55 protein-coding genes (2 of these 55 only partly in view) are annotated in these 56,386 nt (G+C 57.1%); 31 read left to right on the top strand and 24 right to left on the bottom strand.

Annotated features, from left to right (window positions below; translation table 11 throughout):
* A protein-coding gene (gene ppk1, locus J8Z22_RS03815; RefSeq protein WP_252008891.1) for a polyphosphate kinase 1 crosses the window boundary here: on the bottom strand, positions 1-965 show its beginning. Its footprint begins 1,135 nt before the window's first position; only the first 965 of its 2,100 coding nucleotides appear in the window; it begins with the start codon at positions 963-965; its stop codon lies beyond the left edge, outside the window.
* Positions 966-1,052: 87 nt separating this feature from the next.
* Positions 1,053-1,556 (bottom strand): glycine cleavage system protein R, encoded by a 504-nt coding sequence (locus J8Z22_RS03820; RefSeq protein ID WP_028114084.1) that lies wholly within the window; start codon positions 1,554-1,556, stop codon positions 1,053-1,055.
* Positions 1,557-1,666: 110 nt separating this feature from the next.
* Here J8Z22_RS03820 and J8Z22_RS03825 point away from each other — a divergent pair, with 110 nt between their 5' ends.
* From J8Z22_RS03825 to phoU, 4 genes are read left to right on the top strand one after another with little or no spacing between them, the layout of a single operon-like run.
* Complete coding sequence (locus J8Z22_RS03825; RefSeq protein ID WP_028114083.1) at positions 1,667-3,895, top strand: ABC transporter permease subunit; 2,229 nt, start codon at positions 1,667-1,669, stop codon at positions 3,893-3,895.
* 17 nt (positions 3,896-3,912) lie between these two features.
* Positions 3,913-5,562 (top strand): phosphate ABC transporter permease PstA, encoded by a 1,650-nt coding sequence (gene pstA, locus J8Z22_RS03830; protein ID WP_028114082.1) that lies wholly within the window; start codon positions 3,913-3,915, stop codon positions 5,560-5,562.
* Positions 5,563-5,577: 15 nt separating this feature from the next.
* Positions 5,578-6,396, top strand: coding sequence for a phosphate ABC transporter ATP-binding protein PstB (gene pstB / locus J8Z22_RS03835; protein WP_028114081.1), 819 nt, complete (start codon positions 5,578-5,580; stop codon positions 6,394-6,396).
* Positions 6,397-6,408: 12 nt separating this feature from the next.
* The gene (phoU, locus tag J8Z22_RS03840) at positions 6,409-7,116 is read left to right on the top strand and encodes a phosphate signaling complex protein PhoU (RefSeq protein ID WP_028114080.1); all 708 of its coding nucleotides are present in this window, start codon (positions 6,409-6,411) and stop codon (positions 7,114-7,116) included.
* A gap of 143 nt (positions 7,117-7,259) precedes the next feature.
* Here phoU and J8Z22_RS03845 read toward each other — a convergent pair whose 3' ends face one another.
* Entirely contained in the window at positions 7,260-8,954 is a 1,695-nt protein-coding gene (locus tag J8Z22_RS03845; RefSeq protein ID WP_252008894.1) for a bifunctional UDP-sugar hydrolase/5'-nucleotidase, read from the bottom strand.
* A gap of 345 nt (positions 8,955-9,299) precedes the next feature.
* On the opposite strand from J8Z22_RS03845, the gene J8Z22_RS03850 reads away from it, so the two are divergent.
* The 5 genes from J8Z22_RS03850 to J8Z22_RS03870 all read left to right on the top strand — a co-directional run bounded on the left by J8Z22_RS03850 (position 9,300) and on the right by J8Z22_RS03870 (position 18,549).
* Complete coding sequence (locus J8Z22_RS03850) at positions 9,300-10,280, top strand: calcium/sodium antiporter (protein WP_028114079.1); 981 nt, start codon at positions 9,300-9,302, stop codon at positions 10,278-10,280.
* 117 nt (positions 10,281-10,397) lie between these two features.
* Positions 10,398-11,546 carry an efflux RND transporter periplasmic adaptor subunit gene (locus J8Z22_RS03855; RefSeq protein ID WP_252008897.1) on the top strand — a complete coding sequence of 383 codons (1,149 nt, stop codon included), beginning with the start codon at positions 10,398-10,400 and terminating at the stop codon, positions 11,544-11,546.
* Positions 11,543-14,665 carry an efflux RND transporter permease subunit gene (locus tag J8Z22_RS03860; RefSeq protein WP_252008899.1) on the top strand — a complete coding sequence of 1,041 codons (3,123 nt, stop codon included), beginning with the start codon at positions 11,543-11,545 and terminating at the stop codon, positions 14,663-14,665. The genes J8Z22_RS03855 and J8Z22_RS03860 overlap by 4 nt, the downstream gene beginning before the upstream one ends.
* A gap of 634 nt (positions 14,666-15,299) precedes the next feature.
* Entirely contained in the window at positions 15,300-16,922 is a 1,623-nt protein-coding gene (gene aceB / locus J8Z22_RS03865) for a malate synthase A (RefSeq protein WP_028114076.1), read from the top strand.
* A gap of 28 nt (positions 16,923-16,950) precedes the next feature.
* Complete coding sequence (locus J8Z22_RS03870) at positions 16,951-18,549, top strand: isocitrate lyase (RefSeq protein WP_028114075.1); 1,599 nt, start codon at positions 16,951-16,953, stop codon at positions 18,547-18,549.
* Between the two features lie 249 nt (positions 18,550-18,798).
* Here the strand turns inward: J8Z22_RS03870 and yjeH are convergent, their stop codons facing one another.
* Positions 18,799-20,034, bottom strand: coding sequence for an L-methionine/branched-chain amino acid transporter (gene yjeH, locus J8Z22_RS03875; RefSeq protein ID WP_252008901.1), 1,236 nt, complete (start codon positions 20,032-20,034; stop codon positions 18,799-18,801).
* A 142-nt stretch (positions 20,035-20,176) separates the two neighbouring features.
* Here yjeH and J8Z22_RS03880 point away from each other — a divergent pair, with 142 nt between their 5' ends.
* Together J8Z22_RS03880 and J8Z22_RS03885 are read left to right on the top strand one after the other, a co-directional pair.
* Positions 20,177-20,593 (top strand): Lrp/AsnC family transcriptional regulator, encoded by a 417-nt coding sequence (locus J8Z22_RS03880; protein ID WP_028114073.1) that lies wholly within the window; start codon positions 20,177-20,179, stop codon positions 20,591-20,593.
* Positions 20,584-21,120, top strand: coding sequence for a M48 family metallopeptidase (locus J8Z22_RS03885; protein WP_252008903.1), 537 nt, complete (start codon positions 20,584-20,586; stop codon positions 21,118-21,120). The genes J8Z22_RS03880 and J8Z22_RS03885 overlap by 10 nt, the downstream gene beginning before the upstream one ends.
* Here the strand turns inward: J8Z22_RS03885 and J8Z22_RS03890 are convergent.
* Positions 21,105-21,692 carry an ACP phosphodiesterase gene (locus tag J8Z22_RS03890; protein ID WP_252008906.1) on the bottom strand — a complete coding sequence of 196 codons (588 nt, stop codon included), beginning with the start codon at positions 21,690-21,692 and terminating at the stop codon, positions 21,105-21,107. The two genes, J8Z22_RS03885 and J8Z22_RS03890, sit on opposite strands and share 16 nt — an antisense overlap.
* A gap of 356 nt (positions 21,693-22,048) precedes the next feature.
* Between J8Z22_RS03890 and queA the strand changes: the two genes are divergently transcribed.
* From queA to J8Z22_RS03930, 8 genes are all read left to right on the top strand, one after another.
* Positions 22,049-23,122 (top strand): tRNA preQ1(34) S-adenosylmethionine ribosyltransferase-isomerase QueA, encoded by a 1,074-nt coding sequence (gene queA / locus J8Z22_RS03895; RefSeq protein WP_252010446.1) that lies wholly within the window; start codon positions 22,049-22,051, stop codon positions 23,120-23,122.
* A gap of 317 nt (positions 23,123-23,439) precedes the next feature.
* On the top strand, positions 23,440-24,564 hold the full coding sequence (tgt, locus tag J8Z22_RS03900; RefSeq protein WP_028114069.1) for a tRNA guanosine(34) transglycosylase Tgt: 1,125 nt from the start codon (positions 23,440-23,442) through the stop codon (positions 24,562-24,564).
* Positions 24,565-24,591: 27 nt separating this feature from the next.
* On the top strand, positions 24,592-24,921 hold the full coding sequence (gene yajC, locus J8Z22_RS03905) for a preprotein translocase subunit YajC (RefSeq protein ID WP_028114068.1): 330 nt from the start codon (positions 24,592-24,594) through the stop codon (positions 24,919-24,921).
* A 23-nt stretch (positions 24,922-24,944) separates the two neighbouring features.
* Positions 24,945-26,786 carry a protein translocase subunit SecD gene (gene secD, locus J8Z22_RS03910; RefSeq protein WP_028114067.1) on the top strand — a complete coding sequence of 614 codons (1,842 nt, stop codon included), beginning with the start codon at positions 24,945-24,947 and terminating at the stop codon, positions 26,784-26,786.
* Positions 26,787-26,799: 13 nt separating this feature from the next.
* Positions 26,800-27,744 (top strand): protein translocase subunit SecF, encoded by a 945-nt coding sequence (gene secF, locus J8Z22_RS03915; protein WP_252008910.1) that lies wholly within the window; start codon positions 26,800-26,802, stop codon positions 27,742-27,744.
* 241 nt (positions 27,745-27,985) lie between these two features.
* A complete protein-coding gene (locus J8Z22_RS03920; RefSeq protein ID WP_028114065.1) occupies positions 27,986-28,294 on the top strand; it encodes a DUF2007 domain-containing protein in 309 nt (102 codons plus the stop codon).
* Between the two features lie 6 nt (positions 28,295-28,300).
* Positions 28,301-28,669 carry a rhodanese-like domain-containing protein gene (locus J8Z22_RS03925; protein WP_028114064.1) on the top strand — a complete coding sequence of 123 codons (369 nt, stop codon included), beginning with the start codon at positions 28,301-28,303 and terminating at the stop codon, positions 28,667-28,669.
* Complete coding sequence (locus J8Z22_RS03930; RefSeq protein ID WP_252008912.1) at positions 28,669-29,553, top strand: bifunctional precorrin-2 dehydrogenase/sirohydrochlorin ferrochelatase; 885 nt, start codon at positions 28,669-28,671, stop codon at positions 29,551-29,553. The genes J8Z22_RS03925 and J8Z22_RS03930 overlap by 1 nt, the downstream gene beginning before the upstream one ends.
* 38 nt (positions 29,554-29,591) lie before the next feature.
* Here the strand turns inward: J8Z22_RS03930 and J8Z22_RS03935 are convergent, their stop codons facing one another.
* The 3 genes from J8Z22_RS03935 to J8Z22_RS03945 all read right to left on the bottom strand — a co-directional run bounded on the left by J8Z22_RS03935 (position 29,592) and on the right by J8Z22_RS03945 (position 30,914).
* Positions 29,592-29,885 (bottom strand): hypothetical protein, encoded by a 294-nt coding sequence (locus J8Z22_RS03935; RefSeq protein WP_028114063.1) that lies wholly within the window; start codon positions 29,883-29,885, stop codon positions 29,592-29,594.
* A gap of 9 nt (positions 29,886-29,894) precedes the next feature.
* Complete coding sequence (locus tag J8Z22_RS03940) at positions 29,895-30,434, bottom strand: bifunctional 2-polyprenyl-6-hydroxyphenol methylase/3-demethylubiquinol 3-O-methyltransferase UbiG (RefSeq protein WP_252008914.1); 540 nt, start codon at positions 30,432-30,434, stop codon at positions 29,895-29,897.
* A 66-nt stretch (positions 30,435-30,500) separates the two neighbouring features.
* Positions 30,501-30,914 carry a hypothetical protein gene (locus tag J8Z22_RS03945; protein ID WP_028114061.1) on the bottom strand — a complete coding sequence of 138 codons (414 nt, stop codon included), beginning with the start codon at positions 30,912-30,914 and terminating at the stop codon, positions 30,501-30,503.
* A 269-nt stretch (positions 30,915-31,183) separates the two neighbouring features.
* Here J8Z22_RS03945 and J8Z22_RS03950 point away from each other — a divergent pair, with 269 nt between their 5' ends.
* Complete coding sequence (locus J8Z22_RS03950; RefSeq protein ID WP_252008917.1) at positions 31,184-31,723, top strand: hypothetical protein; 540 nt, start codon at positions 31,184-31,186, stop codon at positions 31,721-31,723.
* A gap of 87 nt (positions 31,724-31,810) precedes the next feature.
* Here the strand turns inward: J8Z22_RS03950 and J8Z22_RS03955 are convergent, their stop codons facing one another.
* Positions 31,811-32,563, bottom strand: coding sequence for a class I SAM-dependent methyltransferase (locus J8Z22_RS03955; protein ID WP_035416070.1), 753 nt, complete (start codon positions 32,561-32,563; stop codon positions 31,811-31,813).
* Between the two features lie 108 nt (positions 32,564-32,671).
* Here J8Z22_RS03955 and J8Z22_RS03960 point away from each other — a divergent pair, with 108 nt between their 5' ends.
* On the top strand, positions 32,672-33,469 hold the full coding sequence (locus tag J8Z22_RS03960; RefSeq protein ID WP_028114058.1) for an SDR family NAD(P)-dependent oxidoreductase: 798 nt from the start codon (positions 32,672-32,674) through the stop codon (positions 33,467-33,469).
* Between the two features lie 47 nt (positions 33,470-33,516).
* Here J8Z22_RS03960 and J8Z22_RS03965 read toward each other — a convergent pair whose 3' ends face one another.
* On the bottom strand, positions 33,517-33,963 hold the full coding sequence (locus J8Z22_RS03965) for a hypothetical protein (protein WP_252008919.1): 447 nt from the start codon (positions 33,961-33,963) through the stop codon (positions 33,517-33,519).
* A gap of 193 nt (positions 33,964-34,156) precedes the next feature.
* On the opposite strand from J8Z22_RS03965, the gene J8Z22_RS03970 reads away from it, so the two are divergent.
* Both J8Z22_RS03970 and J8Z22_RS03975 read left to right on the top strand, forming a co-directional pair.
* Positions 34,157-34,945 carry a ParA family protein gene (locus J8Z22_RS03970; RefSeq protein ID WP_028114056.1) on the top strand — a complete coding sequence of 263 codons (789 nt, stop codon included), beginning with the start codon at positions 34,157-34,159 and terminating at the stop codon, positions 34,943-34,945.
* A 39-nt stretch (positions 34,946-34,984) separates the two neighbouring features.
* Positions 34,985-35,380: an MAPEG family protein gene (locus tag J8Z22_RS03975; RefSeq protein WP_028114055.1), complete on the top strand. Its 396-nt coding sequence runs from the start codon at positions 34,985-34,987 to the stop codon at positions 35,378-35,380.
* Positions 35,381-35,390: 10 nt separating this feature from the next.
* On the opposite strand, the gene J8Z22_RS03980 is transcribed toward J8Z22_RS03975, so the two are convergent.
* Entirely contained in the window at positions 35,391-35,852 is a 462-nt protein-coding gene (locus J8Z22_RS03980) for a glycine zipper family protein (protein WP_252008921.1), read from the bottom strand.
* Between the two features lie 481 nt (positions 35,853-36,333).
* On the opposite strand from J8Z22_RS03980, the gene J8Z22_RS03985 reads away from it, so the two are divergent.
* The 3 genes from J8Z22_RS03985 to J8Z22_RS03995 are packed head-to-tail and all read left to right on the top strand — an operon-like array spanning position 36,334 to position 38,763.
* Entirely contained in the window at positions 36,334-37,530 is a 1,197-nt protein-coding gene (locus J8Z22_RS03985) for a porin (RefSeq protein WP_028114053.1), read from the top strand.
* A 7-nt stretch (positions 37,531-37,537) separates the two neighbouring features.
* The gene (locus J8Z22_RS03990; RefSeq protein WP_252008923.1) at positions 37,538-38,068 is read left to right on the top strand and encodes an FMN-binding protein; all 531 of its coding nucleotides are present in this window, start codon (positions 37,538-37,540) and stop codon (positions 38,066-38,068) included.
* Positions 38,065-38,763: a PepSY domain-containing protein gene (locus J8Z22_RS03995; protein WP_084144516.1), complete on the top strand. Its 699-nt coding sequence runs from the start codon at positions 38,065-38,067 to the stop codon at positions 38,761-38,763. Before J8Z22_RS03990 ends, J8Z22_RS03995 begins: the two co-directional genes overlap by 4 nt.
* Here the strand turns inward: J8Z22_RS03995 and J8Z22_RS04000 are convergent.
* From J8Z22_RS04000 to J8Z22_RS04025, 6 genes are read right to left on the bottom strand one after another with little or no spacing between them, the layout of a single operon-like run.
* The gene (locus J8Z22_RS04000) at positions 38,647-39,954 is read right to left on the bottom strand and encodes a lipopolysaccharide assembly protein LapB (RefSeq protein ID WP_252008925.1); all 1,308 of its coding nucleotides are present in this window, start codon (positions 39,952-39,954) and stop codon (positions 38,647-38,649) included. The genes J8Z22_RS03995 and J8Z22_RS04000 overlap by 117 nt on opposite strands.
* 51 nt (positions 39,955-40,005) lie before the next feature.
* Entirely contained in the window at positions 40,006-40,641 is a 636-nt protein-coding gene (locus J8Z22_RS04005; protein ID WP_051252815.1) for an energy transducer TonB, read from the bottom strand.
* Positions 40,638-41,057: a biopolymer transporter ExbD gene (locus J8Z22_RS04010; RefSeq protein ID WP_252008929.1), complete on the bottom strand. Its 420-nt coding sequence runs from the start codon at positions 41,055-41,057 to the stop codon at positions 40,638-40,640. The genes J8Z22_RS04005 and J8Z22_RS04010 overlap by 4 nt, the downstream gene beginning before the upstream one ends.
* Positions 41,054-41,653: a MotA/TolQ/ExbB proton channel family protein gene (locus J8Z22_RS04015; protein ID WP_028114048.1), complete on the bottom strand. Its 600-nt coding sequence runs from the start codon at positions 41,651-41,653 to the stop codon at positions 41,054-41,056. Before J8Z22_RS04015 ends, J8Z22_RS04010 begins: the two co-directional genes overlap by 4 nt.
* Positions 41,647-43,071 carry a MotA/TolQ/ExbB proton channel family protein gene (locus J8Z22_RS04020; protein ID WP_252008930.1) on the bottom strand — a complete coding sequence of 475 codons (1,425 nt, stop codon included), beginning with the start codon at positions 43,069-43,071 and terminating at the stop codon, positions 41,647-41,649. Before J8Z22_RS04020 ends, J8Z22_RS04015 begins: the two co-directional genes overlap by 7 nt.
* Positions 43,068-43,979, bottom strand: coding sequence for a DUF3450 family protein (locus J8Z22_RS04025; protein ID WP_252008932.1), 912 nt, complete (start codon positions 43,977-43,979; stop codon positions 43,068-43,070). Before J8Z22_RS04025 ends, J8Z22_RS04020 begins: the two co-directional genes overlap by 4 nt.
* Before the next feature lie 603 nt (positions 43,980-44,582).
* On the opposite strand from J8Z22_RS04025, the gene J8Z22_RS04030 reads away from it, so the two are divergent.
* Positions 44,583-46,745: a TonB-dependent receptor gene (locus J8Z22_RS04030; protein WP_252008936.1), complete on the top strand. Its 2,163-nt coding sequence runs from the start codon at positions 44,583-44,585 to the stop codon at positions 46,743-46,745.
* A gap of 138 nt (positions 46,746-46,883) precedes the next feature.
* Here the strand turns inward: J8Z22_RS04030 and J8Z22_RS04035 are convergent, their stop codons facing one another.
* The 7 genes from J8Z22_RS04035 to J8Z22_RS04065 form a co-directional block, all read right to left on the bottom strand.
* Positions 46,884-47,780, bottom strand: a complete 897-nt coding sequence (locus J8Z22_RS04035) for an ABC transporter ATP-binding protein (protein WP_028114047.1) — start codon at positions 47,778-47,780, stop codon at positions 46,884-46,886.
* Positions 47,780-48,607: an ABC transporter permease gene (locus J8Z22_RS04040; RefSeq protein ID WP_028114046.1), complete on the bottom strand. Its 828-nt coding sequence runs from the start codon at positions 48,605-48,607 to the stop codon at positions 47,780-47,782. The genes J8Z22_RS04035 and J8Z22_RS04040 overlap by 1 nt, the downstream gene beginning before the upstream one ends.
* A 9-nt stretch (positions 48,608-48,616) precedes the next feature.
* Positions 48,617-50,206 (bottom strand): M28 family metallopeptidase, encoded by a 1,590-nt coding sequence (locus J8Z22_RS04045; RefSeq protein ID WP_371878103.1) that lies wholly within the window; start codon positions 50,204-50,206, stop codon positions 48,617-48,619.
* A gap of 145 nt (positions 50,207-50,351) precedes the next feature.
* Entirely contained in the window at positions 50,352-51,800 is a 1,449-nt protein-coding gene (locus J8Z22_RS04050) for a DUF4397 domain-containing protein (protein ID WP_252008939.1), read from the bottom strand.
* Positions 51,801-51,857: 57 nt separating this feature from the next.
* Positions 51,858-52,394, bottom strand: coding sequence for a DUF3833 domain-containing protein (locus tag J8Z22_RS04055; RefSeq protein WP_252008942.1), 537 nt, complete (start codon positions 52,392-52,394; stop codon positions 51,858-51,860).
* Complete coding sequence (locus J8Z22_RS04060) at positions 52,391-52,888, bottom strand: hypothetical protein (RefSeq protein ID WP_028114042.1); 498 nt, start codon at positions 52,886-52,888, stop codon at positions 52,391-52,393. The genes J8Z22_RS04055 and J8Z22_RS04060 overlap by 4 nt, the downstream gene beginning before the upstream one ends.
* Positions 52,885-53,409, bottom strand: coding sequence for a DUF2878 family protein (locus tag J8Z22_RS04065; RefSeq protein ID WP_252008945.1), 525 nt, complete (start codon positions 53,407-53,409; stop codon positions 52,885-52,887). The genes J8Z22_RS04060 and J8Z22_RS04065 overlap by 4 nt, the downstream gene beginning before the upstream one ends.
* Positions 53,410-53,585: 176 nt before the next feature.
* On the opposite strand from J8Z22_RS04065, the gene J8Z22_RS04070 reads away from it, so the two are divergent.
* From J8Z22_RS04070 to J8Z22_RS04085, 4 genes are all read left to right on the top strand, one after another.
* A complete protein-coding gene (locus J8Z22_RS04070; protein ID WP_252008947.1) occupies positions 53,586-54,104 on the top strand; it encodes an LON peptidase substrate-binding domain-containing protein in 519 nt (172 codons plus the stop codon).
* A 112-nt stretch (positions 54,105-54,216) separates the two neighbouring features.
* Positions 54,217-54,858, top strand: coding sequence for a sigma-70 family RNA polymerase sigma factor (locus J8Z22_RS04075; RefSeq protein WP_252008949.1), 642 nt, complete (start codon positions 54,217-54,219; stop codon positions 54,856-54,858).
* The gene (locus J8Z22_RS04080; RefSeq protein ID WP_051252808.1) at positions 54,851-55,537 is read left to right on the top strand and encodes a ChrR family anti-sigma-E factor; all 687 of its coding nucleotides are present in this window, start codon (positions 54,851-54,853) and stop codon (positions 55,535-55,537) included. The genes J8Z22_RS04075 and J8Z22_RS04080 overlap by 8 nt, the downstream gene beginning before the upstream one ends.
* A 220-nt stretch (positions 55,538-55,757) precedes the next feature.
* A protein-coding gene (locus J8Z22_RS04085) for a hypothetical protein (RefSeq protein ID WP_252008951.1) crosses the window boundary here: on the top strand, positions 55,758-56,386 show its 5' portion. The gene runs 142 nt beyond the window's last position; only the first 629 of its 771 coding nucleotides appear in the window; the start codon lies at positions 55,758-55,760; its stop codon lies off the right edge, out of view.

The raw sequence follows: 56,386 nt of genomic DNA on the forward strand, positions 1-56,386 counted from the left end.
CGCATTGGGGCAATCCTAGGGTTTTCCAGGTAGGCTCGGCCGGGATTGGGAAAGCCGATAAAGTCGCGGAAGCAGTGGTAGCGACCACCGGGAATCATCGAGTCGACGCCGGCAATACTGAGGTTATCCTGCAGCATCTCTAGCATGTGCCTGGGCATGTCCCTATCGTAGACAAAACTGACGGGCTCGGCGGTCAGTCGCTGTTTCAGCCCGGACGACATCTTTTCCAACAGGCTCATCTCAATCTCATCGGACAGGTCGTACTCGGCGTCCCGGGTCAGCTTGATGGAAAAGCACTCGACCGTATCGAAGTCAAAAAAGCCGGTAAACACCTCTTCCAGGCAATGACGAATAATGTTGTCCAGCAGTATCAGAGTCTTACGTTTTTTGCTGCCCTCTGCCGGTAGCTGCACGAACCGGGGAACCTGCAGGGTGGGGACTTCGATCAGGCAGTAGGTGATTTGCTCGCCTTTGCGGATACCGGCCACCAGGTAGGTGGTTCCGTCGTTGAGGCTGCGGGCCAACTCGGTATGTTCATCGACGATCAACGGCACGATGTGACGGCGAATCCGTTCACGGAAATGACGCTTGAGCCACTTTCCCTGCTCCGGACTGAGTTGCTTCTCGTTAACCAGGAAAATGTTGCGCCGGGCCAGGTCGTGGATCAGTTGCCGGTAGATGTCATCAAACTTGGTTTGCAGCGCCAGCACCTTGGCATTGATGGCCGCCAGCAGGGCTCGAGCGCGCTCGCCGCCGCCCTTAGATTCGTCGATAAGGATCTGGCGGCGCACGTCGGCCACCCGTACCCGGAAGAATTCATCCTGGTTATTGGAATAGATGCCAAGAAAACGCACCCGCTCGATCACGGGCACGCTGGGGTCGGCCGCTTCCTGCAGCACCCGCTCGTTAAAGGCGAGCCAACTGAGCTCTTTGTCGGTATAGGGAAAATGGGATTGCGCAGACATCGTTTCTGTCCCTTTTATTGAGTGTGCGCAGCATTCTCTGTCAGAAAAGTGTCATCGATATGAAATGTCAGATACTTTTGCTGGATTTTAGCTAATGCGTTGGTACTCCACCATCAGGTCATCACCCAGAGTAAACAGAGATTGCTCCATGCGATCCAGTTGCTCCTCATCCTGTGCGGTTAACAGGATATTGAGACGAAACAGCGGCACTCCGGTGTGATTGGCAGTGTCCAGATCGCTCTCGAGTTGGTCGATGTTGGCCCGGTGACCACGGATGATTTCGGTGACACTGGCAACGATGCCGGGCCGGTCGTTGCCAATCACTTCCAGGTGGAACTGCAGGCTTGGGGTGACCTTAGGGGTGACCCGCTGCAGCTCGATGTTGAGGCCGCGTATGGTGCCCAACTGCTGTTTCAAGGCCTGGAGGTTGGCGGCGGGCAGTTCCAGCTCGATGATGCCGGCATAGCGGTCACCGATGCGGCGCAGGCTGGCGTCGAGCCAGTTGGCCTGGTTGTCTTGAATGGCCTGGGCCAGAGTTTCGGTAATACCCGGGTAATCCTCGCCGATTACACTCAAAATCCACTTTTCCATACAGGCTCCTAAAACGAATTATGAAGGTCGGTGTAACACAAGTGTCATACAACAGACATATACTCCACACCAATTCAAAAACGACTGCTCCCACTTGTTAGAGGATATTGATGGAACAGACGATTGCTGACAAATACCGTGCGAGCCATCGGCGCCTGATAAAGGACCGGCTTGCGAGATACGGTGTCACCGCGGGCGGCATCATGGTGCTGATCGCCCTGTTGCTGATCTTTTTCTATCTGCTCTACGTGGTAGCGCCGGTATTTAAAGGGGCCAGCCTGACCCCGGGGTTTACCACCACCTTATCGGGTACCGAATCGACGGTGCAGCTGGGTACCGATGAGCAGCGTGAATACCTTTACCGTATCACGTCTTCTGGGGATGTTCAGTTTTTTTCATTAACATCCAATAACATGGATTCGACCTTGTCGATCCCCACGGCGCCCGGCATTCGCGCGACCGGGTTTTCCCGCAGCAACCCGTCGGAGCGCAGCGCAGCCCTGGCGTTTGATGACGGCAGTGTCTGGGTGGTTCAACCGGATTTTGCCATCAGCTACCCCAATGATGTTCGCACCGTGACTCCGCAGCTGCGTTATCCCCTTGGGGCCGAGGCATTGCAACTGAGTGACGGCAAGGCCATCGATCAGTTGGTGTTTGCCGCCGGCGATGAAGGCAGCACCTTTATCTGGAGCGACACCGATTCCAATGACCTGGTGCTGACCCGCATGAGTGCCGACGTCGATTTTTTGACCGACGAAGTGGTGTGGGCCCGAAACGATTATCCTCTGCCGGGTTCATCGGAGCGCATCGACAAGCTGCTGCTGACTCCGGACCAGGCACGTTTGTTTATTCTGGCCGGTAACCGGGTAACGGTACTGAACGTTGAGGACGGCGATGCCCCCTACATCGAGCAGGTGCTGGAAGCGGCGGAAGCCGGTGCCCGCATCAGCGATATTGAATTGTTGGCCGGCGCCAGTTCGTTGATGGTGGCCAATGACAACGGTGTAATCTCCCAGTGGTTTCAGGTGGCTGGCAAAGAGGGTCGTCGCTTCGAGCGCATTCGTGAATTCGCTACCGGTGTTGACACGCCCAGCCTGGCCTCGGAGTTTTTCCGCAAGAGTTTTGTCGCCGGCACCAGCGACGGTCAGGTACAGCTGTTTTACACCACCAGCGAGAACAAGCTGCTGACCGAACGCTTCGGTGACACGGCGGTGACCATGATGGCGTTTTCGCCTCGTGGCAATGGATTGGCTATTCAGTCTGGCAATCAGTTGCAGTTCGCCGATCTCGACAATGCCCACCCGGAGGTGTCCTGGAGTGCGTTGTGGCAGAAAGTCTGGTACGAGGGCTACCCCGAGCCAGCTTATGTGTGGCAGTCCACGTCCGGGTCTGATGATTTCGAAGCCAAGCTGAGCCTGATGCCTCTGGCCTTCGGTACCCTGAAGGCGGCGTTGTACGCCATGCTGTTCGCCACGCCTCTGGCACTGGCCGGTGCGGTGTATACCGCCTATTTCATGTCCGGTCGAGTGCGCAGCATTGTCAAGCCCACCATTGAGATCATGGAAGCCCTGCCAACGGTAATTCTGGGTTTTCTGGCGGGCTTGTGGCTGGCGCCGTTAGTGGAGGACAACCTGCCAGGCATCTTTATGTTGATGCTGTCGTTGCCGCTGTCGGTGTTGCTGGCGGCGCTGATTTGGCACTCGCTGCCACGTAACATTCAAAGCTCCCGCTGGGGTGAGCTACGCGAACTGATGCTGGTGCCGTTGCTGGTGCTGGTGGGCTGGGGCGCGATGTCGCTGAGTCCGGTGGTAGAGACCCTGTTGATGGACGGCGATGCCCGTCGTTTCGTGACCAATGAGCTGGGCATCACTTTTGACCAGCGAAATGCCCTGGTTGTGGGCATTGCCATGGGGTTTGCGGTGATTCCGACCATCTTCTCCATTGCCGAAGACGCGGTGTTCTCGGTGCCCAGGCACCTGGTGAATGGTTCGCTGGCACTGGGGGCCACCACCTGGCAGACCCTGACCCGAGTGGTGATGTTGACGGCCAGTCCGGGCATCTTCTCGGCGGTGATGATGGGAGTGGGCCGCGCCGTGGGGGAAACCATGATCGTGCTGATGGCCACGGGCAATACCCCGCTGATGGAGTGGAACCTGTTTGAGGGGATGCGCACCCTGTCCGCCAACATCGCCGTTGAGATGCCGGAATCGGCCATCGGCAGCTCGCATTATCGGGTACTGTTCCTGACGGCCTTCGTGCTCTTCATTTTCACCTTTATGTTCAACACGTTGGCCGAGTTTGTCCGTCAGCGGTTGCGTGATAAGTACAGCACCCTGTAATGGAAGGGAATAAGACAATGGGTAAGTGGTTTAAATCGGGCTCTCCCTGGATTTGGATGACGGCGGGTGCCGTGAGCCTAAGCTTGATTGCGGTGCTGGGGTTGTTGTTGATGATCGCCTGGAAGGGGCTGGTGTATTTCTGGCCTTCACCGGTGTATCAGTTCGATCTTCAGGTGAACAACGGTCAGGTCGAGCGGGTCATCGGCGAGATCTACGACAGAGAACAGGTGCCCGTAGAGCGGTTGCAGCAGTCGGGTATTGAACTCGAAGTCGAGGGGGAGTTCATCACTCGCTACCTGGTGAAGACCGGCAACCGAGAGTATGTGCCACTGGATTTTCGCTGGATCATCGAGCCGACCATTCAGTCGCAGACGCTGCCAGACGACATCGCCGTGTTCGAACGTAACAAGAATGGCAATTTCTACGGCTATCCGGTCGAGCTGATCTTTGATGGCAAACGCTACGACGGTGAGGCGCTGAAGCCCCAACTGGCCCTGGCCATTGAAAAGACCGCCGAGCTGCATGAGCAGGCAGAAGAGTTGCAGAAGGTCGACATCGGTCGCATCAACTACCAACTGGAGCGCTTGCGCCTAGATGAGCGCAAACTGGAGCTGAACCATCAGTTGACGGCACAGGCGCTGGCGGAACTCGATGCCAAGCGTACCGCCTTGAATCAGGACTACCTGGTGCTGGAGAAGCGGCTGTTTGATCTGCGTGACCAGGCGGCCGAGGACGCCATCGTGGTGCGGGACATGCGCGGAGAGCGGGTGACTCTGCCGATGGACAGCGTGCTGGATGTGGCCTATCCGAATCAGCTGGGTCTGATGGGCAAGGTGGGTCACTGGTTTCACGCCATCGGCAAGTTCATCAGTGATGATCCTCGGGAAGCCAACACCGAAGGCGGGGTATTCCCGGCCATCTTTGGCACCGTGTTCATGGTGCTGCTGATGGCGGTGATTGTGACGCCATTTGGTGTCGTCGCCGCGGTGTACTTGCATGAGTACGCAGCCAAGAACGGCCTGACCCGGCTGATTCGTATCGCGGTGATCAACCTCGCCGGGGTACCCTCGATTGTCTACGGCGTGTTTGGTCTGGGGTTCTTCGTTTACATGGTGGGCGGTTCGCTGGATGAGCTGTTCTATCCGGAAGCGTTGCCGAACCCGACCTTTGGCACGCCCGGGGTGATCTGGTCGGCACTGACTCTGGCCATTCTGACGTTGCCGGTGGTGATTGTGTCGACCGAGGAGGGCCTGTCCCGAATCCCCAGCAGTGTTCGCCACGGCTCATTGGCGCTGGGTGCCACCAAGGCCGAGACTCTGTGGCGGATTGTTCTTCCCATGGCCAGCCCGGCGATCATGACCGGTTTGATTCTGGCGGTGGCTCGCGCCGCCGGTGAAGTGGCGCCGCTGATGTTGGTGGGGGTGGTCAAACTGGCCTCGACCCTGCCGGTGGATGGCAACTGGCCATATGTCCACCTTGATCGTAAATTTATGCATCTGGGCTTTCACATCTACGATGTGGGTTTCCAGAGCCCGAACGTGGAAGCGGCGCGGCCGCTGGTGTACGCCACCTCGTTCCTGCTGGTCAGTGTCATTGTGGCACTGAACCTGACTGCCATCGGGGTGCGAAATCACCTGCGTGAAAAATTCCGTTCCCTGGAACACTAAGCCGAGAGAATGACCATGATTGCAATTGAAGCCTTGAACAAATCCTCGGCGCCGCTGGATCTGAAACAGCTGTCGCCTGAGATGACTGCCTTCGACATCGACAACCTGAACCTGTATTACGGCGACAAACAGGCGCTGTCGGGCATCACCATGAAGATTCCGCGAAACCAGGTTACCGCCTTTATTGGCCCGTCAGGCTGTGGTAAATCCACCCTGCTGCGTTGCTTGAACCGCATGAACGACTTGGTGGACAGCTGCCGGGTCGACGGCCAGATCCTGCTGAACAATGATGACATCTACGGTAAGCATGTGGATGTGGCGTCGCTGCGTCGCAATGTGGGCATGGTGTTCCAGCGTCCCAACCCGTTTCCCAAATCCATCTATGAAAACGTGGTCTATGGCCTGCGTCTGCAGGGCATCAACAACCGCCGGGATCTGGATGAAGCGGTGGAGCGTTCGCTGAAAGGCGCCGCCCTGTGGGACGAGGTCAAAGACCGACTCCATGACAACGCTTTTGGGCTGTCAGGGGGGCAGCAGCAACGACTGGTGATTGCCCGCGCCATAGCCATTCAGCCGGAAGTGCTGTTGCTGGATGAGCCGACCTCGGCCCTGGACCCCATCTCCACCCTGACCATTGAGGAGCTGATTCATACCCTCAAAGATCAGTTTACCGTGGTGATCGTGACTCACAACATGCAGCAGGCGGCGCGGGTCTCGGATCAGACTGCGTTTATGTACATGGGGGAATTGATCGAGTACGCCGACACCAATACCCTGTTTACCACTCCAGCGAAGAAGAAGACCGAAGATTACATCACCGGTCGTTACGGATAAGGATTGTAGGCAATGGATAACAATAACTTGGGAAAACACATCTCCGGCCAGTTCAATCTGGAGCTGGAGGATGTCCGCAGCCAAGTGATGGCCATGGGCGGCTTGCTGGAGCAGCAGCTCAATGATGCGCTGCACTCCCTGCAAACCGGGGATCAGGATCTGGCTAAGAAGGTGATGGCCACGGACCGCAAGATCAATGCCATGGAAGTCGCCATCGATGAGGAGTGTACCCGCATCATCGCCAAGCGTCAGCCGGCGGCGTCGGACCTGCGTCTGGTACTGGCCATCTCCAAGACCACCGCCGACCTGGAGCGCATCGGTGATGCCTGTGTGCGGGTGGGGCGCACGGTGCTGGAGACCAAGGGCGGCAGCCGTAAAGGTACGCTGGTGTCCATGGAAGCCATGGGCCGGCACGCGGCACGAATGCTGCACGAAACCCTGGATGCCTTTGCTCGCATGGATGTGGATGCGGCGTTCCGCATTCACAAGGAAGACGTTAAGGTCGATGGCGAGTACGAAGCGGTGATTCGCCAGCTGATGACCTTCATGATGGAAGATCCCCGCTCGATCCCCGGCATTCTCGATGTGTTGTGGGCGGCCCGGGCTCTGGAGCGCATCGGCGATCGTTGCCAGAACATCTGTGAGTACGTCATCTATTTTGTCAAAGGCAAAGACGTGCGCCATATGGACACCGACGACATGGAAGATCTGCTGCGTTAAGGTGTGATGCGGATGAAAAACCGGGCCTGGCCCGGTTTTTTTGTGCCTTCAAAGCGGCTTTTAGCTCATCAGTTTGCTAGCCATTGGCTGAGAGGGAACAGCGCCGCGTGGCGGGGAGTCACTCTTCGCCGACCTCTGCGGACTTACGTTGCTGGCTCCAGTTGGCCCAGATGACGCCAGTGGTTGATCACGGCTTCGGCAATGGTGATCTGCAGCTCCAGTGGCGGCTCGGGCTGGTGGGCCAGTGGGTAGTAACCTTCTTTGCCGGCAGCGGTATAACCGGTAGAGACGCCGGTGTATTGCCGCTGGGCGTCGACATCGACCCAGTGTCCCTGATGGCGGCACTGCAGCTGCACAATGCGCTGGCCCATGTCGGCCTCGGCATCGTAGCGGAATCTTAACCCCCAGGCGTAGGGGTAGCTGCCGGTACCAGTGCCGACCACACCGTTATTGAGGGCATTGTTGATGGCCGACTCCAGGGTGGCTCTTAAGGCATCGCCGCTCACCTGGTATTTGACGATGCCAATGGCAAAGGGCGCCAGGGTGCCGGCGACCCAGCCGGCGCTGATCGGCCCTTGATTGACGGAGGCGCGGGTGCCGCCGGCGTTGTGCAGGCCGAAGTCCACCTGGTGTCCCAACTGCCTGGCCTGCCAGCGCATGGCTCTGGCCAGCAGCGGTGCCACCTGGCTGCCCCCTTGATCATCCGGAATTCGAAGGTGGCGCAGGGGCTGCTGAGTCCGGGCAATGATCTGTTGTTCAAATTCCAGCAGGGCTGGCTTGTAGTGTTGCTGCAACAGAGTTTGAAGGGCTGGGTCGTTGTCGGCCAGGGTGACGTTGGTTTGTTGGCTCAGGTAGGCGAGGGCTTGCTCTGTTTGTGCTGGTGGCAAAGGGTGACGGCCCTCGGCGTCGGTGCTGAGGGTCTGCCCCACCAGCAGGGCATTGCCACCATCGACGCGTCTGAGGGTGCCGTCTGCGTCCAGATCCAGCTGCAACTGCCCAAGAAACAAGGCGTTGCTGCCAGCCTGAACCACGGCGGTATTGTTGATGACCACGGCGTAGTGATCCCGGCCGCCGAGCCCCAGGTTCTGAAAGTCACCTTGCAGTACGTGGGTGTGGCCGCCGATGATGGCGGCGACGCCATCCAGTTGCTCGGCCAGCTGCAGATCCCGATCGTAGCCCAGATGGCTGAGAATGATGATCTTATTGATGCCCGCATGTTCGATGGCGTCGATGGTGGCGCGGGCGACGTCCAGGCAAGGATGAAACTGGGTGTCGTTGTCGGCACAGGCCAGCTCATGCATGTTATCCAGTGTCAGCCCGAACAGGGCCACCGGTTCGCCATCCAGGTGTTTAACCAGGTAACGGCCCCGCTGTTGCCCTGGATCGTAATCCAACAGGTTGCTGAGGCCACGCATCGGTGACGTTTTGTCGGTGCGTTCCTGGCTGAGATCCATGTTGGCCGCCAATACCGGAAACTGCAAACCTTGGATAAAGGTCGACAGCATCGGGTTGCCGAGGTCGAACTCGTGATTGCCCAGTACCATGGCATCCAGATCCAACTGGTTGTTAAGGATGGCATTCAGTCGACCCTTGTAGTGAGAAAAATACAGCGAACCCTGAAAGCAGTCACCGGCGTGCAGCGCCAGTAACTGGCGACCGGTATGGCGGGCATCCGCCCTGGCTTGATTCAGCGCACTCGACAGTCGGGGATAACCGCCACAAGGGGCGTGTACCTGACCCAGGGTTGGCAACGTCAGGGCCAGGGTGGTCGGATCAAACTGGGAGTGGGTGTCGTTGATGTGGGCGAGGGTCAGGCGCAGGGGGCGGTGGCTGGACATGGTACTCCTAGGCGGCGCCGGAAGGCGCGGGTCGTGAACCGAGTAATTATACTCCGAATCCGCTCAGGAGCGAGGCCGGCAAGGGGAATTTTTTGTTGTCGATGGCACCGGACAGGGCTGGTGTTTGCCGATGACGCTGGCTATAATTCCGCTCCAGATTTCGGGGGAGTAGTCGCTCTGCGCTAAAGCAGGGGGCAGTGTCAACATCCTCAGCCTGTCGGCTTGGCACTGTCGGCGTAATCCACTATCAGGTGGCATTACGGATTGATGAGACTCGAACAGCTCAACTCCGGCGAGGGCAGGGGGCGAGGTGTTCGTGTGCGTTGCCCTCGGAGTGTCTTTATTGTGTCTTCTCTATTGTTACCCCTGATGGCCGTAATCGGTGGCTTTGCTGTGCTGACCGTGAGTGCCGATCGCCTGATTGGCGCCGCGGCGACCCTGGCCAAACACATGGGGCTGTCCATCGTCTTTATTGGCATGACCATTGTTGCCTTTGGTACCTCGGCGCCGGAGCTGTTGGTCAGTGCAGTGGCGGCACTCAATGGCGCCGAAGGGCTGTCGGTGGGCAATGCCATCGGCTCCAACATCATCAATACCGGTTTAGTGCTGGGAATCTGTGCCTTGATCACGCCATTGATGGTCAGTCGTCAATTCCTAAAACGTGAGTTTCCCATACTGGCGGCGGTGGTGCTGTTTGCCTACCTGTTGCTGTGGAATGGCTACCTGGGTTGGCCTCAGGGGCTGGCGTTGCTGGCGGGCATGGTGGCTTACGGTATCTACCTGGGTCGAAGCCACAACAGCGACGATGAGGTGGATGTCGAGTTCCTGGCCATCGGCAAGCACCGGGCCATGATCGAAACCCTGTTGATGCTGGTGCTGCTGCTGGCCAGTTCCCAGGTGATGGTCTGGGGCAGTGTCGAGCTGGCGCGGGCGTTTGGCATCAGTGAGCTGGTGATTGGTCTCACGGTGATCGCCTTTGGCACCAGCCTGCCCGAGTTGGCGGCGGCCATCGCCGGCGTGCGCCGTGGCTTGTACGACATGACGCTGGCGACGGTGATCGGCTCAAACATCTTTAACCTGCTGGGCGTACTGGCTTTTCCCGGGCTGATTGGGGATGGGGTGACGTTGCCAGCGGAGGTGCTGGCTCGAGATCTGCCGGTGATGACCGCGTTGACGCTGGTGACCGGGGTGTTTTTCTATCTGGCCCGACTCAGTGGTGGCCGGGCGGCGGCGGTGCCTATGCACCGGATGGCCGGGGTGACCCTGCTGCTGGGCTTTGCCAGTTACATGGGAGTACTGGCCAGGGATGTTGGGGCCGCACTTTAATAGAATCGGTTAAAAAATATCGATTTCTAAGTGACTTAAACTTGGTCGTCGTGATGCTTATGGTATGCTCGAAGTTCAGACAATCTGGATTATGCCTGGCGGGCAAGGAGCAGCGCGATGAGAGGGATACAGTGGTTTGGCTTGGTGGCACTGGTGGTGCTGGGCGGGTGCAATAAGGCCCCTACCGGACAGCCGGCGCCACAGGCACCCAGTGTCGGAGTAACCACCATTGCCGAGGAGCCGGTCACCTACGGGGCCGAGTACGTCGGGCGCACTCAGGCCAGTGAGGATGTGACCATTCAGGCTCAGGTCTCTGGCCCGATGTTGAAACGTCACTTCGTCGAGGGAGACGAGGTCAAGCAGGGGCAGTTGCTGTTTGAGATTGACCCCTCTCCCTATCTGGCCGAGCGCGGCCAACAACTGGCGCAACTGACCCAGGCCGAAGCCGCCCGCGACGTCGCCATCCTCAACTGGGAACGGGGTAAGCAACTGTTCCCCGATGGCATGATCTCCGCAAAGGACATGGATGCCCTGACTTCCGACAAACTGCAGACCGAAGCCCAGGTGGTGCAGGCCAAGTCGGCCCTGGAAGCCGCCGAGTTGCAACTGTCTTACACCAAGGTGACGGCCCCGATCGATGGTAAGATCTCCACCGCCTTGGTGTCTCAGGGTGATCTGGTTGACCCACAGCAAACCCTGGCGACCCTGGTGCGAGTCAATCCGTTCTGGGTGACATTCCAGGTCTCCTCCCGTGAACTTTCCAATGCCTATAAGGTGATTCGAACCAACCCGGATGCGCTGCCGCGGCTGGAGGAGCTGGTGCTGCACATTCGTCTGCCCAATGGCGATCAGTATGCCGAGCGGGGGGGGGTGGATTACGTGGCCAACCGGGTGGATGCAGCTACCGGCACCGTCGAAATGCGGGCCCAGTTCCCGAATCCGGATGACTTCGTGTTGCCGGGGATGTTTGTCACCGTGGTCATCGAAGCGCCGGAAACCGAGCAGGCACTGCTGGTGCCACAGGCGGCGGTGCAGCAGGATCAGCAGGGCCGTTATGTGTTTGTGATCGGTGCCGACAATAAGGCAGAGAAGCGGTTGGTGTCATTGGGGCAACAATTTGGCATCAAGTGGGAAGTCAAAGCCGGCCTGAATCCGGGCGACCGGGTGGTGACCGAAGGGTTGCAGAAGATTCGCCCCGGCGTCGAAGTGACCGCCACTGAGGCCACGGTACAACCCTTCGAGGCTGAAGGGCAGGAGGCGAAATGATCAGTCGCTTTTTTGTCTTCAGGCCCAAATTTGCCTTCGTTATCTCCATCGTCCTGACGCTGTCGGGATTGCTGTCGATTCCGCTACTGCCCATCGCCGAATTTCCGGAGGTCTCGCCGCCGCAGATTAATGTCACCACCAGCTTTGCCGGTGCCAGTGCCGAGGTGGTCAAAGACACCATTGCCCAGGTGATCGAAGCCGAGGTGAATGGGGTCGAGGACATGATCTACATGTCCTCCAAATCAGCCAATGACGGCAGTTACTCGCTGACGGTGACGTTTGAGGTGGGCACCGATGCCGATGATGCCCAGGTCAATGTTCAAAACCGGGTTCAGCAGGCGTTGCCGCGGCTGCCGGAGCAGGTGACCAAACAGGGGGTCAAGGTTAAGAAGCAGAGCCCGAACTTCCTGATGCTGGTGAACCTGGTTGCCCCCCAGGAAACCCTGGACTCGCTGTTTCTGACCAACTACGCCACCCTCAACATCAAGGATGTGCTGGCGCGTCAGGGCGGGGTCTCCGATGTACAGATCATCGGTGGCCTGGATTACGCCATGAGAATCTGGCTGGATCCCAGCAAGATGGCCAGTCTGGCGATCACCGCCAATGACGTCAGTAACGCCCTGCAGGAGCAGAACATTCAGGTTCCGGCCGGGCGAATCGGCGCGGCGCCCATCTCCCGCGACCAACAGTTTCAGCTGAGCCTGCAAACCAAAGGGCGGCTGGTCGAGGTGGAAGAGTTCGAGCAGGTGGTGTTGCGCTCCAACGAAGACGGCTCCAAGGTGGTGATCGGTGACATTGCCCGGGTGGAGCTGGGCTCTCAGACCTACGACGCCCAGGGAAAGCTCAACAACAAACCCAGTGCCATTATCGCCGTGTACCAAAGCCCGGATGCCAATGCGTTGGAGGTGGCCACCTCGGTGCGCGAACAGATGGCGCTGCTGTCGCAATCCTTCCCTCAGGACATGGAATACCAGATCCTGTATGACACCACCGAGTTTGTGACCGTCTCCATCAAGGAGGTGGTGCAGACGCTGTTTATCTCCATCGCCCTGGTGATTGCGGTGGTGTATCTGTTCCTTCAGGATTTTCGTGCGACCTTGGTGCCCGGCATCGCCATTCCCGTCTCCCTGATCGGTACCTTTGTGTTCCTGCTGGTGGGGGGGATGACCATCAATACCATCTCGCTGTTTGCCTTGATTCTGGCCATCGGTATCGTGGTGGATGATGCCATTGTGGTGGTGGAGAACGTCAGTCGCATCATGGAAGAGGAGGGGTTGGACGCCAAGGCGGCCACCATCAAGGCGATGGAGGAGGTCACCGGTCCGGTGGTGGCTACCACTCTGGTGCTGTTGGCGGTATTTGCGCCCACGGCGGTGATGCCCGGTATCACCGGTCAGATGTACGCTCAGTTCTCGGTCACCATCTGCGTGGCGGTACTGATCTCTTCGGTGAACGCCCTGACTCTGTCGCCGGCCATTTGTGCCTCGGTACTGCGGGTGCCTCAGCCTAAGGTACAGGGCCCATTCGGGGTGTTTAACCGTTTCTTCGATCGCCTGACTCATGGTTACAGTGGCTGGGTCTCGGCGCTGATCCGCCGCAGTGCCATGGCGATGGTGGTGTTTGTCCTGGCCCTGGGGGCCACCGGCCTGTTGGGTAAAGTCTTGCCCAGCGGGTTTGTGCCCGCGGAGGACAAGAAATCCTTTATGGTGGACATACAACTGCCCAATGGTGCCTCGCTGAACCGTACCGAGGCCGCGATGGCGGAGCTGGTGGAACAGACCCTGCAAGTGCCTGGGGTCAGCAATGTCATCCATGCTTCCGGGTTTTCGGTACTCAGTGGCTCGGTGTCGTCCAACGGCGGCTTGTTGGTGGTGACCCTGGATGACTGGTCGGAGCGAACCACACCCGAGCTCAGCGATAAGGCGATCATGGGTACCCTGCAGGGGGTGTATGCCGCCAATCCGTTGTTGCAGGCGATGGTGTTTGCCTTGCCGCCGCTGCCGGGCGTGGGCAACGTCGGTGGTTTTGAGTTTGTACTGCAGGACAACCAGGGCCGCAGTGCCGCCGAATTGGCGCAGGTGATGCGAGGACTGATCATCGAGGCCAATGGCCAGCCGGAGATCGCGGTGGCCTTCAGTAATTTCCGTGCCGATACGCCACAGTTGTTTGTGGACGTGGATCGCAACAAGGCCAAGGTGTTGGGGATCCCCCTCAGCGAAATATTCTCAACCCTGCAGACTCAGCTCGGCGGGAACTACGTGAACGACTTCAACCGCTTCGGTAAGGTGTTCCGGGTCATGCTGCAGGCCGAGGAGGAGTATCGAAACTCCGATCGTGACATCAGCCGTTTCTACGTCCGTACCGCCGCCGGTGACATGGTGCCGTTGTCGACCCTGGTGAAAGTGGAGCCGATTCTGGGACCTGAGGTGGTGAACCGCTATAACTTGTTTGGCTCAACCATCATCAACGGCATTCCGGCTCCGGGTTACAGTTCCGGTGAAGCGGTGGCGGCCATGGAGCGGGTGGCCGCCGGCAATCTGCCTGCCGGCTACAGTTTCAGTTGGACCGGCCAGACCTACCAGGAGATCAAAGCGGGCAACCTAGCGCCGTTGATCTTCAGCCTGGCGCTGGTGTTCACCTACCTGTTCCTGGTGGCACAGTACGAAAGCTGGACCATTCCGTTGGCGGTGATGCTGGCGGTGCCGGTGGCGATCCTGGGGGCCTTTACTTATGTGTGGCTGGCCGGGGCCGAGGTTAACCTCTATACCCAGATTGGTTTGGTGTTGCTGATTGGGTTGGCGTCGAAAAACGCCATTCTGATTGTTGAGTTTGCCAAACAGCAGCGAGAGGGGGGCGTCGGCATTGTCGAGTCCGCTGTCACCGCGGCCAAGATGCGGTTTAGGGCGGTATTGATGACGGCCTTCTCCTTTATCCTGGGGGTATTGCCCCTAGTGGTGGCCACCGGTGCCGGTGCCGAGAGTCGCAATAGCCTAGGTTATGCGGTGTTTGGTGGCATGTTGATGGCCGGGGTGGTCGGAACCCTGTTAGTACCGGTGTTCTATTACCTGCTGCAAACCATGAGAGAAAAGGTCAAAGGCAGGGTCACCAAGGCCGGTTAATGCCCCAGTTGCATTAGAATCGGTTCACAAAGCCGCAGACCCGGGTCTGCGGCTTTTTTGTGGCCAGGCCGAGCTTGGCGGTCGGGAGAGGGGGCGGTTTAGACGTTATCTTACGTCACACGCATTCAGATTTTTTGATGAAAGTCTCATCCATTCAAATTGACACTACCGAGCTTCAATGTTGGGGTGCCGGCCATTGTGATTACTTATTTTCTATTATTTTCAATAGCTTGGTTGCAATAATGTCGATAGTTAATTTTTTTGAATAAATCAATCATTCCCTATTAATTCATCATTAAAAATCAATTATTGGCATTTTTGTACGCCGATATATTTCAAATGTTGTAAAGCAACAACAATTTTAGACCTTGGTAGAATACGACCTTAGTCTAAATTCAATCAAATAATTAAAACTGGCGTTTAAAGTGTTTGTTCTAACCTAAAGGTCTTTGTTTTCAGTGAGTTAAAATTGGTATGTAAAAAAACCATCAATTGGCTATTGATCTTTAAATGGGGCTGGTGCAGGTTTAATACAGGTCGATGAGGGCAAAACTTAACCAATGATCGTCTAAACTGTTGGCAAGGTTAAGTGGTTTTATAGTTACAAATGAAAGTTGCACTGGAGGTGCGTCATATGAGCCAGGTTACAGAGTTAGCGCAAGGGATTCAGGTTATCGGCCCTCAAAAGCCGGAATACAAAGCGATTTTGTCTGAAGAGGCTCTGGCATTTGTGGCAGAACTCGGCAGTCGGTTTGCACCGGCGATCAATCAGCTGATGGCGGGCCGAGAGGCGCGGCAGGCCATCGTTGATGCGGGCCAGTTGCCCGACTTCCTGCCTGAGACTAAAGACATTCGTGAGGGCGACTGGAAAATTCTGGGTATTCCCGATGATCTGAAGGATCGCCGAGTTGAGATCACCGGTCCGGTGGACCGCAAGATGATCATCAATGCCCTCAATGCCCGGGTGAAGGTGTTCATGGCCGACTTCGAAGATTCCCTGGCTCCGAGCTGGGAAAAGGTGGTCGAAGGGCAGCAGAACCTCAAGGATGCGGTAGAGGGCACCATTGAGTTTACCAATCCGGGCAACGGCAAGCACTATCAGCTCAACGAGGATCCGGCGGTGTTGATCGCCCGGGTGCGCGGCCTGCACCTGAAGGAAAATCATATCCTGTTTGATGGCGAACCGTTGCCGGGGGCGTTGGTGGACTTTGCCCTGTACTTCTACCACAACTACCGGACCTTGTTGAAAAAGGGGTCGGGTCCCTATTTCTACATTCCCAAGCTGCAGAGTCACCTGGAGGCTCGCTGGTGGGCCCAGGTGTTTGCCTTTACCGAGGAGAAGTTCTGTCTTCAGCCAGGCACCATCAAGGTGACCTGCCTGATTGAGACCCTGCCGGCGGTATTCGAGATGGACGAGATCCTCTATGAATTGCGCAATAACATCGTGGCGTTGAACTGCGGCCGTTGGGATTACATCTTCAGCTACATTAAAACCCTGCGTAACCACCCTGATCGGGTATTGCCGGATCGCCAGCAGGTGACCATGGAGAAGCCGTTCCTGTCGGCGTACTCCCGGTTGCTGATTAAAACCTGTCACAAGCGGGGCGCCCTGGCGATGGGGGGCATGGCGGCCTTCATTCCGGCTAAGGATCCGCAGCTGCAGCAGAAGGTGCTGGACAAGGTGACTCAGGATAAAGAGCTGGAAGCCCGCAACGGTCACGACGGCACCTGGGTGGCCCACCCCGGCTTGGCGGATACCGCCATGGGGGTATTTAACGAGTTTATCGGACCGGAGATGGACAACCAGTTGCACATCAGTCGTGATGTGGATGCGCCCATCACCGCCAAAGAGTTGCTGCAACCCTGTGAGGGGCAGGCCACCGAGGCCGGCATGCGAGCCAACATTCGCATTGCGGTGCAGTACATCGAAGCTTGGATCACCGGCAACGGCTGTGTGCCCATCTACGGATTGATGGAAGACGCCGCCACCGCCGAGATCTCTCGAGCCTCAATCTGGCAATGGATTAAACACGGTAAGAGCCTGGACAACGGTCAGTTGATCACCCCGGCTCTGTTCCGCGCCATGCTGGAGCAGGAGTTGAAAGTGGTTCGACAGGAGCTGGGGGAGGAGCGGTTTGATAACGGCGCCTTTGAGCAAGCCTCCACGCTGTTTGAGGAGCTGACCACCTCGAATGAGCTGGCCGACTTCCTGACGCTGCCGGGCTATCAGATTTTGACGCAAGATACGATTTCTTAAGAAGCACTGAATTTCAAGGAGTATGAATATGTCCACTTATCAATCTGATATCGATACCGCGGCGACGCTGATCGAATCACAGGGCAATGCATGGAACGCCATCAGCCCGGAATACGCCGCCCGTATGAAGGCCCAGAATAAATTTAAGACCGGCCTGGACATTGCCAAATACACCGCCGGCATCATGCGTGCCGATATGGAGCGCTACGACAATGATCCGAGCCAGTACACCCAGTCTCTGGGCTGCTGGCACGGTTTCATCGGTCAGCAGAAGATGATCTCCATTAAGAAGCATTTTAACAGCACCGATCGCCGTTACCTGTACCTGTCAGGTTGGATGGTTGCCGCTCTGCGTTCCGACTTTGGCCCGCTGCCGGACCAATCGATGCATGAGAAGACCTCGGTGGCGGGATTGATCGAGGAGCTGTACACCTTCCTGCGTCAGGCCGATGCCCGTGAACTGGGTGGCTTGTTCCGCAGCCTGGATGAGGCCAAGGCCGCTGGCGATGACAGCAAGGCCACCGAGATTCAGTCTCAGATCGACAACCACCAGACCCACATTGTGCCGATTGTGGCCGACATCGACGCCGGCTTTGGTAATGCCGAAGCCACCTACCTGCTGGCCAAGCGGATGATCGAAGCCGGTGCCTGTTGCATCCAGATTGAAAACCAGGTGTCGGATGAGAAACAGTGTGGTCACCAGGACGGCAAGGTTACCGTGCCTCATGAAGACTTCCTGGCCAAGATTCGCGCCGTTCGCTATGCCTTCCTGGAACTGGGTGTGGATGATGGCGTGATTGTGGCCCGTACCGACTCACTGGGTGCCGGCCTGACCAAGCAGATCGCCATTACCAACGAGCCCGGGGATCTGGGGGATCAGTACAACAGCTTCCTGGATGGCGACTACGTTAACAGCGCCGAAGACATTCAGAATGGTGACGTGGTGGTGAAGGCCAACGGCAAGCTGCTTAAGCCTAAGCGCCTGGCCAGTAACCTGTTCCAGTTCCGCAAAGGCACCGGTGAAGACCGGGTGGTTCTGGATTGCATCACTTCGCTGCAAAACGGTGCCGACCTGTTGTGGATTGAAACCGAGAAGCCACACGTGGGTCAGATTGCCGCCATGGTGAACCGCATCCGTGACGTCGTTCCCAACGCCAAGCTGGTATACAACAACAGCCCGTCGTTCAACTGGACCCTGAATTTCCGTCAGCAGGTGTTTGATGCCATGCAGGAAGCCGGGGAAGACGTGTCAGCCTATGACCGCGCCAATCTGATGAGTGCCGAGTACGACAGCAGCGAGCTGGCGACCAGGGCCGATGAAAAGATTCGCACCTTCCAGGCCGATGCGGCCCGGGAAGCGGGTATTTTCCATCACTTGATCACTCTGCCGACCTACCACACTGCGGCCTTGTCTACCGACAACCTGGCCAAGGAATACTTCGGTGAGCAGGGCATGCTGGGCTACGTCAAGAACGTACAGCGTCAGGAGATTCGTCAGGGCATTGCCTGTGTTAAACACCAGAACATGGCCGGTTCCGATATCGGTGATGATCACAAGGAGTACTTCTCCGGTGAGGCGGCCCTGAAGGCCTCCGGCAAAGACAACACCATGAACCAGTTCGGCTAATGGTGTCCCCGTCGCCTTCGGTGACGGGGCAATGCGAAAGCCTGTGGTATCGCTTTCGCTGCTCCATCCTGCGGTGCTGCCATGCAGTCGGCGCCGCGGGCAACGGTCAAGGCAGTCCCCGACCGTTGGCCATCTGGCTCCTGTGGGGGCCAGGCCCCCGGGCTATGGGGGCATCCTTCCAATTTAGCTACGTTGCTTGTGCTTCGGGGTGGATCTTGCGGCCACCCCTCTTTTTTTCTCCTCAGTGCTTCAAGAGAGTGCCTGAGAATGGCAGTCGACAGCGGATCGTCGCCTCAGTAGCCACACGGCCGTAAAGATGGCAACGCCATACAGCATGCCCCAGCCCAGCGACCAGGCAAACAGCAAACAGCCGCCAACCCCCAACAGCGCCTTGAGTCGAAAGCGACCATTCAGCAGTTTGAGCGCCGCCAGCATCGAGCACAGGTAGATCATCACAAACACCCCGTTAACCCATTCCAGCAGTACCTCAAATTGCCAGCCAAAACCGTGGGCCAGCGACAGCGACAGCGCCACGACGGCCAGCAGCATTGCCAGGGCAAAGGTGGGAACCCGGTGGCGATTCAGGCGGCCAAACCCCGCAGGTAGTTGCCCGTCCTGAGCCAGTCGCCATGCCAGTCGGGACATGGAGGCCAGGTAGGTGTTGACGGTGGCAAAACCGGCGGCGGTGCCAAGCAGGCCAATGACCCATTCGCCGCCCTGGCCGAAGCGGTCATTGAACAGGCTGACCATGGCCAATGTGCTGTCATGAGGGCGTTCTAGCACCATCAGGGTGCACACCAGGTACACGGCGGCCACCAACAGGGTGGCGATGACCATGGCGGGAACAAAGTCCTGTCGAGGCCGTTTAAACTCTTCCGACAGGTGGCTGACCACCTCGACGCCTAGATAGGCCCACAGGGCGATGCCAAAGGCGCTCCAGACGTCGGTGTTTACCCTGGGTTGCAGATGGCTGGCCTGGGGCAGCGGCGCGCCGATGGCAAGGGCGATGACCACCGCCAGAATCGCCAGGGTCAGACCCAGTTGCAGCACGCTGGACAGCTGAATGCCGCCGATGTTGATCAGGTACAGCAGGCCCAGCATGGCCAGCTGGGCCGCCAACAAGGCGCCGCCGTCGAGGTTCAGCAGGGGCTGGATAAACTCGAACGTCATCATGATGGCCGCCGGGGTGCCAACCGGCGCGGCAAACAGGAACAGCACCCCAACGGTGGTGCCCAGTCGGCGGCCAAAGGCCCGATGTACGAAGTGGGACGGGCCGCCGGCATTGGCAAAGCGTTTGCCCAGTTCGGCAAAGACCAAGGCCACCGGCAGGATCACCAAAACCAGCAGCACCCAGGCCCACAGTGCGCCTGAGGCGGCGATGTCGACGGTCACCTGGGGCAGAATAAATACGCTGGTGCCCAGCAGCGAAGTGGTGATCAAGCCGACACCCTGCCAGCGGCCGATGCTTCCTTTTAAATGCGTCATAATGGGTCTTCAATAGGCATGGAATATAGAAATTGTACTTGCAATCTGTCGCCTTAGGTGTCGGAATTACCAGTCAGATTATCGGAGTTCGCCGACGAATCGTCGGCAGAGATGCCTTAGGAGTAGCAGCATGGGATCGTCACTGGATCGCTTTGACCAGGCCATTCTGGCGGAGTTAAAACTCAATGCCCGCCAACCGGTGGCGGCCATCGCCGACAAGGTTAACCTGGCCCGGTCGTCGGTGTCGGAGCGAATTAAAAAGCTGGAGCAAAGCGGCGTGATTCGTGGTTACCGGGCGCAACTGCAGCAGTCGATGCTGTCAGGCATCAGCGCCTACTTCGAGATTATTCATCAAGACAAAAGCTGCAAAGACATTGCCGATAACATCCGTCAGATCCCCGAGGTGATCACCTGTCATGGCATCAGCGGCCATATCGACCTGTTGGTGTTCGTCAAGATGGACTCGATGCAGCGATTGCACGAGATTCGCGCCGAGCTGGATGCCCTGCCGACGGTGGTGAAAATCACCACCCATGTGGTGATGAACGAATGGCTGTAATCGAACGCTCGCTGCCCTACCTGAACCACTATCCGGCGGAGATTGTGCAGCAGGTCTCTCGACTACTGGACCAGAGGCTATTGGGCGAACGGCTTCGGCGTCGCTACCCCAGCCTGCATCAGGTGGGCAACGATGGCGCACTGCGTGAGTACTTGCTGCAGCTGAAACAGCAACACATGAAAAAAGCCGGGGTAGTGAATAAAGTGCAGTACGACACCCGTCTGCATGTCATTCACAACGCCCTGGGCACTCACAGCTATGTGCAGCGCCGCCAGGGGGCTAAGGTCAAAACGCATAATGAGATTCGCATTGCGGCGCTGTTTAAGCGCGCCCCGGAACCGCTACTGCGAATGATCTGCGTTCATGAACTGGCGCACCTTAAGCATAAGCAACACGACAAAGGCTTCTATCAGCTGTGCCTGCATATGCTGCCCGATTACCATCAACTGGAGTTTGATACCCGCCTGTGGCTGACCGAAAAAGAGGTGCACGGCGATCCGTTCGAGTCGAGTCAGCGCCGTGAATAACCATCGGAGGCATCCGTGGCGAAGTCGATGATCTGCGGGTAGAGGCTGGAGAAGGTGTCGAGAATCTCCGGCTCCAGTTGCGTCAGCACCTGTTCGCCTCCCAGCAACAGCTGTGGCCTGGACAGGCGCTGAGCGATGCCGGTGATGGCCCGGGTCAGCCCCGCGTGATGAGCGTAATTGCCAAGCCAGTCACCCTGGGACATGTGAGTGGCCAGGGCGCGGCATTGAGGGGGCAGTTGTGGGTCGCTCAGCAGGATTCGGTAGCTATGCTGACAGAATTGGGGCAATGGCAGTGGGTGGTACTGTTGCCAATGGCGAGCCAGGTGGTGATCGAAGGCCATGTCCAGCAGAATCCCCGAGGTGCGGCGGTAGTGGCCGGGAAAGCGTGATTTCAGCTGCAGCAGCTGAGGGTGGCCATCGATGTAGCTGTCTATCTGACGGTGCAGCCAGATTCCCTGTTTCAGCGCCTCGGGCTGGTCATCGAAACGACCTTTGACAAAGTCTCCGGCCAGGGCGCCGGCGAGGCTGGTTTGAGTCAGGTCCGCCAGATGCAAGTGGGCAAGAAAGTTCATGAGGGTCCGTATGCCTGAGTCATGGTTTTACCTTAGCGGCCGGAGCAGGGCGGGGCAAGGCCGACCAGAGTCGGCCCGGTCAAAGTCGGGATGGGTCAGCGCAGTGGCTTCACCTTAGCCATCATCGGGGTCTCCAGCAGCTCGGGAGTGCCAGTGTAGCGACCGGGACGTCAACGAGTGTGGTAACACGGTAAAGTTTTGAGAAGGGGCGTGGCTGTTGAAATGCTGAACACGGATTGGATGAGTTGTGGACAAAAAAGACCGCGTCATCCCGGTGCCGTAGGCTAGATCCCGGGTCTGAATGGGTTTAGACTACTGCCCCCCCGCCTCACGGCGAATGAATGAGACTGATACCAATGCAGGTTGCTGATTTTCAATTTGACCTTCCCGATGAGCTGATCGCCCGCTTTCCCATGGCCGAGCGCAGCGCCTCGAGGCTGTTGCATCTGGATGGCAACAGCGGCCATCTGGTGGATGGACAGTTCCCGGATCTGTTGGATCAACTCCACGACGGTGATCTGCTGGTGTTTAACAACACTCGAGTGATCCCGGCGCGGGTCTTCGGTAAGAAGGCCAGTGGCGGCAAGATCGAGGTTCTGGTTGAGCGGGTGGTGGACGCCCATCGGGTATTGGCCCACGTGCGCTCCTCCAAGTCTCCCAAAGTGGGCACCGAACTGCAGTTTGAGCAGGGCGTCAAAGCGATCATGGTGGCCCGTCACGATGCGCTGTTTGAGCTGGAGTTTCAAGGCAGTACGCCGGTGCTCAGCATTCTCGATGCCATCGGTCACATGCCGTTGCCTCCCTACATCGATCGCCCGGACGATGAGGCCGATCGCGAGCGTTACCAGACCGTGTACAACAGTCGCCCCGGTGCGGTGGCGGCGCCGACGGCCGGTCTGCACTTCGATGATCGCCTGCTGGACAAGCTCAAGGCCAAAGGGGTGCGTTTTGCCTACGTGACCCTGCATGTGGGAGCGGGCACCTTTCAGCCGGTACGGGTCGACAAGATCGAAGACCACCATATGCATTCCGAGTGGGCCGAAGTGCCTCAGGACGTGGTGGATGCCATCGTCAAAACCAAGGCCGACGGTGGCCGGGTAGTGGCGGTGGGCACCACCTCGGTGCGATCATTGGAGTCGGCGGCTCAGGCATCGCTGGTAAAAACCGGCGAACTGCGTCCGTTTGCCAGCGACACCAACATCTTCATCTATCCCGGTTACCGCTTTCAGCTGGTGGATGCCATGGTCACCAATTTTCACCTGCCCGAATCCACCTTGATCATGCTGGTGTCGGCGTTCGCCGGCCAGGATAAGGTGATGGCGGCTTATCGGCATGCGGTTGATAATCGGTATCGTTTTTTCAGCTATGGCGATGCAATGTTCATCAATCGTGATGAGAAGCTTCACAGCCAGGAGGATTGCCTGGATTAATTTTCCGGCAGATCGGCTAGACTCACTCGCAATAACCGTGTCGATGCTGGGGTCGACGCGGATTGGTCAGTTCGCTGACCGGCCTCACTATCAAGAACGAACCGGTTACAGTTAACCGGTTTAATCGGGGATTGTTGAGGGGATTTTGTTGAAATATTGGCGCGCTGTTTCCCGTGGTTTCAATTCGGGTGCCAAATTGGATCTTTTTCTCCGCAAATCACCGTCCTCCCTTGAAAACCGGCACCTTAATCCACATTGTGTATTCAATGCCCCAGGGCTTTTATTCAGTCAGACTGTTTATCTGGCAAGAGGTAGAAATGAAATTTGATCTGATCACCACCCAAGGACGCGCCCGTCGCGGCCGACTGACCTTTGAACGGGGCACCGTAGAAACTCCGGCGTTTATGCCGGTGGGCACCTATGGCACCGTCAAGGGGATGACCCCGGAAGAGGTTGAAGCCACCGGCGCCGAAATCTGTCTCGGCAACACCTTCCACCTGTGGTTGCGTCCGGGCACCGAAATCATGCAGAAGCACGGTGACCTGCACGACTTCATGAATTGGCAAAAACCGATTTTGACCGATTCCGGTGGTTTCCAGGTGTTCTCTTTGGGTCACATCCGCAAGATCACCGAAGCCGGCGTGCATTTCCGTCACCCCATCAACGGCGACAAGATTTTCCTGGATCCGGAAAAGTCGATGGAGATCCAGTATCACCTGGGGTCTGACATCGTGATGATTTTTGATGAGTGCACCCCCTATCCGGCTACGGAAGAGGAAGCCGGAAAGTCGATGCGGATGTCGATGCGCTGGGCTCAGCGTTCCCGAGATGCCTTCGATAAACTGGAGAACCCGAACTCGCTGTTCGGCATCATTCAGGGTGGCGTGTACGAGCATTTGCGTGATGAGTCTCTGGAAGGGCTGATGAACATCGGCTTTGACGGTTACGCCGTCGGCGGTCTGGCCGTGGGCGAACCCAAGGAAGACATGCACCGCATTCTGGAGCACATCTGTCCGAAGATTCCGGAAGATAAGCCCCGTTACCTGATGGGCGTGGGTAAGCCGGAAGATCTGGTGGAAGGGGTGCGTCGCGGCATCGATATGTTCGATTGCGTGATGCCGACCCGCAATGCCCGTAACGGCCATCTGTTTACCGCCGAAGGGGTGGTGAAGATTCGCAACGCCAAGCACCGTGACGATACCAACCCGCTGGACAGCGAGTGCGATTGTTACACCTGTAAGAACTACAGCCGTTCCTACTTGCACCATCTTGATCGTTGTAACGAAATTCTGGGTGCGCGCCTCAATACCATTCACAATCTGCGTTATTACCAGAAAGTGATGGAAGGTTTGCGAGGCGCCATCGAGCAAGGTAAATTAGACGACTTTGTCGAGACGTTCTATTCCAAGCAAGGCCGCCCTGTGCCGCCTGTAATTGATTGATTAACTGATAACTAAAAGAGAACCGATATGTTTATTGCAAAGGCATACGCTGAAACCGGTGCGGCCCCCCAGGGTGGCGGTGTAGAGATGTTGATCATGCTGGCGGTGTTCGGTCTGATCTTCTACTTCATGATCTACCGTCCTCAAGCCAAGCGCGTAAAGGACCACAAGTCACTGATGAGCTCCCTGAGCAAGGGTGATGAGGTGCTGACCAACGGTGGCCTGGTGGGCAAGATCGCCAAGATCAAAGAAGATGACGATTTTGTGGTACTGGCTCTGAATGAAGACACCACAGTGACTATCCAGAAGAGCTATGTCTCAGCGGTATTGCCTAAAGGCTCCCTGAAATCTCTGTAAGATCGTATTAAGAGGGCACAGCGGTGCTGAATAAATATCCTTTATGGAAGAGCCTGATGGTGGTGTTTATCCTCGCCATTGGTGCGCTCTATGCCTTGCCGAATGCGTTTGGTGAAGACCCTGCCCTGCAGATCTCCGCCGGCCGCAACGCCGAGGTGACCCCGACGACCCTGACGCGTTTGCAGCAGGTGATCGAGGACGACGGCCTGACCATCAAGCGGGCGGAATTGGAAAATGGCCAGATCCTGCTGCGTTTTAACAGCGCACCGGATCAGCTCAAAGCCAAGGCTCTGGTGGCCAACGAGTTAGGCAGCGACTACTTTGTGGCGTTGAACCTGGCGGCGGCAACGCCGGACTGGTTGGCGGCGCTGGGCGGCAGCCCGATGAAGCTGGGCCTGGACCTGCGCGGTGGTGTGCATTTCCTGATGGAAGTGGACATGAGCGAAGCGATTCGCAAGCAGGAAACTCAGCTGGTTACCGATTTCCGTTCCGATCTGCGCGAGCAGCGTCTGCGCTACGCCGGTATTCGTGCCGGCGCCAAGAGCATTGAGATTCGCTTTCGCGACCAGGAGACCCTGGTTAAGGCCGAGGATTTTCTGAAGCAGCGCAATCCCAACCTGGTGTTTGATGACAGTGACATGACGCTGCACGTCAGCATGGGCGAAGCCTACCTGGCGGAAGTGCAGAAGTACGCGCTGCAGCAGAACATCACCATTCTTCGTAACCGGGTGAATGAGCTGGGGGTGGCTGAGCCAGTGGTTCAGCAACAGGGCACCAACCGCATCGTGGTGGAGTTGCCCGGGGTACAGGATACCGCTCGTGCCAAAGAGATTCTGGGTGCTACGGCAACCCTGGAGTTCCGTATGGTGTCTGAAGGGGCCGACCTCGGTGCTGCCCTTCGCGGCCAGATTCCTGCCGGTTCTCAACTGTTTGAAAGTGCTGATGGCCGTCCGGTACTGCTGGATAAGCGGGTGATTCTCACCGGTGACCACATCACTGGCGCCCAGTCCGGCTTCAGTGAAACCAGTCAGCCTCAGGTGAGCATCAACCTGGATGCCACCGGTGGCAACAAGATGGCGGACTGGACCCGTGACAAGATCGGTAAGGCCATGGCCACGGTCTTTATCGAGTACAAGTCCACCGGTAAGCGCAAGCCAGATGGCTCGCCTGAATTCGAGAAGCACGAAGAGGTGATCAACACCGCGACCATTCAGGCGCGCCTGGGTCGCAGCTTCCGCATCACCGGCCTGGATACGCCTCAGGAAGCGCAAAAGCTGGCGTTGCTGCTGCGTGCCGGCGCCCTGATTGCACCAATCACCATCGTTCAGGAAAGCACCATTGGTCCTTCTATGGGTCAGGAAAACATCGACAACGGCCTGGCGGCGATGATCTCCGGCCTGGTGGCGGTGATCTTCTTTATGGCGGTGTACTACCGTAAATTTGGTCTGATCTCCGTGGGCGCCCTGGTGGCAAACATGGTGTTGATGGTCGGTGTGATGTCGATGATTCCCGGCGCGACCCTGACCATGCCGGGCATTGCCGGTATCGTATTGACCGTGGGGATGGCGGTGGACGGCAATGTGCTGATCTTCGAGCGTATTCGTGAAGAGCTGAAGGCCGGACGCAGTGTCCAGCAGGCGATTCATGAAGGCTACGCCAACGCCTTCTCAACCATTGCCGATGCCAACATCACCACCCTGCTGACGGCGCTGATTCTGTTTGCCGTGGGCACCGGGCCGGTGAAGGGCTTTGCCGTCACCCTGATGATCGGTATTGCCACCTCCATGTTTACCGCCATTGTCGGTACTCGTGCTGTGGTGAACGCTTTGTGGGGCGGTAAACGTCTCAAGAAGCTGTCGATTTAAGGAGTGGAAACCGATGTTTGAACTGTTATCCCTAAATAAAACGATCGATTTCCTGCGCCATGCCCGGGTGATCAGCGCCATCTCGGTGCTGCTGATGATCGCCTCGGTGGTTTCTCTGGCGACCCGGGGCATCAACTGGGGCCTGGACTTCACCGGTGGTACCGTGGTGGAGATCGTCTACCAACAGCCGAAAGACACCGCCGAACTGCGCAGAGCGGTGGAAGCTCAGGGCATTGAAGGCGTTATCGTGCAGCACTTTGGCGCTGCCACCGACCTGCTGATTCGCGTGCCACCCAAGGCCGGTAAAGGCAACGAGATGGTGGTCCGTATCGAAGAGGCGGCTCGCAGCCTGGAAAGTGATGCGGTCATCAAGCGAGTTGAGTTTGTTGGCCCCCAGGTGGGTAAAGAGTTGGCCGAGCAGGGTGGCCTGGCCGTTCTGACCGCCATCATCTGTATCCTGGCCTACGTCGCGTTCCGATTTGAGTGGCGTCTGGCACTGGGTGCCGTGGCGGCGTTGGTGCACGACGTGGTGGTGACGCTGGGGGTATTCTCCGCTTTCTTCCTGGAATTTGACCTGACGGTACTGGCGGCGGTATTGGCGGTGGTGGGCTACTCGCTCAACGATACCATCGTGGTGTTTGACCGGGTGCGGGAGAATTTCCGCAAGATGCGTAAGGGCAGCCCGGAGCACGTGGTCAACACCTCGGTGACTCAGACCATGAGCCGGACCATTATCACCACGGGCACCACCCTGTTTGTGGTCATCGCCCTGTTTATTCAGGGTGGCTCGATGATTCATGGCTTCGCAACGGCGATGCTGCTGGGTATTGGTTTTGGTACCTTCTCCTCCATCTATGTGGCCAGTTATGCCTCCATCAAGCTGGGCTTGACCCGGGAGCATATGATGCCGGTAGTGATTGAGAAAGAGGGCGCCGACCAGGAAAGCCTGCTGCCGTAACTCCCAGCCAGTTAACGGTAATTTTGTTGAAAGCCACCCTTCGGGGTGGCTTTTTGTTAGCAATTTGTAGATGATGTCGAAGCGCAGCGAATATCAGGGAGTGCCCAAGTGGCCGGATTTCAGGTGCATCCTTAAGGATTGAAATATCCTTAAGGTGAGGCACCCTGTTCGGTCGCGATGCCGATTTTGGTAACGGAAAATCGGACTGTGTATGGGGCCGAGTTTATACGAGGAATGGATTATGGATAGCTTCGTAGAGTTGTACCGGGCCAGTAATGCCCTGGAAGCCCATGCCTTGAAAGGGGCGCTGGAGCAACAGGGAGTAATGGTACGCCTGCTGGGGGAAGCCCTGGCCGGAGGCACCGGTGAGCTTCCCATAGACAGCCAGGAAGTCGGTTTGTTGGTGCAACGTCGTCATTTTGATAAAGCCAATGCGGTGTTGGAACAATATCATCAGAGTCAGGCGCCCTGGCAGTGTCCCAGTTGCGACGAGCAGAATGATGGTCATTTCGAAACCTGTTGGCGTTGCGGGGGCTTGCCCCAGAAATAGGTTGCTATGAAACACAATCCTGGCTTTGATGCCCTGGTCGACTCCCTTCGGCCGCAAGTGAAAGAACTCTCCATCGATACCCTTCTTAACTGGCAGGCCAACGGCCATCCTCATCAGCTGATAGACGTGCGCGAGCAGGACGAGTGGCAGCGCGACCGCCTGCCCAATGCCAGTTATCTGGGCCGCGGTGTGATGGAGCGAGACATTGAGTCCCTGTACCCGGACAAAGATCAGGTCCTGGTACTCTATTGTGGCGGCGGTTATCGCTCGGTACTGGCGGCAGTGAATCTGAACCTGATGGGCTATACCCAGGTGTATTCGCTGATTGGCGGTCGTCGTGACTGGATGAACCGGCAGTTGCCGATGGAGAGCTGATGCGTTATTTCCCCCTGTTCTTTGATACTAAGGCCAAGCGCTTGTTGATCGTCGGCGGGGGCGAAGTGGCTGCCCGTAAACTGGCGTTGTGGCGACGCAGTGAGATGACCATTACCCTGGTGTCGCCGCAGTTGTGTGCCGAGTTGCAGACGCAGCAGGAGGGGTTTCACTGGGTATCCCGACTCTTCGATGATGACCTGATCCCCGGTTTTGACGGGGTGATCGCCGCCACCGACGACGAGGACCTGAACCGCCGCATCAGTGTGCTGGCAAAAGAGCAGGGGGCTTGGGTAAATGTGGTGGACGATCCGGGCGCCTGTACGGTAATCACCCCGGCCATTGTCGATCGCAGCCCGGTGGTGGTGGCCATCGGCAGTGAAGGGGGCGCGCCGGTACTGGTGAAAGAGCTGCGGCGGCGACTGGAGTCGCTGTTGCCATCGTCCTTATCACCGCTGGCCAAGTTTATGGCCGAGGCCCGCTATCGGATTCCACTGGTCCAACGGCGCCGAGTGTGGGAGCGCTTCTTAAGCCGCAATGGCCTGGGTTTCGATGATCAGACCGACGCGCGACTCGAGCAGGCAATGGAGCAGCAGGCCGAAGCTGGCTGGGCGCTGCTGCTGTCCGCCGAGGTGGATCCGGATCTGTTGCCGCTGAAGGCGGCGATGTTGATGCAGGAGTGCGATGCGCTGTGGTTTGACGGTGACTTGCCGAAGCGCCTCGACGAGCTGTGCCGCCGCGATGCTCAGCGCCGTGCCTGCCTGCCCACGGCATTGGCGCCGGATCAGAATGTGCTGGTGGTGGCATCCGCAGAGCGCTATCAGGATTGGCAGCGCCAGCTCAGTGGTGCCCGGGTTATCGAGGTGGGCAGTGGCTGGTTGGCGTAGCTCGCCTTTTAGACCGGGGCATTTCCATTAGCGGTGTTTTAAAACAGGTCGTTGCCGGTCACGACCATCAGGGCAAAAATCCATACCGTGAAGGCCATGCAGATGTGCACCAGGCCGTAGATCAACGCATCTCCCCGTTTCATGACCCGATCGTCAATAATCAGATACAGGTGCAATAGGGCGATCAAGCCCATGGCGATGTTCAGGGGCCATTGAAACGCCGTATTACCTTCGGGTATCAGCACGCGAACGCCGATGGCAAAAAACACCATCAACAGGGTCAGTATCGGTGCGATCCCGATGCGATAACTGTCTGGGTACCACTGCAGCACGGCGTCTCCTTAGTGGGCATGATTTCTGGCGATCAACTGCGCGCTGAAGCGATGCGGTTGTTGATGCTCCCCTTCAACGTAATGCAGGGGCTGCAAAGATGCAAAGTGTTGTTTCAGTTCACCGGGCTTAAGCAGGAAGTCAGGGTTACTGGGTTTGCCTATTTGAGCCTGTTGGCTGAGAAAAGTTTCATAGAAAATAATTCCTTGAGGTAGCAGCGCTGCCTGCAGTGCCGGCATTAGCGGCCGGTGCAGGTAGTGACAGACCACGATGGCGGCAAACTGGCGGCCGGCCAGAGGGGCGCTATCGGGCTGTTCCAGATCCAGTTGCCAGCAGACGATGGGCAGGCGTTCGGCTTCGGCGATGGCGGCAATGGCGGCCAGTGCCTCTGGATTGCGGTCGGCACACCAGACCGGAATGCCTTTGCGAGCCAGGTAGAGGGTGTTACGTCCGTGTCCGCAGGCCAGATCCAGAACCGGGCCTGGCGGCAGCGAATCAAACAGGGCCTGGTGTTCGATCAGAAAGGCCGCGGGGGAGAGGTTGCTGTGCATGTGGGCGTCCTTGATAAGGGAGGAGCGCCCAGTATAACGGCTTGCGGGTGAGCAAGGCAGCGGGAATCAGCCCTTGACCTCTTTAGGGCCATCGATGCGACGCCGGTGCCAGATTGAGTAGTGGCGCAAGCCCGCGGGACCATGGGAGGTGATCACCGAGATCAAGGCCACGGTACAAAACAGCGCCACCTTATACTGGGGCAGGGGATAGCACAGCGCCACCAAGACCACCTTCAGCAGGGTCAGCACCCCCTTCATCTGCACCAGCCACAGTGGCGAGCGCACCACCTCCCACACCATCAGGATCAGGCCGGTACTCATGGCCAGTATCCACCAGGGCAGCCACAGGGATTTATCGACGTTGTAGAAAAAACCGCCACTGGCTCCAATGATGCCTAACACATGCAAGGCTCTCAGGCTGGATTTACTGAGTCGCTGAATCCAGAACTGTTTTTCACTGAGGGAGGAGTGTTTGGCCATGGAGGTGTCCGCTGAAAAAATTTGCCAAAGGGTACCACAGTGATTCGAGGATGGGGATGATCCGCCTCTCGGCCCGGTGTTGGCGAGGATTCTGAGAAGGGTTTGTTTCCGCGGCGGCGGCGGCTTTGTGATCCACTGCACTAAATGAAAATTAGTTGCATTAAATCGAGAACCAAAGCGCCATTGACGTACCTAATGTTCTACGATAGGTAGCATATGGGTTGTCCCGCAAGGGGCAGCAGACTGTTGGCGTTTAGAAGGTATCTGCAATGATGAAACGATTGATTCTGGGCGCTCTGGTAATGAGCAGTGGTGTATCTGCGATGCCAGGCATGGGTAATGGCAATGCGAGCATGGATGGGCTCAAAGGCAACAATCCACATGGCGCTGTGCCCATGGAAGATGCCGTATTGGTGGGGAAGCTCACCAGCCAGCAGTTGATCTTTGAAATGATCCCCATGGGGCGGGAATACCTGGCCTATAAGGTCAATACCGAAGCCCTGAGTCCACTGGTAAAACGGGAGGACAAGGTGGAAATTCTGGCGGTACTGGGAACCTGGGATAAGGTCAGCCAGCAACAGGTGCCGCGGATGATGAAGATTTTGAAGATCCTCGATAACCCCAATATCACCGCCGATTACGTTGGTGTCGATAAGAAAGGCAGCGCCGGAGAGACGCCGTTGATGGAGGGGGTCCAGGTGATTGCGTTCCCGACCTTCATTGTGCGTCAGGGCGGCAAAGAGATTGGCCGCATCGAAGGCCAGACACCGCAAGGGCTGGAAACCGAACTGGCGCAGTTGCTGCGCTAATCGAATCACAACAACGAATTTAAGACGGTCGCCTCAGGCGGCCGTTTTTGATTGTGGTCAGCAATGAGGACAAGCCCAGCCTGAAGTTCAACCTGGGTTTGTTGTGACCCTCAGGGTCAGTGGCCAGCGCACCACCTTGGTGCTGCGGGCATCGCCCCAGGCAACCGCGAGGGCCTGCCAGACCGGTTTCAGATCGGATTCTGTATGGGTCTTCAAGTACCGCTGCAGTGCCGACCAGGTTTGCAGGTAGCCGCAAAATTGGGCCAGGGTCCAGGATTTTTCAATCTGCAGATGCCTGGTGGCCTGTGGGAGCAGCGGTAATTTCAGATGCCGATAGCCGTTTTCGACCCAGCGTCGCTGTGCAGACCAGTAGCGCCCCAGAATCGATTGGTACAGGTGGGCGACCACCTCATCCACGGCCGGGGTAACGTGGCAGTTACCATAGCACCACACCGCCAACACCCCGCCGGGTTTCAGGGTGCGGTGCACCTGCTGGTTAAACCGCGGCAGATTGAGCCAGTGTAGGGCCTGGGCAACGGTAATCAGGTCCAGGCTGGCGTCAGCAACCGGAATCTGCTCGCCCCGGCCGGCCAGGTACCGCACCCTGGGGTGCGAATTGGCGTGCCGGAGTTGAGCCAGGCTGACGTCGACGGCCAACACCTGCTGAAAGTGATCAGCCAGTGCCCGAGCCGCCTGTCCTGAACCGGTGGCGATATCCAGAGCCCGCTGCTGTTGCTGGCAGAGACCACTGATGTGCTCAAACAGCGATTCAGGGTAGTCCGGGCGAAAGCGGGCGTATTCTTGGCTGTGGCCGGAAAACAGATCAAACACGCTGTCCATAGCGATAATCCATAAATATATGTAATTAAAAATATTATCAAAGATAATTTTTTGATGGTATTTGCAGCAACTACACTTGTGGCATCTTCCCTGGTATTCGAGGTAACAATGCAGCTGCAGTTAGAGAATAAGCGAGTCTTGGTAACGGGTTCAACCGCAGGAATTGGTCATGCCATTGCCAAAGCCTATCTGAAGGAGGGGGCTCAGGTGTTGATCCATGGCCGTGACCAGCAACGCAGTCAGCAGGTGGCCGATCGTCTGGCGGACGAGTTGCAATGCGAAGGCCGGGTGTTTGCGGTGGCGGCGGATCTGGCGGACGCGGCACAGGCCGAGCAGTTGCTGGCTCAAGTGCAGGAACTGGGCGGGGTCGACATCCTGATTAACAACACCGGCGTGTTCGAAGTTAAGGCGTTTGAGGCCATCGACGATGCCGAGTGGATGCACTATTTCAACGTTAACGTCATGAGCGCGGTGCGCCTGGCGCGGGCGCTGTTGCCGCAGATGCAGCAACGGGGCTATGGGCGCATCGTCAACATCGCTTCCGAGTGTGGCATCAAGCCTCTGGGACAGATGGTGCACTACTCGGTGACCAAGACCGCCTTGATCTCGCTGTCACGGGCGTTGGCCGAACTGACTAAGGGCCAGGACGTCACCGTAAACTCGGTCCTGCCCGGCCCAACCTGGACCGAAGGGGTAGAAAATTACTTTGATACCCTGTCGCAGTCAGAGGGGAAACCGGTGGCGGAATTGACCGCTAACTATTTCACTGATCACGAGCCCACCAGCCTGTTGCAGCGGTTTGTCCAGGTGGAGGAGGTGGCCAATGCCACCGTGTATCTGACCAGCAACCGTGCCATGAACGGCCAGGCATTGAGAGTGGAAGGCGGCATCATTCGGGCGCTGTAAGCAGCAATAAAAAACGCGGCCTGGCCGCGTTTTTTTGTGCATTTTTGTTAGCGCATCATATTTCGCTGAGAGGCTCTCTGCTGCCGCATCGCCTCATCCCATTGTTGGTACAGGGCCAGTATCTGTTCACTGATGGCCTGGTAGCTGGGGTGCTCTGGCTGTTGTGACTGAGCCTGAGCGACGTGGCGGGCCAGCAGGCAGATTAAGTGTTGTGTCTGACTCAATGGGCCATCAGACAGGCTCTTGATCACCATGTGGCGCAGCCCGAGACTGAGCATCTGCAGCAGGGTGCCGGTGTTCAACGGTTGCTCTCTGAGCAACTCCGGCTCTTCGGCCAGCACCAGTTGGGTGAGTAGGTTGGTGACCTGAGACAAGTTGGTGGCGCCTCGGAACAGGCTGTGGATGCTGATATCCCGAGCCATAAACTCTTCCAGATCGGTGGCCAGATCGGCGCTTTCCCAGCGTCGTTTGGAAAACTCTCGAAATTTGCTCATCGTGGTTATCGCGTACTGACAAAGTCTGTTGCTCAGTGTAGCGGTTTTCTGGGTGGGTGGCCGTGAGCCCGGGTTGCTTTTGGCTACGGGGGTTCGATGGCCAGGGGCGGCGAAAGTTAACCGTCGCAAGGGCTGACTTTGATGCAAGGGTACCGTAAGATTGACTGAAAATTGAACGCTTAAGGAAGAGTCAATGAAACGGGTGGTGTTTAACCAGAAGGGCGGAGTCGGCAAATCCAGCATCAGCGTTAACCTGGCTGCCATCAGTGCGGCCAGGGGCTATCGAACGCTGCTGGTGGATCTGGATGTTCAGGGCAACAGCAGCCATTACCTGGGAGTGGACGAGGCCAACCTGCCGCAGGGTAAGACGGTGGCGGATCTGCTTAAGCAAACCGTCGGCTGGTTTGGCTCCATGCCGGCACCGGAGCAGTTTGTTCACAAGACGCCGTTTGACAACCTGAGCCTGTTGCCCGCCAGCCCGGCGTTGGCGACTCTGGAGCGGGAGTTGGAGATGCGGTATAAAATCTACAAACTTCGGGACGCGTTAAAGACTCTGGATAACGAGTTTGACCGCATCTACATCGATACCCCGCCCAATTTCAACTTTTACTCCAAGTCGGCCCTGATAGCAGCAGATAAAGTGCTGATTCCGTTTGATTGTGATGGGTTTTCCGCGCAGGCCATCTCCAGACTGATGGACAACCTGTTGGAGCTAAAGGCGGATCACAACGGCAAGCTTGAAGCGGAAGGCATCGTGGTGAATCAGTTTAACCCTCAAGCCAGGTTGCCTCAGACGCTGGTGGCTGAGTTGGCGGCCCAGGATACTGTGCCGCTGTTTTCGACCTATCTGGGCAGTTCGGTAAAGATGAAAGAATCCCACCATCAACAATTGCCACTGATCCATCTGGCCCCAGGGCACAAACTGACCGGACAGTTTGTCAGCCTGTATGAAGAGCTGGAAGCCCGCCATGTTCCGGCCTGAGTCGGCTTAACAAGCGATGGTGAATGAGGGAGGGCTGCGATGGCAACGTCATTGTGGGTGTGGCTGATACTGGCGCTGCTGCCTTATGGGTTGGCTGCCGCAGGTGGGGTCATGAAGTTGCGGCAGTTGGGGCATCTGGATAACCATCACCCCAGGTTGCAGGCTCGTGAATTGACTGGTGCTGGCGCCCGAGTCTGGGCGGCTCAGGCCAATGCCTGGGAGGCACTGGCCCTGTACAGTGCGGTGTTTGCCGTGGCCCATTTTGCCGGGGTGGCGGAGTCGGTGTTGTCGCCGGCGGCATTGGGGTTTCTGCTGACCCGGCTCCTGCATCCGCTGTGTTACCTGGCCGATTGGGCCATGGCTCGCTCCCTGACGGTTACCGCCGGCCTGGCCATCTGCGTGTATGTGGCGGTTCAGGCCATGGGATTGGCCTGAACCCAGCTCGTTACTGCAGCGTGTATTGACGCCCTTCCATGCAGGCTTTGAATGCTCGGCCGTACATCGCCATCTGGCTGTCTTTCTCGGCTTGGGCATTGGCTTGTGCCTGTTGATTGGCGGCAGCGGCGTGCCGCTGCTTGGCCCCGCCTCGCAATACGCCCACTCCGGCGCCTATGGCGGCACCGTCACCGGCATCGCCGGCAATGGCGCCAATGGCCGCCCCGGCGGCGGCACCGCCCAGGGCGCCGCGGGCGCGCTCACCACCGGTTTGTTGACTGGCGGGCGCCGGTTGGCTGGCCAGTTGCACCGGGTCTACCCCGGTATTCTCCGTAGCCCAGGCCTGGCACTCCATTTTGTCCTGCTTCTGTTGCTCGGCGTCCTGACCGGCTGCCGGGTAGATGATGTAGTCCTGAGCCATAACGCCCAGGGAGAGGGTGGCCAACATCAGGGCCAACGTGGTGCGCAACATGCAACACTCCTAACAAAGAATTTACCCTGTCAATGATGATAGCAGCGGCCTGAATCCTGGCTGAATTTTATGAATGTTGTTTCTCAGCCTCTGAGGCGTCTTGGGTAATGCCGCTGTTCACCCTGGGGGGGGTCTATTTTAATCGTGCTTAATCATGGAGTTAACCTTGAGTTTCTTACTGAGGGAGGCATTAGCATTTTGGTCTGAATGAGATTTGGATCACCTTTGTATATCCGAATATGCAGTTTGAATGACTCTTTTCATATGACTGATATTTTGTTGTTTTTACTCTGCCTAACGCAGAGTGTGATCAAAACACGGTGAATTGTGTGCTATTTGAGGTTGGCAGCGGTGCAGTTGGTGGTTTGAGGGGTAAAAAAAATGTGAAAAATACTGGTAATGGTAATGAAAATGGCTATCATTTCAGAAAATTCAGAGAAGAGCCGTTTTGGCCAATTTACCTCCGGGGAAGATGATGCACATGAAACTCAAGCCACTGGTAGCCGGCATTGCGCTGGCACTGACTGCAAATGGCGCCTTTGCCGCCGACAGCGTTGAACAACAACTGAAGGCACAGCAGGAGCTGATTAAGCAGCAAGCCGCAGCCATCGAAGCGCTGAGCCGTCAAGTTAAAGACAATCAGCAAGCGGTTGAAGCCGCCGTAGAAGCGGTTGAGAGCGATTCGGGCTCCAGCGCGCTGGATAAGGTCACCATCGGTGGCTACGGCGAGCTGCACTACAACAACCTTAATGGTGAAGGCGGGGCCAGCGACAAAAGTGAGATTGATTTCCACCGTTTCGTGTTGATGTTCGGTTACGAGTTTACCGATACCATCCGTTTCTTCTCTGAAGTGGAACTGGAGCACTCCCTGTCTGGCGACGGTAAGCCCGGTGAAGTGGAGCTGGAGCAGGCCTACATCGACTGGGATCTGTCTTCTAACCTGACGTCACGCTCCGGTCTGTTCCTGTTGCCTGTGGGTCTGCTGAACGAAACCCACGAACCGGATACCTTCTATGGTGTCGAGCGTAATAACGTCGAAAAGTACATTCTGCCGACCACCTGGTGGGAAGCGGGTACCGGTCTGATTGGCCGCCTGGATAACGGCGTTACCCTGCAAGGCTTTGTACACAGTGGCCTGGAAACCAATGCCGACGCGAAATACTCCATCCGTTCCGGTCGTCAGAAAGTGGCCAAGGCCAACGCCGAAGATCTGGCGGCGACCATTGCGGTCTCTTACGCTGGTATCCCTGGTCTGACCGTGGGCGGCTCGTTCCAGTACCAGGCTGACATAACCCAGTCTCTGGATGCCGATGCTGGCAGTGCCACCATGCTGGAAGCTCACGTGGACTGGCAGTACGAGGCATTCCGTCTGCGTGGCCTGTACGGCATGTGGATGCTCGACGGTGATGGTCCTAAGTCCATCGGTGCCGATGAGCAAAACGGTTGGTACCTGGAGCCAAGCTTCAAGGTCACCGAAGAGCTGGGTGTGTTTGCCCGTTACAGCACCTGGGACAACCAAGCCGGTGACAGTGCTGACAGCGCCAAGGCTCAGACCGATATCGGTGTCAACTACTGGATCCACCCTCAGGTGGTATTCAAGGCCGACTACCAGTGGCAGGACAACGACAACGACAAAAACCAGAATGGTTTCAATCTGGGTGTAGGCTACTCTTTCTAAGATGCTGATGTTGAAAAAAGGGGGCCGAGGCCCCCTGTTTGCTTTTTGGACATTGCTGCTGGCAATGATGAGTGGGGGGGCACTGGCCTCCACCGAGTACCTGAGTCAGGAGGCATTCCTGTCTCAGGCGTTTGACGGTGCCGAGCCGGAAACGCGCACTCTGTGGTTGAAAGGGCCCCTGAAATCGGAATTGAACGAGTTGATGGGGGAGAAGTACGCCAAGCTTCGGGTGCGCTACTGGCAACGGCAGGGCCGTTCTGCCTGGGTGCTCGAATCCATCGGCAAGGACAAACCCATAACCTTTGGCTATGTGGTTGAATCTGGTGTCATAGTACAAGCCAAGGTACTGGTATTCAGGGAGCACCGGGGCTGGGAGATCCACAGAGAGGCTTTTACCCGCCAATATTCGGGAGCCTCGTTGCAGGATCAGCGCCTGTCACGAAGCATCGATGGCATCAGTGGCGCGACCTTATCCGTGCATGCCATGAACCGAACCGCTAAGATGGCGTTATACCTGGCTGACCATGTAACTCAATGAAGACCCGAACTTTGACCCGCTGGCACAGCAAAATTGGCATTTTGGTGTGCGTCTGGATCCTGCTGCTGGCGACCACCGGCTTGCTGCTGCAGCACAGCCATCGCATTGGCCTGGATCAACCCTCATTGACCGCCCCCTTGTGGTATCGCATCGCCGGTGTGCCTGAACCCAAAGTGACCGCGATTGAGTCCCTGCCGCTGTATCAGGTTGAGCAGGCGCTGATAACGCCCATGGGCAAGGTGGCCGAGTTGCAGGGCGGCCTGGTTGCCGCCATCGCCACACCGGAGGTCATGCTGGCGGCGGATGGGCAAGCGCTGTATCTGTTGACCCGGGAAGGTGAGTTGGTGGAACGGTTGCCGCACGGCGCTGGCATACAGTCTCTGGGGTTGGATGACCAGGGCAGGCCGTTGCTGCTGGATCAGCAGGGGCAGGCCTGGGCCCTGGACTGGTGGATGGAACAGGCTCCGCAACGCAGTGACGCGCAGCTGGTCAGCAAGGGGTTGTTGCCACAGGGGGCTGAGTTGCCGGCTGAGCTGGCCGGCAAGGGCGTTGGTATCAGTGTCGAGCGTCTGTTGTTGTCACTGCATACTGGTCGCATCTTCGGCCCCGTGGGGGAGTGGTTGATGAGCCTGGTGGCGCTGATGGCCATCGCCATTGCCTGTACCGGCTTTGTTATCTGGGGACGGCGGCGTTGACGGCCGAACCTGACTCTGAGCCGGCGCAGCGGTAAGTTGCTGGTGGCGCTGTCGATACTCAAGCAACTCTTTAATGTAGTCGCGCAGCGCGCCGGCCTGATTGCCCGGGCGATCGTCAGCGGCCTTGTCCAGCCAGGGTAAAGCGGCGTCCAGTTTGTCCTGAAGAAACAGAATGTAGCCGGTCATGGTCAAGGCATATCGGTGGTCAGGTGTGTGTGTCAGCACCCGCCGAAAGGCCGTTAATGCCGGTTCTAACTCGCCGTCATCAAAGCGCAACTGGCCGGTCAGCAACCACAACCTGGGAGTGTCCCAGTGCGCCACTTCGCGCTCTAGTACCATTCTGGCGCGCTGAGGTTGGAATCCGGCAATCCAGCTTTCAGCCTCTTTTTCCGTGAGTTCTGCCGAGTGCTCCTGTGCTGCCAGTCGATGGTAATAGCCGGCGGCATCCAGGGGTAACTCCTCCATGCGGCAGATGTCGGCCAGAATTCGCAGTTCGGAGGGATCAATGACTCCCATATGATCCAGATCTTTTAGCTGGATCATCGCCTCGGAAAAACGTTGCTCTTGAACCAGCAGGCTGGCCAGCGAGCGGCGAAAGCGGGGTGAGCCTCCCATGGCTGGGACCAAAGGGAACAGGGTATCGATAACTTGAGGGCGTCTGTCTGCCGCATCGGCGGCGGCGGCGGCAAGTTCTATCCAGTCCAGCTTTCTTTGTGCCGGAAATCTCGACAATAGCTCCAGGCTCAGTGTCAGGCTGTCTTGCCAATGCTGCTGTTTGTATCGGGCCAAGGCCTGAAAATAGCGCAGATCCGATCGCTGTTCACCACTGAGCCGGAAGGCCTGTTCCAGGGCCGTGGCGGCTTCATCAAAGTGTCCGGTTTCGAACGCTAGCCGACCGAGGTTTTGCCAACTGCCGGCGTGGGAATCGCACAATTGAGAGGCGTGGCGAAAGTGGATCAGAGCCTGTTGCGGCTGGTCATGTTGCGCCAGTTGAACACCAAGGTGGAATTCCAGTAGGTGGTGACTGGCGTCGGCTGCTTTTTCTGACGTGGTGGACAGAACCCGCAATGCCTGTTGCGGTTTCTCCTGTTCCAGAAACAGTGAGGCCCGGGTCAGCGCCTGGTTGATGTAGGGGCTGGGTTGGGCATTGCAGGTGCTGGCCTGAGCGTAGCCGGGCACGGTGACGAGCATTACTGCCAAAGGCCAGAGAGAACGGAGTGAAATGAGCATTGGCATAGGGGGTTATTTATTCAAATTGAAGTTAATGACTTGAGTAACGTTGACGCGCACCGCTTCACCGGTGATTTCTCCGGGCCTGAAGGTCCAGCGACTGACCGCATCGAGGGTCGCTTTATCAAAGACATTGGGCGGCGTCGCGCTGACCACTTCCATCTCACCGACGGTGCCATCTTTTTCCACCACAAACTTCACTTTGACTTTGCCGGTCAGTCCCATTCGTTTGGCTTGAAACGGGTAGATGGGGGACTGATTGTGAGTAGGAATTAACGGCTTATCCAATTGAGCTTCGCCGAATACCAGGTCGCCCGGAGTGGGCTTGAAGATGCGGGTATCCAGCTCTGGCAGCCCTGGATCAGCCTTCAGGCTCAGTGAGCTGGTCTGTATTGGTGTGGTATCAATGGGCAGTGCCAGCCTGGGTTTAGGCGGAGCCTGTTGCGGTTTCGGTTGCTCGGGTGGTGGTGGCGTTGCCGGTTTCATGGGCTCCAGTTTTACCATGGAAATGGGGCGGGCCAGAATGAGTTGGTCACTGCTTCTTGGCGGCGTACGAAGCCCGGGCAAAAGAGAAAATATCAGCAAATTGATTATCATGGCCAGCAGTGCAGCCAAGCCCAGCGGCAGCCACTTGTGATGCAAGATCATCGCTCACCCTTATTTTGAGTGGCGACGCTGACCCGCTCGGCACCCGCCAGACGGCACTGATCCATCACTCGAACCAAGATACCGGTAGGAGCGGCTTTGTCTGCGACGACAACCACATCGGCATCGGGTTTGTCGGCGACGGCTCGGGCGACCAGCAGTCGAACGCTTCGAATGTCGATGGCCTTGCCGTCAAAATGCACTTCGCCGTTGTCGGCGATGCCGACCAGAATAGCCTGCTGCTTGGAAACGACGGCTGTTTCGGCATTGGGACGATTGATGTCGATGCCGGTTTCTTTCACAAAACTGGTGGTGACCATAAAGAAGATCAGCAGCAAGAACACCAGATCAATCAGAGGTGAGATGTTCACTTCCGGGGTGGCCTTTCGCCGTCTTAATGAGTCTCTGATCTGTATCACTGGCTGCTCCTTTGTAAGAGACTGATGGTTTCGTTGAGCGTCTGGCTCAGGCGTCGGGCACGGCGGTTGAGGATGACCCCGAGAAACATCCCCGGAATGGCCACGGTGAGTCCGCTCTGGGTGGTAATAAGGGATTCGGAGATACCGCCAGCCATGGCTTTGGCGTTGCCGGTTCCAAACAGAGCAATGACATCAAAGGTAGCGATCATGCCATTAACGGTGCCCAGCAGCCCCAGCAGTGGGGCAATGGCGGCCAGAGTGGCAATCAAGCCAATTCTTTTATCCAATTTAGGCTGAGTCTGAAGTCGGTATTGTTGCAACAACCCCTGAAATTCTGCTGCCGTCGCCGGAGTATGGGGGGCTAGGAATCGCACCAAGTCACGGCGAACACCGGCCTGGTTCGGACCGCAGTCCCCTCGGCGTATCATCGATATGGCGGAGTCCAGGCTCAGGTCGTCCTGCTCCAGCCTGTAGAAGGCGAACAGTCGCTCCAGGCTGAGGCACCACAGCAGCATGGAGCACAGCATGATGGGAATCATCACTGTGCCGCCAGTGCTGACGTAGTCGTACAGTCCGACAAGTACTTCCGTTAACATGCCGGTTCTGCCGAGAGAGCGGGGGTGCGCAGGCTGAGGTCTTCACGCTGAATGATGTTAGTTAGTGCGACGGCTTTCTCTTCCATGTCACCGATGATGTGCTCAACCTGCCGGTTTAGGACCGAATGCAGCAGCATGATGGGGATGGCAATGGCCAATCCCAGCATAGTGGTGATCAGGGCGGTGGAGATGCCGCCAGACATCATTCTCGGATCGCCGGTACCGGCAATGTGGATCACTTCAAAGGTATCGATCATGCCGGTCACCGTGCCTAACAAACCCAGCAAAGGTGTAACGGCGCCGAGCATGGCCAGGAAGGGCAGGAACCGCTCCAGTCTGGGGAGTTCTTTAAGAATCGCTTCCTGAAGAATGCTCTCTAGGACATCTCGCGGCTCGCTTCGAGCGGCCAGCCCGGTGCGCAACACGTTGTAGACCGGCGATGTTTTTCGTTTTGCGACCATCTGGTCACATTGTTGCCATTGGCCCTCACCGGCCAGTGCATTGACTTTGTTCATGGTGCTGTCGGTATTGTCATGCACCCGCTTCAAAAACCAGGCGCGCTCCACCGCGATGATTAAGCCCAGCAAGCCGATGAAGACGATGGGCCAGACCAAGGGGCCCCCTTGCAGGATGCGTTCAGACAATGAGGGCGTACGGCGCAACTGATCCAAAGCAGCCCCGGCGCTGAGGTCCAGCGGCAGAACGTCACTTTTTCCCTCCAAATAGCGGTCAAGGGCCCACTGCAACATGAACCCCGGTGAAGAGGGCATCTCTCTGAACGTTAGGGTGTTGGCGTCATAGAGAATGGGCTCGCCGTGTTGGCCGGACAGCACCAGTGACATAAAGGGCCCGGCTGTCAGTACCTGCCGTTCAGTGATGGTGCCATCCCGACCGGTGACGTTGACCAGGTGCAGGCCCACTTCGCCGCTGAGGGTGATTTCATCATTGAAGTAGCGAAACAGACTATTGAGATCATTAATGTCCGGGAATTGGGTGCCGTCAGCCAACAGATCGAGGTGTTGAATGCGCTGGGGGGTCATTGCTGAAAAAGGCGATGCCAGGGCCAGTTGGCGCAGGTTTTTGGCGGCAGTACGGACGATGGCAACGATGCGGCCAACCTGTTTTTCCAACGTGTCTCGCTGGCCGGTTAATTGCTGCAGTTCGGCGTCCAGATTTTTGCTGCGAACAGACTCCTGTTTTTTCTTCAGTTTCAGAGCGTTAATTTCACCTCGAAGGCGCTGAATGCGTTGCTGCAGGTCGTTGCGTTGATCGGTAATGCGTTGTTGGGATTCGCTATCCTGAGCTTTGCGTTGGGTCAAAGCCGTTTCGGCATTGGCCTGAGCCTGGCGTAGATCGGCACTCCAAGCGGAGTTGATGCAGGAAAGGCTCACTAACATGATGATTAAGAGGCGTTTCATGGCAGGGTAATCCTTCCGATTGGCAGGCTCACCAGTTCGGCACTGCGTCCATGGTTGGCCAGGGAAATGGCTTTTTTCATAGGGGCGACACAGTCGCTGGGTAAGGGATCGAAACTGAGCGTTTTCGGATTAAAAACACCACATTGCGCCTTATCGAGAGTCTGATAATACAGGGCAAGTCGGCCGACCTTCAGCAGTTGGACGGTGAGGGGATGACCATTGAGTTCGATGGTCTCCTGCCAGGATTCACTGGTGTGGCCGAATTGCGTTTCTATGGTGAACAGTTCCAGCAATCGTTCCAGCTTCTCTGCTTGCTCAGTCGATGGCGCGTCCAGCCAGTGGTTGAATTGTTGCAGTCGTTGCTGCCGCTCTTGCTGCAAAAATGGCAGGCTGGTCTGAACCGCTTGTGCCGCTTTTTGAGCCTGTTCGTCGATAACAGGATCCAGCCCTGAAGTCAGTCGACTTGCACTGGCGATGTCTTGCTTTAGGCTTGCCGCCGTATCGGATTTTTGGGCATTGCTCCACAGCAGGCTGTCGACGTCTTTTTTCAAAGTGTCGTGTTGCTCAGTGAGCTGTTGCAACTGCAGTTCGAGCTGTTTGCGCTGTTGATCCCATTCGCTTTCCCTACGTTGGGTCTGATGACCAACTGCGATATCGTTTTTAACGGTTTTATCCAGTGTGGCTGGATCAGCATGACTGTGGCCACAAACCAGCAAACTGAAAATCAGAGTAAGCAGCGGGCGCCTTTTTGCCTGAGGCAGGCAGGGTTGGTGCCGTTTATTTAAAGGATATAAATGCATTGGGAGTCTGTCTTTAATCGATGTTAGGTGTCTACGAACAACTGACGTTGCTGAATTCCTAAGCCAATAATTCAGGCGATCTTGAACTTTGAACCTTGAATCTGTCAACCTATTTGTGAATCATTATCGTTTTCATTCTCACAAATTTGAATCTGCATCCATCCTGACTGAATATCGGTAAAGAACCTTCAATTTACGCCGTGGTTACATTTTTGTTACCAGTCGCTGTCTTTTGAGTCAGTGAGAAGGTGCGTTTAATTTGACTGTTTCTGTCCATGCTTTCTTTCTTCTGGCGCTATATGAGAGGCAAAGGTTGCGCTTGGCTTAACGCAAAATGCAAAAGGGTGTATATGCGGTTTTGCGTATTAATACTGGAGGATTTGATAGCCGCTTGGGCTTATTAGGGTAAATCTTTTTACATGGAGTCGAGGTCATTTTTTGACACTGCTCGACAAATGAGAATGATACGCGTTTGGTAGTGTTTATCATTCGCGTTTGAGTGTATAGTGGCGTCGCGTTTGCTGTGTCTGTTGCCATGATCGATGGAGCAAACCGTGTTCTGTTACGGTTTCTGGCACTGTTGCTGTGGTAATGCTGCTCACTATAACGGGGGGTATTAGCAGGGTAGTGCCTGGAACCGCGGCGTGTTTCGCCGAGGAAACACGCCAACGTAGCCCTAACTTTTGAGTGATTCCAGGAAGTATTTCATATATGAAATTCAAGGAAATAACGGTTGCCGGTACTTTTATCGGCCTGATCTGTTCCAGCGGCATCCAGGTGTATGCCGAGCCTCAAACTGAGCAGAGTCATGTTTCGACAACGGATGAAGTGGCATTGGACGAAAGTACGGTGACCGCAGATTACGTTGAAATTGAAGCAATCAGTACCACCAAGAACATTCGAGTGATCTCTCGTGAAGACATGGAGAACAAGGGCTACGAAAGTTTGTCTGAGGTGTTGGATGATGTACCCGGAATCAATGTCTCTAAGACGGGCTATGGTGAGATTGACATTCGAGGCCAGGGCAGCCGAACCGCCGGTAGAAATATTCAAATCATGGTCGACGGTGCGCCAATCGGTATTTTGACTCAGCACCCTTATAAAACCGACTACAACATTGTTCCTGTCGACCAGATTGAAAAAATTGAGATTATTGAAGGGGGGGGGGCGGTATTGTACGGCAGCGGTACTGCCGGCGGAGTGATCAATATTACCACCAACCTGAAAGGGATGAAGAAACCTCAAAACTCGGTGAGCTATGAATATGGCTCTGAAAACCAACGTCGTTGGTCAGGGAATTTTGGTGTTCAGGCAACCGATGATTTGGTCTTGCAGGCCAACTATTCCGCTGAAAACTCCGATCTCTATTTTAAAGATACCTACAAGAAGAACGAATATTACGGCCTTGGTGCTGCTTATCAATTGACCGACAATCAGATGCTGTCAATGAAGTACAGCCACTATGAAGAGGATGGAAAGTACGTCTTCAATGTCAGTGCCGACAATTTGAAAAAGTACGGCCGTAACTACGTTCCCGATGAAACCCGGGTGACTGTCGGCTATGACGAGGAAACCGGAGAGTACATCTATGAAGTGAAGCGTCGCTATAACCAGAGCGATCGCAAATCCGATGGCTTGAAGTTATCCCATAGCATTAATTTCAGTGACTCACTGTCGTTGATGACCGATCTGGTGTCTCAGAAGGGGTATTACCGAAACTCCCACTACGAAGACAAAGACATGGATTACCAGACCAAGGGCGCCAAACTGAAGCTAAACTGGGGCTATGCTGATCATCATAACCTGCTGGTGGGGTTAGATCTTCTCAACCAGGAGGCAACCCTGACCCAGCCTAAGTACAAGCAAAATACCTATAACGTCTTTGATTATGAAAAGGAGATTCAGGCAATCTTCGTTCATAACAAGAATCGAGTTGGCAACTTTGAATTTACTCAGGGTATTCGTTTTGATGCGACCGACTGGATTACCGCTAAGCCTGAATGCGCCAGTTCCAAGTGTGCCGGCACTTCGGTAAGGCATAAAAATGAGCGTCGAAATCAAGCCTATGAACTGTCGTCGGCGTGGTTGTACTCGGACACAGGGCGGCTGTTTGCCCGATATGAGCGTGGTTTCACCACCCCAGATGGCATCCAGATGACCGACGATGTCTATGTGGACCCTAAAAATCACGTCTTTGTGGCCACCGAAGCCGACGATGAGATTTACGATACCTATGAAATCGGGATGCGGGACTATTTTCTGAGCACCTTCCTGTCGATGACCGCGTACCTGACCGAGACTGATAACGAGCTCAACCGGGTTAAAATTGAAAGCCCTATTGCAGACAAGAGTTACAAGAAAGACAAGAAGACGCTGAACCTGTTGAAGACCCGCCGGTACGGCGTGGATTTTTCTGCCGAGCAGGTCCTGGGCCAGTTCCGCTTGTCCCAGAGTTACACCTGGTCCAAAGGCAAAACCGAATACAACAGTCAGGGTAAGGCGTTGATTGAGGAAGGCAAGCAGATTGACTGGAGCGACAGCGGTCTGCAGAAAGTGCCCGAACACAAGGTGGTGGTAACGGTAGACTATGATTTCACACCGCGCCTGAGCGCCGGCGTGAAATACAAGTACACCGGCGGATACTCCAACTACTTTGATGAAGCCGACAAGCCCGAGGATGAACTGGTGGACAGTTATGAAACCACCGATCTGAGTGTACGTTATGCCATGGCCAATGGCCTGACCTTGTACGGCGGCGTTAACAACCTGTTTGATGAAACCTACTATCACTACGTCGCCACTGGCTCTTCGTCGTCCACGGTATGGCCGGCCTTTGGCCAGACCTGGTATCTGGGGGGGCGGTTTGAGCTGTAACGGCGAGACTGGATTGACGCCGAGTCGTTGTCTCAACGGCCGAGCATCGACGTGCGCTCGAGCCAGGAGTTGAGCCGACAGAAAATGACGAGGCCCCTGTTTAGGGGCCTCGCTGTTGTTGCAGTCGAGCGTCTCGGTTCAGTTAAACAACCGGTCTTCCAGGCTCAGGCCCCGGCTCAGTTGCCGGTACTCCAGCTGCTGTCGGTGCAACGCTTGCAGCAGTTCGATGTCGAACTGGGGGTGGGCGCTGTCGTCGTAGCGAAGCAGAAACTCCTGTTGCCCCTTGTGAGTCACTTCGCGGACGCCCGGCAACTGTCTGAGCCAATGGTCGGCCTCCGTGCCAGACTGCGGGGTCAGGGTCAGGGTCAATATGGCGTCTTTTTGACTGCCATGAACCTCCAGAGTCTGGCTGATGCGGCCCTGTTCGATGTGCAGCACCGTGTCACACATCTTCTGCAGCTCTTCCAGGTTGTGAGAACTGATCAGAAAATGACATTGGCCTCGCAAGCTGTTGACCAGATCCCGGACGGCGCGGGCGTTGGCCGGATCCAAGCCAGCGGTAGGCTCATCCAATAACACCAGCCTGGGTTGGCCCATCAGCGCTTGGGCAATGGTGACCCGCTTGCGCATGCCGTGGCTGAGATCCTGGGGTCGACTGGCAAAGGTATCGGCCAGTTGCACCAGCTCCAATACCCGCCGTGCCTCCTTATCCGCCTCGGTTTTACTCATGCCCTGCAGGGCACCGAAGTGGCGCAACTGAATGCCGATGCTGAAGCCGGGATCCAGTTGGGCATCCTGAGGCAAGGCGCTGAGTTGCCCCAGCAGTTCACTGCTGCCCGGAGCGTGCCCCAGTACCGTCAGCGAACCGCTGCTGGGCTGAAGATAACCACAAATCAACGACATCAGCGTGGTTTTTCCGGCGCCATTGGGGCCCACCAGGGCGATGCTGTCGCTGCCATCGAGACTCAGGTCGACGCGGTCCAGGGCCAGCTTGCTGCCGTAGCTTTTACTGAGTTGCTGTGCGTGAATCAACATTACAAGGCGGTCCTTTTCAGGGTCATCTGGGCCAGCACCAGCATCAGCAGGGCTTGGGCGACGGGCAGCCAGGCCAGCGACAGAGCCTGGCCTGGTGAGGTGCCGATGAGATCGCCGAGTTGGCCACCGGGAACCAGGAAGCGCAGCGCCTCCAACGGGGCGTAGATCATGGCGAGCAGGCCGATCAGCAGCGGCGTGAACAGCCAGAACAGGCTGGCCAGTACCACGGCCTGTCGTCCGGACTTGGCGATCAGCGACAGCAGGGCCATGGTGGCAGTAAACGGCAGCAGCACCAGCATCAGGTTAAGGCTGATCAACAGGGCATGGCTCAGCAGAGACATTAGCTGGGTATCGCCGTTGTAGAGCGCCAGACCGAGGGTGGCAACGACCGAACTGATGACCATCGCCATCTGTATTAGCATCAGTCCCAGAAAACGGCCCAGCAACAGGCTATCGCGGCTGCTGCGCAGGGTCAGAAATCTCAGGGTGCCGCGCTGCAGATCCGAGGCCATCTGATCGGCACACAGGCCGATGGCGGTCATGGGGTACAGTAGCAGAGCCAGTCCCCAGTACACCGCCAGTTCCGGGTGAGGCCAGTCAAACAGGACGGCGATGCCACCGTCGCCGAGCAGGGCGGTGACAAACTCCTGCATCTGCGGGTTTCTCAGCAGGTCGCTGGCTTGCAGTATGGGGTAACGCAGTAGCAGTCCCCACACCAGAGCGAAGGCCAGCAACCACAGCAGCCCCCGTTTGGTTTGAAATAACCGTTTGAGTTCAAAGCCGGCGGTCAGGCCGACGTGCCTCATTGACAGAGAGTGACTGCTCACCCGATCTCCTTAACGCCCGTCTTGGGCTCGACGTGTTTTAAATTCAGACTCTTCCAGCCACTTGGGCCAGTCCGAGTTATTGGCCAGCTCGGCGGCCAGGTTGGCCATTAGCGCCAGGTCTTGTTTCATTCCCGCCAGCGACCAGCGAGGATCGTAATCGTCCGCCGGCTTGTGGTAACGGTGAGGAATGTAGTCCGGATCGTTATCGCCCAGGCTCATGAATAGCAGGCCGGGAACCCCCTGCTTGGCCATGGCGAAATGATCACTGCGATACAGCAATCCGGCCTGAGGACGAGGGTCGGGCTTAACGGTACGCCCTTGTTTGGCAGCTTCTTTTTCAAGGTAGGCTTCCAGTTCGGAAACCCCATCCCCATAACGAAGGATGTAGCTTAACTGGTCGCCGACGTTCATGCCATCGATGTTGAGAAAGGCCACCATCTGTTTGGTGGGAATGGGAGGATGCTCAGCAAATTGCTGGGCGCCAATCATGCCAGTTTCCTCGGCGGTGAAGCTGGTGAACATCAGGGTGCGCTTAAACGGGGCGATGGCGTGCCGGGCTTTTAGCACCCGTGCCAGTTCCAGAACGCCGGCGACACCGGTGGCGTTGTCGATGGCACCATTGTAGATGTGACCATCGCTTTCGTTGGTGCCGAGGTGATCCCAGTGGGCGTGAATCATCACCACTTCGTCGGGGCGCTCGCTGCCGGGAAGGATGGCCAGCACGTTGTGGGAGGTGGCCTGGGTGCTGCGATTGGCAAAGCTCAGGCTGGCCTTCTGGTTCATCGTCACCGCTTTAAAGCCGGGCTCGGCCGCTTGGCGACTGAGGGCATCGAGGTCCAGCTTCGCTGCGGCAAACAGTCGCTTGGCGGCGTCCTGATGCAGCCAGCCCATCACCGGTAACTGATCGGCATTGCCCTGCTTGTCCACCAGGGTGTATTTGCTGCCGGTGTTGGAGTTTTCCACCACGCCCCAGGCGTAGCCGGCGGCATCGGTCTGGTGAATGATCAGCGCGGCGGCGGCCCCCTGGCGGGCTGCCTCTTCGTATTTGTAGGTCCAGCGGCCATAGTAGGTCATGGCATTGCCTTTAAACAGGGTCGGATCCTGAGTGGCAAAGCCCGGGTCATTGACCAGCATCACCACCGTCTTGCCTTTGACGTCCAGGCCTTGATAGTCGTTCCATTGGTATTCGGGCGCATTGATGCCGTAGCCGACAAACACCAGTTCGGATTGTTTCAGGTCGATTTGGCTGCGCATCTGATGGGTGCGGGCGGTGAAGTCGCTGCCCACTTTAAACTGCTGTTCACCGACGGTCAGGGTCATGGCCTGATCGGCAGTGACCTGAGCCAGGGGCACGGGTTGCAGGTATTGGCCCTGATAGCCGGGCTCAAGGCCGAGTTGCTTGAACTGACCGGCGATGTAGTCGATGCTGAGGCGTTCACCCGGGCTCAAAGGACCGCGGCCGCCGTACTGGTCTGACGCCAGAGTCTTGATGTGCTGATGCAGGTTGGTGTCGTTAAAGTCACCGCTGTCGGTGGCAACAACGGTCATCGAGCTGGCCAGCAGGCACAACCCGGCTGTGAGCCTTTGGAAAGCGAACATCCTGTTTCCTTATGATTATTCTCTGTTTGGCGAACAGCAAACACTAGCATAACAGGTGTAATTCTGAACAGCTTCAAGGACGGCGGGGCGCAAAGAAAAGGGGGAGACCACCGGCCTCCCCCAGGATGGGCGTCAGAGTTACGGGTTAGGGTGCCAGACCATCCAAGGTAATCACCCCGATGTCGATCCCTGGGGTTGCCAGCCCGGTGGTGTTGTTCGGATCGTCCACTGCGATGGCGGTGTAACGCATGCCAGTCTGCAGCTCCAGCATTGCCGGTCCGACGGCGATGACCTCAGGGGTATTCTCCGGTGTAATCAACAGGTAGTAGTTGCCCGGGGGAATGCCAAGGATGCCGGACTCCACCAGGTAGGGCACCCCGGCCAGTTTGATGTCACCGTCGTCGGCCATCATGTCGGCGCTGAGATAGATGTCCACCTTGCCCGCCGAGGCGCTGGCGTGAAACACCCGCAGCCGCGCTTCGGTGGCGATGGCTCGAAGGTCTTCCTCTACCGCCCACAGCGTCGGCATCCCCATGGCGTCGATGACCGCAATGGCACTGTAGGCGGTGCCGGCCGCCAGAGTCAGTTCGGGAATGTCGATGAGCACGGTGGAGGTGGCGTTGGCGGCAACCTGTATCTGGTAGCTGTCGGCATCCAGGCTCAGGAAGCCCTGAGCCGGGGTGGTGTTAGCGAACGTCAGGTTGTACAGGGGGGACGCGGCATCCGGAGCCTGGCCATTGACCCAGATGTCGACACCGCCGACCGCAGCAATGCCGTGGGTGGCTCGCAGCCCGGCCATTAACTGACTGTCCTGAATGATGGCGGCATCGTTTCCAGCTTCATCGGCGCTGTTGTCGGCCACCAGCAGGTTAACCGGTGCCGCGCCAGCCTGGGTGTTGGCGACGGCGGCAATAAACAGGTCGGCGGCATCGGTGAGCGCCAGGGCACCACTGTCGTAGGCCACCACGCTGGGATCATCGGGGTCGGTCAGGCGAACTCGGTAGGTGCCGGGCTCCACCATCACCGGGTCCGGGGTGAACTCGCCAAAACTCAGTTCGGTTAACTCGGTGGCGGCTGAGAGTGGGTCGTCGGCGCCGGTGACGTGGACGCCAACCCGGCCGACGGCGGGCGCGCTGTGCAGCACCTGCAGCCGCAACATGGTCAGGTCTTCACTGAGCAGGTTGCGGGGAACAATCACCGGGGCAAAGGGAGTGGGACCAGAGCCCGCCAGCAGGCTGGCCACTAAGCCAGTCGCGGTGACGTTGTACTCGATGTTGGGATCCAGGGTGAGGGTTTGGTCGAATACCGTGGCGGTGCTGCCGTCGGCAAGGATGCCCTCGACCTTGATGTTGTGGCTGCCTGAGGGCAGAGGCAACAGGGTGGAGGCTTGCTGGTAATCGACATCGGAAAGTACCGCATTCCCGTCGACTAGCACGTTGACTTTCGGGGCATCCGGCGACGCATGGATCACCCGAACATAACTCATGGTGAGTTCGGGAGGGGTTATGACCACGGGATCGTCATCATCATCGTCACAGGCAACAATTAACAGACAGCTGCTTGCCACCAGGGTGGCTTTAAGTAGGGCTTTCATGGTTATGCTCCAGTTTTCGATAAGCCCGAATCAGTACGCCGCTGCCGTGGCCGCAGATCAGAAATTAGCGGCTTGAGCCGCTGTTTTTTTCTCAAAAGACAAAAACACCTCGGCTACAGTAATGCCGAATTTCTTAATTTTTGCCCGATTTAACATGCGGTTGGTATCTATCATCACCATGGTGTCATCGAAGCTGACTTGCCAGTCGCCGCTATCGGTGCTCAGTTCCATGTCATAGACCCAGTGCAATACCGCGCCGCTGACTCGCCCGTGAGCGACGCCGATGATGTCGTCGGCCTGGCCTCGATAACTGCCATCGTCGAGACGTTCGATACGCCATTGCCGGAATTGAGTCTCGCCGTCGGCATAAAAGAAATACTCATCCAGGGTGCCTTGTGTGCCGCTCCAGCGGCCGTCGATGCGAACACGAAAGCGGCGCACCACCTCGCCGGAGCGGTCGGTGACCATGCCGTACGCCATCACTTCGCCGTCAAAGAACGTTTCCAGGCTCATTGGCGGTTGCCATTCCCGGTAGGTTTCGAGGTCATGACTGCAGCCCACCAGCAGTAGCGTAATCAGTAGCACGCGAATCATGGTCGGCCTCCTTGCGCCCCGGTTAGTTGCCGGGTAAAGCCCGGGTCGGCGCTGTCCCGAGACAACCAGATCGCCAGAAACTGGCGGTTGCCTTCGCTGCTGTCAAAGTTACAACGTCGTTGTCCGTTCCAGTCCAGGCTGGCACTGCTGTCCTCGGCCAGATAGAAGCTGAGGGTATGACCAACATCGACGTCGGGAAAGCAGGGGCCCATCTGCTGCAGCCACCGTTGGCTGGCGGCATCCTGATAGCCCATGCGTTGCCACTGGGATTCGGTGGCCTCGAGCAGTTCAATGGCATCGATCTGCCTGTGGTAGGTCAGCGACAGCCGCAGCGGACCAGTGAGGCCCAGGTAGCGGCCCTCCTGGTTAAACAGTTGGGCGGTGTAGATGTCCCAAAACAGCACCGAGAACGTGCTTTGGCCGATGCGGTCCAGGGCTGAGGCGGATTGCAACCCCAGCCACAGTGTCAGGGGGATGAGGGCATAACGGGTCATGGCGTTTCTCCCAGGCGGTGAATCAACAGTGGTAGCAGCGCCCACCACAGAATAAACGGCAGGCTGACGGCCAGTTGCGACCAGTGAATGCTGGCATGGCCAAAGCTGGTGGCTGCGGCGTAACTGGCTGGCCCTCCCAGGGCGCCGAGCAGGCTCAGAGCCCAAAGAGGCCAGTGAATGCTCGCTACCAATATCAACAGGTAACGGCAACAGGCCAGCCACAGCAGCGCCAACCACAGAGGCACGCCAGCCAGCAAGGGGCCAGGCTCGAACAGAACTAACCAGCCGCTGCTCAGCCACAGCCCATCGACGACAATACCCAGGCTGGCCAGCAGTAGAACCGAGAGCCATTGGTGTCGCCCCAAGGGGGACAGCCAGGCCCAGATCAGCAAGGCGGGCAGTTGCCAGCTCGCGGCTGGTGCCCACATGCTTGCCAACCAAAACAACTGAAAAATCACGCTGTCGACCAACAAGCGGCGGGTCTGGCTGCGCCAGCCATTGGGGAGTGTTAAGGGCTGCATGGTGACTCCTGGGGCCAAAGATACTGGGTTATACGAAGCTTTTGGCCTCAGGATCAGGGAATTCGGTGAACCACTTGCCGGCGCCAGACGTAGTGAACGCTATCCTATGTTGCCGCGACCACGAGAAAATGATTCCAGTCTTCCCCCTTAATGCTCACGTGTTCCCCGAGGGACGGTTGAGCCTGCGAATTTTTGAGGCCCGATACTTGCGCATGGTGCGTGAGCGGGCCGGCCGACCCGATGGCTTTGCCATGGGCATGCTGGTGGAGGGGGAAGCCGGCGGTAACGTGCTTAATCTGGCGACTCTGGTCAACATCGTCGATTTTGACCAGCTGCAGGACGGGTTGCTGGGGATCACCGTGGAGGGGATCGAATTGGTAAGGCTGAGCCAGATGCGAACCGATGCCGACGGGTTGCGCTGGGCCCAGTGTGAACCGGTACCCATCTGGGTTGACGGGGGCGCGAACGAGGATGACGGCATCAAGTCAGCCCTGCTTCGATTGCTTTCTGAATACCCGGAGATCGGTGCATTGTATCCCGATGCCGAACGGCGGCCGTTGCAATGGTGCCTGTTGAGGTGGTTGGAGTTATTGCCCATTGATGCCGAGGCCAAAGCTCACATTCTGACTCGGCCGTCGTCGGAGATGGCGGTGTCGTTGATTCACTCCATTATCGATCGCAGTGATCCATCTTAAGGCGTCACTCGTATTGCGTGTATCTGCTCGTTGACCTATGGTGAGAAAGGAAGCTGGTATGATTCATAATCAACCGTTTGTGAGGCGAGTGCGCAACCACAAGGAGCGCTCAATGCAAGGCGTCGCGCCCTCGGCTTCAACCAACCAACCTGAGACTGGTATGGTGCAATCGCCGAATAATGATCCCTCCCCCCAAGCCCTGTCCAAGGCGATGATTCAGGTTGCCAACGACAGAGACAAACGCGCTTATGCGATGCTGTTTAAGCATTTCGCAAATCGAGTGCACGCGTTTTGTTATAAAAAGGTCGGTGACGATCAGCTGGCGAGGGAGGTGGCTCAGGACACCATGCTGGCGGTGTGGCAAAAGGCGCACCGGTTCGACGTGGACAAGGGCAATGTGTCCACCTGGATCTACACCATCGCTCGCAATCGCTGTTTTGACCTCGGCAGACAGAAGCTGTCCAGGCCGGTGCTGGTGAGCTCCGACGACCTGTACAGCGAGCCGGCGCCCCAGTCCCATGACAGTGATCGTCTGCTGCAGTTGGCGACGGAGAAAAAGCGCTTGCATCAGTTACTGGCCAACCTTCCGGAAAATCAGCGTCAGGTGGTGTCGCTGGTGTACTTGAAAGAGATGAGTCACCAGGCGGCGGCCCAGCATCTGCAACTGCCAGTGGGCACGGTGAAGAGCCGGCTGCGGCTGGCGATGGAAAAATTGGCGTTACGCCTTAACAAAGGAGCTTTGGGCTATGACTGAACGTCATCCAACCTTGGCTCAGATTGAGCAATTCATTCAGGGCGACCTGGATGATATACAGGCCATTATGGTGTCGGTCCATCTGGGGGCCTGTTCGCAATGCAGCCAGCTGGCGCAGCAGTGCCAACAGCGCCAGGCGAGCCACTCGTTGATGCCGGCATCCGATGTCGAGGCGTTTGACGACGCCGATCTGGACCAGATACTGGCACAGCTGGACAGTGAAGAGCCGGCGTCGGCGCAGCCTGATGTCGAGACCCGCTCGCCGACCCAGCTGGAGTTTCAGGGGCGCACGGTCTCGGTTCCGCCGGCATTGTCGACGCTGGTGGCGCGGGCCGGACCTTGGAGTCGAGTGGTGAGCCGACTTTGGAGCGCCACCATTCAGGGACATCAGTTGCCTTATCAACTGAACTTTATCTACATGGAACCCGGCGGCAGCATTGCCACTCATGCCCACAAAGGGCTGGAGTGGACCCTGGTGCTCGACGGTACTTTCTCGGATGACCGGGGCGATTTTCATCCCGGCGATCTGATTCAGTGTGATGATCAAGTGGAGCATGCGCCCTATTCGGAGAATGGCTGCTTGTGTCTGGCGGCCATTGATGCGCCGCTGCATTTTACTTCGGGATTGGCCCGAGCGCTGAATCCGTTCAGTCAGCTGTTCTTTAAGCCCGGAGGCTAGTGTTATCGGGTCACACTCTGACGCAATACTGAATCTAAGCTGACTAATCGAAGGATTTCAGTAAGGTGTAGGAACTCCGCCAGCCGTTGAAGACTCTGAGTTTTTAAGGCTGGCGGTTTTTTTGTGACCTCGTCGAGGTTGAAAAAGCCCCAGCTGGCCCAGATGCTAGTAGTGTCCACCCACCTGTCGGTGGACTCGTTTCTCTGGAATAGGAGTCAGAATGGGTAAGTTTTTAAAAACGGCGTTAATGATGCTGATGGTCGGGCAAGCCCCGGTTCAGGCCGCAACGCCGCTGTCTCTCAATCAATCTCTGACCGAGCTCCCCGGACTGGAGCGCGCAAGTAAGGCCCAGAAAGGCCTGCCGGAACTGATGGCCATCAATAGCCAGGAGTATGCTTCGGTAATTCAGCCGACCACAGATTTCGAAAACCTGTATCAACACGCGCAGATGGCCCAAAACGAACTGGCCATGCTGACTCATCGCGTAGCCTACCTGTCCTCCACCCAAGCCAGTGTCCCCGATGTGAAGAGTCGAGAGCGCGCGCTGGCAAAGCTGGAGGGGAAACTGGATGGTGACGTTCGTTTACTCACGGATCTGGCGCGCACCACCTTAGTGGCGTCAAATGTGGAAGGGGTGGTGCGAGCCTATCACCACCTGAATCAACACGGACAGGTGGTGAAGGTTAAAAACCGGTTTCAGACTCCCAAGGCCAACGGCTATCGCGACATGAACGTCCTGGTGCGCCTGCCGCAATCTAAGCTGGTGGCCGAGGTTCAGATTCACCTGGCGGACATTGCCGCCATTAAAAGCGGTGCCGAGCACGATATTTATACTCAGATTCAGGAGAT

The sequence above is a fragment of the Ferrimonas sp. SCSIO 43195 genome (genome assembly GCF_023716685.1).
Lineage (GTDB): Bacteria > Pseudomonadota > Gammaproteobacteria > Enterobacterales > Shewanellaceae > Ferrimonas > Ferrimonas kyonanensis.

Bases quoted from the DNA above. Each gene is read 5' to 3' on its own strand.
- J8Z22_RS03820 (WP_028114084.1), bottom strand. From the start codon at position 1,556: ATGGAAAAGTGGATTTTGAGTGTAATCGGCGAGGATTACCCGGGTATT.
- J8Z22_RS03825 (WP_028114083.1), top strand. From the start codon at position 1,667: ATGGAACAGACGATTGCTGACAAATACCGTGCGAGCCATCGGCGCCTG.
- pstA (WP_028114082.1), top strand. From the start codon at position 3,913: ATGGGTAAGTGGTTTAAATCGGGCTCTCCCTGGATTTGGATGACGGCG.
- pstB (WP_028114081.1), top strand. From the start codon at position 5,578: ATGATTGCAATTGAAGCCTTGAACAAATCCTCGGCGCCGCTGGATCTG.
- phoU (WP_028114080.1), top strand. From the start codon at position 6,409: ATGGATAACAATAACTTGGGAAAACACATCTCCGGCCAGTTCAATCTG.
- J8Z22_RS03845 (WP_252008894.1), bottom strand. From the start codon at position 8,954: ATGTCCAGCCACCGCCCCCTGCGCCTGACCCTCGCCCACATCAACGAC.
- J8Z22_RS03855 (WP_252008897.1), top strand. From the start codon at position 10,398: ATGAGAGGGATACAGTGGTTTGGCTTGGTGGCACTGGTGGTGCTGGGC.
- J8Z22_RS03860 (WP_252008899.1), top strand. From the start codon at position 11,543: ATGATCAGTCGCTTTTTTGTCTTCAGGCCCAAATTTGCCTTCGTTATC.
- aceB (WP_028114076.1), top strand. From the start codon at position 15,300: ATGAGCCAGGTTACAGAGTTAGCGCAAGGGATTCAGGTTATCGGCCCT.
- J8Z22_RS03870 (WP_028114075.1), top strand. From the start codon at position 16,951: ATGTCCACTTATCAATCTGATATCGATACCGCGGCGACGCTGATCGAA.
- yjeH (WP_252008901.1), bottom strand. From the start codon at position 20,034: ATGACGCATTTAAAAGGAAGCATCGGCCGCTGGCAGGGTGTCGGCTTG.
- J8Z22_RS03885 (WP_252008903.1), top strand. From the start codon at position 20,584: ATGGCTGTAATCGAACGCTCGCTGCCCTACCTGAACCACTATCCGGCG.
- J8Z22_RS03890 (WP_252008906.1), bottom strand. From the start codon at position 21,692: ATGAACTTTCTTGCCCACTTGCATCTGGCGGACCTGACTCAAACCAGC.
- queA (WP_252010446.1), top strand. From the start codon at position 22,049: ATGCAGGTTGCTGATTTTCAATTTGACCTTCCCGATGAGCTGATCGCC.
- tgt (WP_028114069.1), top strand. From the start codon at position 23,440: ATGAAATTTGATCTGATCACCACCCAAGGACGCGCCCGTCGCGGCCGA.
- yajC (WP_028114068.1), top strand. From the start codon at position 24,592: ATGTTTATTGCAAAGGCATACGCTGAAACCGGTGCGGCCCCCCAGGGT.
- secF (WP_252008910.1), top strand. From the start codon at position 26,800: ATGTTTGAACTGTTATCCCTAAATAAAACGATCGATTTCCTGCGCCAT.
- J8Z22_RS03920 (WP_028114065.1), top strand. From the start codon at position 27,986: ATGGATAGCTTCGTAGAGTTGTACCGGGCCAGTAATGCCCTGGAAGCC.
- J8Z22_RS03925 (WP_028114064.1), top strand. From the start codon at position 28,301: ATGAAACACAATCCTGGCTTTGATGCCCTGGTCGACTCCCTTCGGCCG.
- J8Z22_RS03930 (WP_252008912.1), top strand. From the start codon at position 28,669: ATGCGTTATTTCCCCCTGTTCTTTGATACTAAGGCCAAGCGCTTGTTG.
- J8Z22_RS03940 (WP_252008914.1), bottom strand. From the start codon at position 30,434: ATGCACAGCAACCTCTCCCCCGCGGCCTTTCTGATCGAACACCAGGCC.
- J8Z22_RS03945 (WP_028114061.1), bottom strand. From the start codon at position 30,914: ATGGCCAAACACTCCTCCCTCAGTGAAAAACAGTTCTGGATTCAGCGA.
- J8Z22_RS03950 (WP_252008917.1), top strand. From the start codon at position 31,184: ATGATGAAACGATTGATTCTGGGCGCTCTGGTAATGAGCAGTGGTGTA.
- J8Z22_RS03955 (WP_035416070.1), bottom strand. From the start codon at position 32,563: ATGGACAGCGTGTTTGATCTGTTTTCCGGCCACAGCCAAGAATACGCC.
- J8Z22_RS03960 (WP_028114058.1), top strand. From the start codon at position 32,672: ATGCAGCTGCAGTTAGAGAATAAGCGAGTCTTGGTAACGGGTTCAACC.
- J8Z22_RS03965 (WP_252008919.1), bottom strand. From the start codon at position 33,963: ATGAGCAAATTTCGAGAGTTTTCCAAACGACGCTGGGAAAGCGCCGAT.
- J8Z22_RS03970 (WP_028114056.1), top strand. From the start codon at position 34,157: ATGAAACGGGTGGTGTTTAACCAGAAGGGCGGAGTCGGCAAATCCAGC.
- J8Z22_RS03975 (WP_028114055.1), top strand. From the start codon at position 34,985: ATGGCAACGTCATTGTGGGTGTGGCTGATACTGGCGCTGCTGCCTTAT.
- J8Z22_RS03980 (WP_252008921.1), bottom strand. From the start codon at position 35,852: ATGTTGCGCACCACGTTGGCCCTGATGTTGGCCACCCTCTCCCTGGGC.
- J8Z22_RS03985 (WP_028114053.1), top strand. From the start codon at position 36,334: ATGAAACTCAAGCCACTGGTAGCCGGCATTGCGCTGGCACTGACTGCA.
- J8Z22_RS03990 (WP_252008923.1), top strand. From the start codon at position 37,538: ATGTTGAAAAAAGGGGGCCGAGGCCCCCTGTTTGCTTTTTGGACATTG.
- J8Z22_RS03995 (WP_084144516.1), top strand. From the start codon at position 38,065: ATGAAGACCCGAACTTTGACCCGCTGGCACAGCAAAATTGGCATTTTG.
- J8Z22_RS04000 (WP_252008925.1), bottom strand. From the start codon at position 39,954: ATGCTCGTCACCGTGCCCGGCTACGCTCAGGCCAGCACCTGCAATGCC.
- J8Z22_RS04005 (WP_051252815.1), bottom strand. From the start codon at position 40,641: ATGATCTTGCATCACAAGTGGCTGCCGCTGGGCTTGGCTGCACTGCTG.
- J8Z22_RS04015 (WP_028114048.1), bottom strand. From the start codon at position 41,653: ATGTTAACGGAAGTACTTGTCGGACTGTACGACTACGTCAGCACTGGC.
- J8Z22_RS04020 (WP_252008930.1), bottom strand. From the start codon at position 43,071: ATGAAACGCCTCTTAATCATCATGTTAGTGAGCCTTTCCTGCATCAAC.
- J8Z22_RS04030 (WP_252008936.1), top strand. From the start codon at position 44,583: ATGAAATTCAAGGAAATAACGGTTGCCGGTACTTTTATCGGCCTGATC.
- J8Z22_RS04035 (WP_028114047.1), bottom strand. From the start codon at position 47,780: ATGTTGATTCACGCACAGCAACTCAGTAAAAGCTACGGCAGCAAGCTG.
- J8Z22_RS04045 (WP_371878103.1), bottom strand. From the start codon at position 50,206: ATGTTCGCTTTCCAAAGGCTCACAGCCGGGTTGTGCCTGCTGGCCAGC.
- J8Z22_RS04050 (WP_252008939.1), bottom strand. From the start codon at position 51,800: ATGAAAGCCCTACTTAAAGCCACCCTGGTGGCAAGCAGCTGTCTGTTA.
- J8Z22_RS04055 (WP_252008942.1), bottom strand. From the start codon at position 52,394: ATGATTCGCGTGCTACTGATTACGCTACTGCTGGTGGGCTGCAGTCAT.
- J8Z22_RS04060 (WP_028114042.1), bottom strand. From the start codon at position 52,888: ATGACCCGTTATGCCCTCATCCCCCTGACACTGTGGCTGGGGTTGCAA.
- J8Z22_RS04065 (WP_252008945.1), bottom strand. From the start codon at position 53,409: ATGCAGCCCTTAACACTCCCCAATGGCTGGCGCAGCCAGACCCGCCGC.
- J8Z22_RS04075 (WP_252008949.1), top strand. From the start codon at position 54,217: ATGCAAGGCGTCGCGCCCTCGGCTTCAACCAACCAACCTGAGACTGGT.
- J8Z22_RS04080 (WP_051252808.1), top strand. From the start codon at position 54,851: ATGACTGAACGTCATCCAACCTTGGCTCAGATTGAGCAATTCATTCAG.